Genomic DNA, 51,574 nt, shown 5'->3' on the forward strand with positions numbered 1-51,574 from the left:
CCGTCCCGACGACGGCCTCGTCACGCGTCAGCAGAATCTCACGACCGTCTACGTGCCGCAGGAGCCGGATTTCGATACCGACGCCTCGGTATTCGACACGGTCGCCTCGGGCCTCGCACACGTGCAAACACTGCTCGACGAATTCGACGTGGTCGCGCACAAGCTGGCGGAAACGCCGGAAGGCGCGGAACACGACGCGCTGCTCGCGCGCATGAACACGCTGCAATCGTCGCTCGACACGGCCGATGGCTGGAACTGGCGCACGCGCGTGTCCACCACGCTCGCGCAGATCGGCCTGGACGGCGGGGCGCGCGTGGGCGCGCTCTCGGGCGGGATGCAAAAACGCGTGGCGCTGGCGCGCGCGCTCGTGCTGCAACCCGACGTCCTGCTGCTCGACGAACCGACCAACCATCTGGACTTCGACGGCATCCGCTGGCTCGAAGAACTGCTGGTGTCGCAGCGTTCGAGCCTGCTGTTCATCACCCACGATCGCGCGTTCCTCGACCGCGTGGCCACGCGCATCGTCGAACTCGATCGCGGCAAGCTGCTCTCGTATCCGGGCAACTTCTCGCAGTATCAGGAGCGCAAGGCGCTGCAACTCGAAGTCGAGCGCGTCGAAAACGAGAAGTTCGACAAGCTGCTCGCGCAGGAAGAAGTGTGGATCCGCAAGGGCGTGGAAGCGCGCCGCACGCGCAGCGTCGGGCGCATCGCGCGCCTCGTGCAGATGCGCAACGACCGCGCCGAGCGCCGCAACGTGCAGGGCAACGTGAAGCTCGACGTCGCGCAGGGCGAGAAGTCGGGCAAGATCGTCGCGGAACTCACGGACGTGGTGAAGCAATACGGCGGCCGCACCATCGTCGACCGCTTCACGGGCACGGTGATGCGCGGCGACAAGATCGGTTTTGTTGGTCCGAACGGCGCGGGCAAGACCACGCTGCTGAAGCTGATTCTCGGCTCGCTGAAGCCCGATGAAGGCACGGTGCGCGTCGGCACGAACCTGCAGGTGGCGTACTTCGACCAGATGCGCGCCCAGCTCGACCTGGAAAAGACCCTCGCCGATACCATCAGCCCGGGCAGCGACTGGGTCGAAATCAACGGCGCGAAGAAGCACGTCATGAGCTATCTGGGCGACTTCCTGTTCGCGCCGGAGCGCGCGCGTTCGCCGGTGAAATCGCTGTCGGGCGGCGAGCGCAACCGTCTGCTGCTCGCGCGTCTGTTTGCGCGGCCCGCGAACGTGCTGGTGCTCGACGAGCCGACCAACGACCTCGACATCCCGACGCTCGAACTGCTCGAAGAACTGCTCGCCGATTACGACGGCACCGTGCTGCTGGTCTCGCACGATCGCGCGTTCCTCGACAACGTGGTGACGTCGGTGATCGCGTCGGAAGGCGAGGGCAAGTGGCGCGAATACGTCGGCGGCTTCACCGACTGGCAGACGCAGAGCGCGCGCTCGCAGGAAATCGCCGAAGCGCGTGCGCCGAAAGACGCCGCGCCGGCTGCTGCCGCGTCGAAGGACAGTTCGGCAGGCCGCAATGCGCAGCGCAGCGTGAAACTGTCGTTCAAGGAACAGCGCGAGCTGGACGAACTGCCGAAGAAGATCGAGGCGCTGGAAACGGAGCAGAAGACCATCGGCGCGCAAATCGAAGACGGTTCGATCTTCGCGAAGGATGGCAAGGAAGCGACGCGGATGACCGAACGCTACGCGCAGATCGACGAGGAATTGATCGTGGCGCTGGAGCGCTGGGAAGAGCTTGAGGCGAAGCGGAAGTGATGCTTTCAGAAAAAAGCGGCCTGTGGGCCGCTTTTTTTATGGCTTCAGTTTCAAGAGTGCAGTTTGGAGTTCACGCAGGTCGTGCTGGATCGTTTGCCAGATAACATCGGTGTTGATGGCGTAGTAGCCATGCGAGATGCGGTTGCGCGTGCCGTACATGGCTTGCCATGGAATCTCGGGATGGGCTGCGACGAAATCAGGATCATCGAGCATCACATTTCGTGCTGCTTCGCCGATAACTTCCAGGTTGCGCACGACAGCGTCAATGGCAATCGGCGTCGTTTCGAATTGCGCCCTGGAAAGCGGAGCCGTGTATTCAAGAATCCGGCGAATTGCTTCGAGCATGTGGTCGATATAGTCGGCGGTGCGCAGGTCTTTTTTCCTCATACAGGGACGGCCTCGCCCACGACTGTGCCACGGAAACGTGCGGGCAGATCCCCTGGCGTGCGCACATCGACTCGCACGCCCAGCAACGCCTCCAGACGCAACTGGATCCGCGCGAGATCGAACAGCGACGTTTCAGGCGTCGGATCAACCAGCAGATCCAGATCGCTCTCGTCATCGTCCTCATCCCGCGCCGACGAGCCGAACACGCGCGCATTGGTCGCGTGATGGCTGGCGACGATTTCACGGATTTCCGCACGATGTGCGCGCAAAGCTTCGGATGGCTTCATGACACCTCCACGTTCCCCGGCAAATTGGCAAACCACGCAACGAACAGTCCAGCAAACCGCGCAAAATCTGCGCTAGATCACTCGCACCCAACCCCCTGCCGCAAGCGGCCCATTCTACGCGACTCACCCCTGCAAGCGCCCCCTGGCCGAACGGCCGACCCCTTCGCAAATTGCCGCGCGGTCCCAAATCAGTACAATACCTCGCGAATACGGCGGACCGGGCTCGCGCGCCGCGCCTGCGCGCCAGGCGAGCAGTCTGTTTACGCCATTGTTTCGTCACGGTTTTTTTGAACACTCAACGCGTTTTCCCCGCAGATGTCCACAGGCTCTGTGGACAAGCGCGCGGACAACTCCCTGCGGATCACCATGTCAACGAAGAAGTCAAACGCTGCAAACGCTGGATATAGCGAAGCGTCGATCAAGGTGCTCAAGGGCCTCGAGCCCGTCCGGCAACGGCCGGGCATGTACACGCGCACCGAGAATCCGCTGCACATCATCCAGGAAGTCATCGACAACGCTTCGGACGAAGCGCTCGGCGGCTACGGCAAGCGCATCACCGTCACGCTGCACGCGGACCACTCCGTTTCCGTCGAGGACGACGGCCGCGGCATCCCGTTCGGCCTGCACCCCGAAGAAAAGGTGCCGGTCGTCGAGATCGTTTTCACGCGCCTGCACGCGGGCGGCAAGTTCGACAAGGCCGCCGGCGGCGCCTACACGTTCTCGGGCGGCCTGCACGGCGTGGGCGTGTCGGTCACCAATGCGCTGTCCACGCGCCTCGACGTCACCGTCTGGCGTGACGGCAAGGTCGCCGAACTCGGCTTTTCGCACGGCGACGTGACGAAGCCGCTCACCACGCGCAACGCCGCGCGCGACGAGAAAAAGAGCGGCACCCGCGTGACCGCGTGGGCCGATCCCAAGTATTTCGATTCGCCCAACCTGCCGCTGGGCGAATTGCAGCGTCTGCTGCGCTCGAAAGCCGTGCTGCTGCCCGGCGTCGAAGTCACGCTCGTCATCGAGAAAACCGGCGAGCGCCAGAGCTGGAAGTATGACGACGGCCTGCGCGGCTATCTGCTCGAAGGCATGGGCGGCGCCGATCTGCTGATCCCGCTGTTCGAAGGCGAGCGTTTCGCCGACGGCCGCACCAACGACGACACCTTCGCCGAAGGCGAGGGCGCGTCGTGGGTCGTGGCATGGAGCGAGGAAGGCTCGCTCACGCGCGAGTCCTACGTCAACCTGATCCCCACGCCCGCGGGCGGCACGCACGAAAGCGGTCTGCGCGACGGCCTGTTCCAGGCGGTCAAGAGCTTTGTGGAACTGCACAATCTCCAGCCCAAGGGCGTGAAGTTGCTGCCCGAAGACGTGTTTGCGCGCGTCTCGTTCGTGCTGTCGGCGAAGGTGCTCGATCCGCAGTTCCAGGGGCAGATCAAGGAACGCCTGAACAGCCGCGACGCCGTCAAGCTGGTGTCGTCGTTCTCGCGCCCGGCGCTGGAACTGTGGCTCAACCAGCACGTCGAGCACGGCAAGAAGCTCGCCGATCTCGTCATCAAACAGGCGCAGGCGCGCACGCGCGCCGGCCAGAAGGTCGAGAAGCGCAAGAGTTCGGGCGTGGCCGTGCTGCCCGGCAAGCTGACCGACTGCGAAGCCACGGATATCGCGCGCAACGAACTGTTCCTCGTCGAGGGCGATTCGGCGGGCGGTTCGGCCAAGATGGGCCGCGATAAGGAATATCAGGCCATCCTGCCGCTGCGCGGCAAGGTGCTCAACACCTGGGAAACCGAGCGCGACCGCCTGTTCGCCAACAACGAAGTGCACGATATTTCGGTGGCGATCGGCGTCGATCCGCACAGCCCGGACGACACCGTCGATCTCTCGAATCTGCGCTACGGCAAGATCTGCATTCTTTCGGACGCGGACGTCGACGGTTCGCACATCCAGGTATTGCTGCTGACGCTGTTCTTCAAGCACTTCCCGCAACTGATCGAGCGCGGTCACGTGTACGTGGCGCGTCCGCCGCTGTTCCGCGTCGATGCTCCGGCGCGCGGCAAGAAGCCGGCGCAGAAGCTCTACGCGCTCGACGAAGGCGAACTCGAAGCGATCCTCGACAAGCTGCGCAAGGACGGCGTGCGCGAAACACAGTGGTCGATCAGCCGCTTCAAGGGTCTCGGCGAAATGAGCGCCGAGCAGCTTTGGGACACCACGATGAACCCGGACACGCGCCGCCTGTCGCCCATCGTGCTCGGCGACCTCGACTACGAGGCGACGGTTTCGCGCATGACGATGCTGATGGGCAAGGGCGAAGCGGCCTCGCGCCGTTCGTGGCTCGAAGAGAAGGGCAACGAAGTCGAAGCGGATATCTGATCCGCGCTTTCAGACATAGACAAGCCCACACCAGCCACACAGATATACGGACTGATTGAAACATGGACGATCTTTTTGTTGAAGCGAATGGCGCGGCCGACGGCGGCGACACGCTCACGCTCGGCCACTACGCGGAACGCGCCTACCTCGACTACGCCGTGAGCGTGGTGAAGGGCCGCGCGCTGCCCGACGTCTGCGACGGCCAGAAGCCGGTGCAGCGCCGCATCCTGTTCGCGATGAACGAAATGGGGCTGGGCGACAACGCCAAGCCCGTGAAGTCGGCGCGCGTGGTCGGCGACGTGCTCGGTAAGTACCACCCGCACGGCGACCAGTCGGCCTATGACGCGCTCGTGCGTCTGGCGCAGGACTTCTCGATGCGCTATCCGCTCATCGACGGCCAGGGCAACTTCGGTTCGCGCGACGGCGACGGCGCGGCGGCGATGCGTTACACGGAAGCGCGCCTCACGCCCATCGCCAAGCTGCTGCTCGACGAAATCGACATGGGCACCGTCGATTTCATGCCGAACTACGACGGCTCCTTCCAGGAGCCGAAGACGCTGCCCGCGCGCCTGCCGATGCTGCTGCTCAACGGCGCATCCGGTATTGCCGTGGGTATGGCCACCGAAATCCCTTCGCACAATCTGCGCGAAGTGGCGACGGCGGCCGTGGCTATGATCAAGAATCCGAAGCTTTCGCACGCGGAGATCATGGAGCGTATGCCGGGGCCGGATTTCCCCGGCGGCGGCCAGATCATTTCGAGCGAAGCGGAAATCGCGGCGGCGTATGAAACGGGCCGCGGCAGCCTCAAGGTGCGCGCGCGCTGGAAGATCGAAGAACTCGCGCGCGGCCAGTGGCAACTGGTCGTCACCGAACTGCCGCCGAATACGTCGGGGCAGAAGGTGCTCGAAGAAATCGAGGAACTGACCAACCCCAAGCTCAAGCTCGGCAAGAAGACGCTCACGCCCGAGCAGTTGCAGAGCAAGCAGACCATGCTCGGTCTGCTCGACGCGGTGCGCGACGAATCGGGTAAGGCCGCGCCCGTGCGCCTCGTGTTCGAGCCGAAGACCAGCAAGATCGATCAGGGCGAGTTCATCAATTCGCTGCTGGCCAACACCAGCCTCGAATCGAACGCGTCGCTGAACCTCGTGATGATCGGCGCCGATGGCCGTCCGCGCCAGAAGGGCATCAGCGAGATCCTGGGCGAGTGGATCGGCTTCCGCTTCGCCACGGTCACGCGCCGCACGAAGCATCGCCTCGCCAAGGTCGACGACCGCATCCACATCCTCGAAGGGCGGATGATCGTCTTCCTCAATATCGACGAAGTCATCCGCATCATCCGCGAGTCGGACGAGCCGAAGTCGGCGTTGATGAGCGCGTTCGGTCTGTCCGAGCGCCAGGCCGAGGACATTCTCGAAATCCGTCTGCGTCAGTTGGCGCGACTGGAAAAGATCAAGATCGAGAAGGAACTCGCGGAACTGCGCGACGAGAAAGCGAAACTTGAAGAACTGCTCGCCAACGAATCGTCGATGAAGCGCCTGATCGTCAAGGAAATCGAAGCCGACGCCAAGCAGTACGGCGACGATCGTCGCACGCTGATCCAGCAGGAAAAGCGCGCGAGCTTCGAAGTGCGCATGGTGGACGAGCCGGTCACGGTGGTGGTGTCGCAAAAGGGCTGGGTGCGTGCGCTCAAGGGCCACGGTCTGGATCAGCAAGGCTTCACGTTCAAGGCCGGCGACGGCCTGTACGCGGCGTTCCAGTGCCGCACGCCCGACACGCTGATCGCGTGGGGCAGCAACGGGCGCGTGTATTCGGTGTCCGTGGCGCAACTGCCCGGCGGGCGCGGTGACGGCGTGCCGGTCACCTCGCTGATCGAACTCGAAGCGGGCTCGCATCTGCTGCATTACTTCGCGGCGGCTGCGGATACGCAATTGCTGCTGGCGTCGAGCAATGGCTTTGGCTTTATCGCGAAGATCGGCGACATGATCAGCCGCGTGAAGGCGGGCAAGGCCTTCATGACGATCGACGAAGGCAGCGTGCCGCTCGCGCCGATGCCGATGCTGCCGGACGCGATCCAGGTGGCGTGTCTGTCGTCGGGCGGTCGTCTGCTGGTGTTCGGCCTCGACGAGATGAAGACGCTGTCGGGCGGTGGTCGCGGCGTCACGCTGATGCAGCTCGAAGACAAGGAAACGCTGCTGCAGGCGCTGGCGATCAACGCTTCGGGCGTCGTGCTGGAAGGCACGGGACGCGCCCAGAAGCCGGGCGAAGACCTGATGGCCGGTCCGGTGCTCGCGCCGCAGATCGGCAAGCGTGCACGCAAGGGCCGCGCGCCGGACTCGAAGCTCAAGGTCATCACCAGCATGCGTCCGGTGTTGCCGCGTTAAACGCTTTTTGCGGCCCGGCGGCGCTTCAAGCCAGCCAGACCGGTCCATGTCGATCATGGGCCGGTTTCGAGCCAGCCACCCACGCCCGTTGCAGGGCGTACACATCCGGCGCAGCGCATTGCACGTCATGAAATAATGCCGCGCAAAACCGGCGCGCATGGTGGTTTGCATGCGCCGGATCTCTCTACGTACAAGGAATTACCAGCATGGGTCACGCGATCGAAATCGCGCTGTTTGTGCATCTGTTGAGCGTCGCCGTGTGGGTTGGCGGCATGGTCTTCGCGCATTTCTGCCTGCGCCCCGCGCTCGAAGATCTCTCGCCGCAACTGCGGCTGCCGCTCATCGAATCGGTGTTTGGCCGCTTCTTCAACTGGGTGGGCATCGCCATCATCCTGATCCTGCTGAGCGGCGGCTTTCTGCTGATGCAGTTCGGCGGCGGTCATGCCACGTGGCAACTCCACGCGATGGCGGGCCTCGGCGTCATCATGATGCTGCTGTTCGGGCACATCCGCTTTGCGCTGTTTCCGCGCATCCGCCGCGCCGTGCAGGCGCAGAAGTGGCCCGACGGCGCGCGCGCCGTGGGCTCGATGCGCCGCCTCGTCATGATCAATCTCGTGCTGGGCGTCGTGACGATTGGTGTTGCGGTGCTGGCGCGCGGGTACTGAGCAAGATCGTTGTCTGAACAACGTTCGCGTGGCGGTTTTTACAACCGCTGCGCGAGCGCATAGCGCTGCATGCAGCGCTCCATCGCGTCGAAGAACGCTTCTTCGGCCGCATTCCTCTTACGCTCGCGATGCCACAGCAAGTGGATATCGACATCCGCGAGACCTTCCTCCGGCGGCAATTGCCACAGACGCTGCCGCGCCAGATCGTCCTTCACGATGTGCTCCGGCAGGCAGCCAATGCCATAGCCCGCGTAGATCAGCCGCCGCACCTCGTCGAGACTCGGCGACGACGCCACGATGCGCCCCGTGAAGCCGCGCTGATCGCGAAACACCGTGAGCGGCGAGAGACTGTCGCCGATCTGGTCGCTCGTGAACGACACGAAATTCTCCGCGAGCAGGTCCTCCATCGTCAGTTGCGACAGCCCGAACAGCCGGTGATGCCGGCCGCAATAAATCGCGTAACGCTGGCGCAGAAAGCAGCGCATTTCCAGCTTGTCGACCGGCGTGCGGCACAGGCTCAGGCCCGCCGTCGCGGTCTTTTGCAGCAGCGATGAAATGATGTCGGTCGAGCGCATCACTTCGATCTGCAGATCGATACGCGGATACGCGACGTGAAATTCCGCGAGGAATTCGTCGTAGACGCGCGATTCGATCCGGCTCACCGTCAGCAGACGGATCGAGCCAGTGATATCGGCGGTGCGTTCGTCGAGTTCCGTTTCCAGCCGCGAGATATTGCCGTAGATATCGTTGGCGATCCGATACACCTCTTCGCCCGCCTGGGTCGGCACGAAATGCGCGCCGCGCCGCTCGATCAACTTGCGGCCTAGCGCGTCTTCAAGACGTTTGAGCGCCTGGCTGACCGCCGGCTGTGTCACATAGAGGCGCGCGGCGGCGCGGCTCAGGCTGCGCTCCTGCATGATCGCCAGATAGGTACGCAGCAGATTCCAGTCGAGCCGGTCGTTGAGAAAGCGGGTGGTGTCGGCGCGCATGTGCGGTTTCCGTCCAAGGTATTAGCCAGATTTATGCGCTGAATAATAACGCGAAATTTGACTAATGTTTTCTGGCTGGCGATAAAGCATGCATGGCGAATGCGCTGCTTTAGCGCTGCAAACCGCGCATCGACCACACCAATACCGCACGCGCCCCGAAGGAGACTCACCCATGGCCACATCAGGCACCCCGCAATCCACCCAGCGCCAGCCCGTGCGCGCCGCCGCTGCGGCGTTCATCGGCACCATGATCGAGTGGTACGACTTCTACATCTACGCCACGGCCGCCGCGCTGGTGTTCGGCGAGCTGTATTTCCCCTCGGAAGACCGTTTCGTCAGCACGATGGCCTCGTTCGCCACCTTCGCAGTGGGCTTTTTCGCGCGCCCGCTGGGCGGCGTGATCTTCGGCCATCTGGGCGACCGCATCGGCCGCAAGAAGGCGCTCATGACCACGCTGATGATGATGGGCGTGGCGACGGTGTGCGTCGGCTTGCTGCCGTCGTATGCGAAGGTGGGCGCGCTCGCGCCGGTGCTGCTGGTGCTGCTGCGCGTGGTGCAGGGCATCGCCGTGGGCGGCGAGTGGGGCGGGGCGGTGCTGATGGCGGGCGAACACGCGCCTGAAGGCCGCCGCACGTTCTTCGCGTCGTTCGCGCAACTGGGCTCGCCTGCCGGACTGATTCTGTCGTTGCTGGCGTTCCGCTCGGTCACGTCGCTCGACAAGGCCGATTTCCTCGCGTGGGGCTGGCGTCTGCCGTTTCTCATCTCCGCCGTGCTGCTGATCGTCGGCATCATGATCCGGCTGGGCGTGAACGAATCGCCGGAATTCGAAAAGCTCAAGGACCAGCGCCGTACCGCCAAACTGCCGATCGCCGAAGTGTTCAGTTCCTCGTGGGGCCTCGTGCTGCTGTGCATCGGCGCGAACACCATCGGCATTGCGGGCGTGTACTTCACCAACACGTTCATGATCGCGTACACGACGCAGTACGTCGGCATCACGCGTTCGATGATTCTCGATTGCCTCTTTATTGTCGCCTTCATCCAGTTCTTCTCGCAGCCGCTCGCGGCATGGCTCGCCGAGCGTCTGGGCGGCGCGCGCTTTCTCAAGATCGCGGCCATCGGCGCGATGCTTTCGCCGTATCCGATGTTCGTGCTGGTGCAAAGCGGCCATGTCCTTCCGATGGTGATCGGCATCGCCATCGCCGTGGTCTGCATGGCCAGCTATTACTCGGTGATCGCGGGCTTTGTGTCGGGCGTGTTCCCTACGCGTGTGCGCTATTCGGCGATCTCGCTCTCTTACCAGGTGTGCGGCGCGATTGCCGGCGGTCTGACGCCGCTCGTCGGCACCTGGCTTGCCCATCGCTACGCGGGGCAGTGGTGGCCGCTCGCCGTGTTCTACACCTGCCTCGCGGGGATTTCGCTGCTTTGCATCGCCGCGCTCAACGCGCGCCGCAGCCAGCACGCGCATGACGAAGCGGCCGCGCAGGCGCTCAGTTCGCGCTGATCTCGCACTGAATCGACATCTGACTCAACTCGATAAAAACGGAAGGACCGATGAAACAACTCTTGCAAATCGACGGCCCGCGTCTGTGGGTGAGCCTCACGGAAATGGCGCGCATCGGCGCGACGGCGGGCGGCGGCGTGCGCCGTCTCGCGCTCACCGAGGAAGATCGTCAGGGCCGCGAACTGTTCGCGCGCTGGTGCAGCGAAGCCGGCATGACGGTGTGGACCGATGAAGTCGGCAATCTGTTCGCGCGTCGCGCGGGCACCGACGCCAACGCCGCGCCCGTGCTGATGGGCAGCCACCTCGACACGCAGCCGGAAGGCGGACGCTTCGACGGCGTCTATGGCGTGCTGGCCGCGCTGGAAGTCGTGCGCGCGCTCAACGACGTCAACGCGACCACGGAGAAGCCCATCGAAATCTGCTCGTGGACCAACGAGGAAGGCGCGCGCTTCACGCCCGCGATGCTCGGTTCCGCGGTGTTCGCGGGCGCGATGACGCTCGACGACGCCCTCGCGCGCCAGGACGCCGATGGCGTGACGCTCGGTGCGGCGCTCGACGCGTGCGGCGCGCGCGGCACGAAGCCGGTGCAGGGCGTCGCCATCGACAGCTACTTTGAGGCGCATATCGAGCAAGGCCCGATTCTGGAAGCGAACGGCACGACCATCGGCGTGGTGACGGGCGGCCAGGCGATCCGCTGGTTCGACGTCAACGTGACGGGCGTGGCCGCGCACGCGGGCACCACGCCGATGCGCTACCGCAAGGACGCGTTCTTCGGCGCGGCGCAGATGGCGCTGGAAATCGAGCGCGTGATGGCGCGTTATGCGCCGCTCGGCCTCGTGACGATCGGCCAGATGCAGATTGCCAATTCGTCGCGCAACACCATCGCCGCGAATCTGACCTTTACCGTCGATCTGCGTCATCCCGACGATGCGCAAATCGATGCGATGGAGCGCGATCTGCGCGCGGTTTGCGCGGCGGTGGGCGGCTCGCGCGGCCTTGGCGTGAACATCGCGCATTGCTGGACCAGCCCGGCCACGCCGTTCGATCCCGCCTGCGTGGCGCTGGTCGCCGATGCAGTCGAGCGTCTGGGCTACTCGAACGAGCGCATCGTCAGCGGCGCGGGGCATGACGCGATCCACCTCGCGCGCTACTGCCCGACGGCGATGGTGTTCATCCCCTGCGTGGACGGCCTCTCGCACAACGAAGCGGAAGACGCGCTGCCCGAAGACGTGACGGCGGGCACCAACGTGCTGCTCAACGCGGTCGCCGCGCGCGCGGGTGTGCGCGTGCCGCAGGCTGTGGCGGCCTGAGGAAAAGATTAGGAAGGCGAAATATGAAAACCTGGTTCCATCCCGATCAACTGCTGCACCATCCGCGTACTTATCTTTCTCGTGGCCAGATGCGCGAGCCGCAGGAAGTGCCCGAACGCGCCACGCGCCTGGTGGCGGCGGCGCGCTCGCTGGACTTTGACGTGCGCGAGCCCGCCGATTTCGGCACCGCGCCGCTCGCAGCGGTGCACGACATGAACTATCTACGCTTCCTGGAAGAGTCGCACGCCGACTGGAAACGCATGCCCGACGACTGGGGCGACGAAGTGATGTCGAACATCTTCGTGCGCGAGCCGAATCCGCTGCGCGGCGTGCTGGCCCAGGCGGCGCGTTATCTCGCCGACGGCAGCTGTCCGGTGGGCGCGAATACGTGGCGCGCGGCGTACTGGTCGGCGCAAAGCGCGCTGGCGGCGGCGCATTGCGTCAACCAAGGCGAGCGCGAGAGCTACGCGATCAGCCGACCGCCCGGCCACCATGCGCGCGCGGATGCGGCGGGTGGTTTCTGCTACCTGAACAACGCGGCCGTCGCGGCGCAATCGCTGCGCGGCAAATTCAAGCGCGTGGCGATCCTCGATACCGATATGCATCACGGCCAGGGCGTGCAGGAAATCTTCTATGGCCGAGATGACGTGCTCTACATCTCGATCCACGGCGATCCGACCAACTTCTATCCGGTCGTCGCCGGTTACGAAGAGGAGCGCGGCGCGGGCGAGGGCGAAGGCTACAACGTCAATCTGCCGATGCCGCATGGCGCGAGCGAAGCGCAGTTCTTCGAGCAGGTGGACGCGGCGCTGCGCGTGCTCAAGCGTTTCGAGCCCGATGCACTGGTGCTGGCGCTGGGCTTCGATATCTACAAGGACGATCCGCAGTCGAAGGTGGCGGTGAGCACCGAAGGCTTCGGCAAGCTCGGTCAGGCGATTGGCGCGCTTGATTTGCCTTCAGTGATCGTGCAGGAAGGCGGCTATCACCTCGAAAGCCTGGAGGATAACGCGCGGGCGTTCTTCGGCGGCTTTATGGGTGCGAGGACGCGCTGACGTCGCGTTCAAGCGATTGGCTTCGTGAAAGTCGCAAGAGGCGCGTCCTGGTGGGCGCGCCTTTTTTCATGCGGCATGTCTCGCACATTTAATGAGATGCACGTTCGGATTTTGATGTCAGGATCGCCGGAGATCGAACCGATGCGAGGCTAAACATGTATCTGATTGACAACGAACTGACCTGTTACGAGACCAGGTTCTGGACGCGACGATGGGGCGAATGCGCGGGTTGCAAGCCAGTCCGCGTTCAGGGCGTGTCATTTGACAGGGCGCCGCCGCCAATGCCCGATCCTGTTTCAAAAGGTAAGGCCGAACAGATCAAAGAGGATGTGATCAAAGTCCCACCTTTCGATATTCAGGACATACCTGACGCAATGCGTCGAGAAGGGATGCCTGTTTCAGCGAAGCTCATGGAACGATGGTTTGCCGGCGTGCTGAACTACGCGCCGAGTGACGAAGATCTTCAGGCCGAGATCAATCAGAACGGTGAGCCTTATCCTGCGAGGATGTACGACACTACGACGATTACCCTGGATTGGATACTAAAGTACGAACGTGCAAAGGCTACCTACACTGATCTGATCACCCAAAGGATATATCGTGATGCCGCGGCGTTGGTGCTCCGCAGCCGGCTGATTTCATACGTCGACGCAGGCGTTGCCTTCGATCCATGGCAACTTTGCCGAGGCAGCATGCGTGTTTTTCACAAGTATTTCCATTTCCAGTTCGCCACAGTGGGCGGCTCGCTTTCACAGAAGATCGGTGAATTCATCGAGTCGAATTACTACAACAGAGGAGTACCGGATGATCTGACGGGTGCGCTCGGATCTTTTAACTTCTACGCAGCGCCCGCACACGTGAAAATCAACCACGTCGACCGAGTGGCTGAGATTTCGTCGATCTACGTGTATGTGAAAGATAGCTATGACTTTACAGATGGACCGGGCGCAATTTCACAATATCTCGGTCACTGGAGCAAAAAAGGCGTGATAGTCGTCCCGTATAACGGTCTTGTCGGGCAGCTTGATATTCCTTCTTTGTATCTTCCCTATCCGGTCGCACGAGGTGACGTGAGAGTCCCTGGGAACGTTTATTATCCGATCCACAATAAAGACTTCAGGGCTTGGGCCATCAAGCACCAACGGGGCGGTGACTTTATGATTTTCTCCGACCGCAAGCGCGTTCGCCTTCGTGACCCAATACGCGTCAGGCTTACATGAAGAAAATGCTGATGATGCTGGCGATCGTTACGCTGCTGTATCTTTTCAACGCATACCGCAACGATTCAAACGCCTATAACTGTGCTCGCAGCGCGTCGCCTGACGGGCAATATGTTGCAGAGGAATGCACGCTTCATTGGAATCGCGGCGATAACCCTGAATTCGTGGGACGCCTTTATGATCCGTCCGGAAAACTGCTCGCTCGACGGACGCTCCACGCTCCCGATCCCGAGATTTTGTGGGTCGGCACGCATGTGATGTTCACCGGCGGCGGAGAGAAAGCGGACATGATCGCTTTGCCTCCGCCGCTTTCCGATCGCATCAACGCAGCGCTGTGGAGAATGTCGCGGTAAGCGGGAAAGCGGCTCGTTAATTGCGCATCATCGCGACTGCTGCGCGTCGCTCAGACGTTCGTTGCGCTGCTCGCTGGCGTCGTCCGGCGTGTCGCCGCACACGCCAAAGCGCTCGATCAGCGCGGGCACGCCTTCCACCGGCACCGGGCGCGAAAACAGGAAGCCCTGCGCCTCAATCGGCCCAAGTGCCGCGAGCCAGGCAATCTGCTCCTCGGTTTCGGTGCCTTCCACCACCACGGTCAGTCCCAGCGAGCGCGCCAGATTGACGATCGCCGACACCATCACGCACACGCTGCGGTCGGCGGGAATCGCCTGCACGAACGAGCGATCGACCTTGAGCGTGTCCACCGCGAAGCGATTCAGATAGGACAACGACGAATAACCCGTGCCGAAGTCGTCGAGCGCCACGCGCACGCCCAGACGCTTCAAGGCGAAGATTTTCTCGGAGACGAGTTCCGGGTACTCCATCATCGCCGTCTCGGTGATTTCGAGTTCGAGCTTGTGCGCGGCGATGCCGGTTTCCTCGATGGCGCGCGAAATCGTCTCGTAGAGATCGCCGCGCCAGAACTGCACCGCCGAAATATTGATCGCCAGCGACAGCGTCTCAAAGCCTTGCTGCTGCCACAGCGCAAGCTGCGCGCAGGCCGTGCTGATGACGAAATCGCCCACCGGCACGATCAGGCCGGTCGATTCGGCCACGGGAATAAATTCGCTTGCCGGAATCAGGCCGTACTGCGGATGGTTCCAGCGCACCAGCGCCTCGAAGCCCGTGATGCAGCGGCGGCGCAAATCAATCTTGGGCTGATAGGCGAGGAACAGTTGCCCTTCGGCCAGCGCCACGCGTAGCTGCTGCTCCCACTTCATCAGATGATCGGCGCGATGGGCAAGCTGCGGCGAGTAGAAGCGGAAGCAGTTGCGGCCGGCTTCCTTGGCGGCGTACATCGCCAGATCGGCCTTCTTGAGCAGATCGATTTCGCTCTCGTGCGCCACGGCGAAGAGCGCGATGCCCGTACTCGCATGCAGCACGAACGCGCTGCCGCGCACATCGAACGGATGCGTGAAGGCGGCGTTGGTGGTTTCCGCGAGCGTGCTGGCGCGCTTCTCGATTTCGTCGCCCTTGACGATCACCACGAACTCGTCGCCGCCGATGCGTGCGAGCGTGCCCGCGCCGCCGACCGCATCGGCCAGACGCGCGGCGCTCATCTGCAGCACGATATCGCCCGCGTTGTGGCCGAGCGTGTCGTTGACGGTCTTGAAGTTGTCGAGGTCGATAAAGAGAATCGCCAGACGCCCGAGATTGCCCGGCTGCGAAACTTCGTGGCGCAACCGCTGCAGCGTGGCGTAGCGGTTGGGCAGGCCGGTGAGCAGGTCATACTGCACCAGTTGCGACATCTCGCGTTCGCGCCCAAGCAGCTTGCCGATCAAGCCCGTCGCCACCGCGAAGAACGACAGCATGGCGAGCGAGATGAACGTCGCCATCATCAGATAGACGTCGCGCGTGTGGTTGTAGTCGGCGAATTCTTCGGCCTGCGAAAGACCGACCAGCACCGCGAGCGGATAGCCGTCGATATGGCGGTACGAGACGATGCGCGTCACATGATCGATCGGATCGGCATAGGTGCCGGACACATGTTCCGAGATCGGATAGACGCCGCTGGCGGAGAACGTGCCGGCTGCGTGGTCGGCGTTGCCGGTACGGCGGGCGAGCACAGCGCCGGTATCCGAGATCACGGCGATCACGCCGTCACGGCCAATCGCCGCGTTGTTATAGAAGTCGCTGGTGAAGTAGCCCGGATCTTCCGACACCACCACCACGCCCGCGAAGGAGCCGTCCTGGTGATTGAGACGGCGCGTCATCTGCAGGGTCCAGTGACCCGACACGCGGCCCAGCAACGGCTTGCTGATGAAGAGTTGATCGTCGTTCTCGTGCTCGTGCACCTTGAAGTGCTCGCGGTCCGAGAGATCGATGGGCTTGGGATTGGGGTCGGCGGTATTGGAGACCAGCCGGCCGTGCTCGTCGATGATCGACACCTGCACGAGCGAATCGCTTTGCACCACGCCTTTCTCGACCGTGGTGGCGAGATTGAAGTGATCGGGCGTCTTCTCGAACTCGTACTTCACGAAGCGCGTGATCTGGTCGACCTGATGGATCGCCTTGACGGTGTGCTGTTCGAGCGCCGCGGAAAGAATGGCGGCGGAAGCCGTTGCTTCGCGCAGCGTGGCTTCCTTTTCGACCGAGAGGCGCGTAAAGATCACGGCCCACAGCAGGACCAGCACCAGCACGCCTAGCAGGGGAATCGCGAGCAGCGTGCGCGGGCGCGTGTAGGCCGGGCCGGGTGCGCCGCGCAAGGGGGCCTCGCGTGAGAAGGGGCGCCAGTTCGTGCTCATCTTTCCCGCCGCGCATGCGGGTTGCCGCGCCGCGGATGCGGCGTCCGGAACGACTGCCGGGACGTCAGTACGGCGCTCGGTGAGATCGGCGGCATCGGATGCGAAACGGCTACGGAAGGAGCGCGAGACGCGCGGAAAAAAGTCACGGCGGACGCCTCTTTTGCGTCCGATGTTTCGATCTTAATGGTTGGGGAATGATTAAGGAAGCGGTCCCCCCTCGGGTATACGCGAGTTGGAGGAACAAGTGCGTCGACGCTTGATGTGCGGCGCATAGACGCGCAGGCGGGCATAGCGGCGCGGCCCGTTGCGCCGGAGCCTGGCGTTAAATCATGTGCCGCCGGTGTGCTGGCGGCGTGTGGATGTAGCGTTCGCTGCGTGCGCGGGGTTGCGTGTGTCTGCATCGCCACGCACGCACACGCGCCCTTATGCGATCCGGATCGAGCCATCCACGACCGTCAGCGCCGCGCCGCCGATCCAGATCGTGTCTGCTGCATCGTCGTAGCTGACCGAGACGCGTCCGTCGCGCCCCATCGCCGTGCCCTGGCGCACGGTGTAGCGCTCGCCGGGGCGGCGGTTCTGCTGCGCGAGCAACAGCGCGATAGCCGCATTGGCGCTGCCAGTCACCGGATCTTCGCCCTTGCCGAGTCCCGTCATCAGGCAGCGCACCTCGAAGGTGGCGGGGCCGTCGGCGGCGTGCGGGCCATAGGCCGCAAGACCTTGCCCGCCCACGCTTGCGGCCACAGCGGCGAGCGCTTCGTAGTCGATATCGAGCGCGAGCACGTCCTGCGCCGATGCGAGACGCACGACGATCCACGGCGCACCGTTATCGACGCCGCACGGCTGCGCCTCGAAGTCGATCGCATCCGAGCGCAGCGCGGCGCGCAAGGCGTCGTACTGCGTGGCGGGCAACGGCGTGACGGTGGCGGGCGGCGCGGCGAAGGCCCATTGCGCCGGGAGGCCATCATGGGCCTCGACCTGCAGCGCCAGTTCGACGAGACCCGCGCCGCATTCCTGCACGAGGCGGCCAGGCGTCTTCGGCGTGCGGCCGCTGTCGAGAAACGCGTGCGCCGAGCCGATGGTCGGATGGCCCGCGAACGGCAATTCGCCCTGGGTCGTGAAGATGCGCACGCGATAGTCGGCGCGTTCGTCGGTCGGCGCGAGCAGGAACACGGTCTCGGACAGATTGGTCCAGCGCGCGATGGCCTGCATCTGCGCGGTGTCGAGCGCGTCGGCGTCGAAAATCACAGCCAGCGGATTGCCCTTGAAGGGCTGCGACGTGAACACGTCGACCTGTTTGAAGCGGACGCTGCGAAGAGTCATGATCGGCAATATCAGGATAAAAAATCACGGCGAAAAAAAACCGCACCTTGCGGCGCGGTTCGAGATCACTGCGGCGTGCCGGCGCGCACTCACGCGCCGGCCGCATCGACGTGAGCGCTTACTCGACTTCTGCGATCAGTTCGATCTCGACGCATGCGCCGAGCGGGATCTGCGCGACGCCGAACGCCGAGCGCGCGTGCTTGCCCTTCTCGCCGAACACGTCGGCGACCAGTTCCGACGCGCCGTTGGTGACGATGTGCTGTTCGGTGAAGTCGAACGTCGAGTTCACGAGGCTCATCAGCTTGACGATGCGCTTGACCTTGTTCAGGTCGCCCGTGTGGGCGTGCAGCGTGGCGATCAGGTCGATGGCGATCGAACGCGCGGCGGCCTTGCCTTCTTCGGTCGAGAGCGTGTCGCCGAGCTTGCCGGCCCACACCTTGCCATCCTTCTTCGCGATGTGACCCGACAGATACACCGTGTTGCCGCTCTGGGCGCTCATCACGTAGGCGGCGGCGGGTGCGCCGGCCTGCGGCAGTTCGATGCCGAGCTGTTCGAGACGGTCGTAGATGTTGATGTCAGCCATGTTCAGGAGTCCTTTTGCAGGTAACAGGTTGGTCGTCGATTTGTCGTCGCTTGTTCGTCAGATCACATGCGCGCGCGGATCAGCTTCGCAAGCTTCGACACGCCTTCTTCGATCTTGGCCGGCGGCACCGTGACGAACGACAGGCGCAGCTTGTTCAGTTGCGGCTCGCGCGCGAAGAAGGGCGCGCCCGGCACGAAGGCCACGTTCTGCGCGACGGCTTCTTCCAGCAACTTCATACTGTCGATCTGTTGCGGTAGCGTGACCCAGATGAACATGCCGCCTTCCGGACGGTTCCAGCTCACGCCTTCGGGCATGTTGCGCTTGAGCGAGTCGAGCATCGCTTCGCACTGGTCGCGATACAGCGCGCGCACCTTCGGGATATGGGTGTCGAGGAAGCCGTCCTTGACGACTTCGTAGACGATGCGCTGCGTGAAGCTGGGCGTGTGCAGGTCGGTGGCCTGCTTGGCCTGCACGAGTTTGAAGTGCAGGTCTTCGGGCGCAATGATGTAGCCCACGCGCAGGCCCGGCGCCAGCACCTTCGAGAACGAACCCAGATGCACGACGTGATCCGGCGCCATCGAGTGAACCGTCGGCAGCGGTTCGCCCGCGTAGAGCAGCGCGCCGTAGGGATCGTCTTCGATCACCGGGAACGGCGAGGTCTGCGCGAAGGCCGCGAGCGCCTGGCGGCGTTCGAGCGGCAGACGGCGGCCGGTCGGGTTCTGGAAATTGGGGATCGCGTAAAGCAGACGCGCGCCGGCGGTGATCTCGGGCGTCAGGCCTTCGATCACCAGACCCTTGTCGTCGGTCGGCACTTGCACGTAGTTCGGCTCGTAGAGCGAGAACGACTGCAGCGCGCCCAGATAGGTGGGCGTTTCCACCAGCACGGGGCTATCGGGCGAGACCAGCACCTTGCCGATCAGGTCGAGCGCCTGTTGCGAGCCCGTGGTGATGAGCACCTGCGACGGACGCACCTTCGCGCCATTCACCGAGTGGCGTGCGGCGACCCATTCGCGCAGCGGCATATAGCCTTCAGTCGCGCTGTACTGGAGTGCGCCCGACGGATCGTCGCGCAGGATGCGGTCGGCGGCGGCGCGCATTTCCTCGGCCGGGAAGCTGGCCGGAGCGGGCAGGCCGCCGGCGAAGGAGATGACTTCGGGCCGTTCGGTGACCTTCAGGATTTCGCGAATCGCCGAGCTGGTCAGCTTGATTGCGCGCTCGGACAGTTGCCACGCGGGGGCGGCTTTGAGATCGCTCTGGTCCATGGGGTCTCCTTTTTAGGGTCGGGCGAATGAAACTAGTGAATCCGCTGGGGAATCTGCGTAGTCTGAGTGGCGGTTGCGGAATCAAATCCGCGACCGCCAAAACCTTCGATTATGACGCGAAAACCGCTCAAGCGCGCGCCGGCACGGGCGCGGTGCGGATCGCGGCGCGGCGGCCCACCATCACGGTGGCAATCACCGCGGCGGCGTAGAGCCACGCCGAGGGCGCAACCTGCTCGCCGAACGCCAGCGCGGAGAACGCCATCGTGAAGAAAATCTGCAGCAGTTGCACCTGGCCGACGCGCGCCGTGCCGCCCATGGCGAGACCCGCGTACCAGGCGAAGAAGCCGATGAACTGCGAAAACAGCGTGACATAGCCGAAGGCCAGCCAGGTCTTGAGCGCGACCGGTTCCGGATGCGCGACGTGATGGGCCCACGCCAGCCAGCCCACCGGCAGCACGAGGAAGGGCGCGGACAGCACCAGCGCCCAGCAGATCACCTGCCAGCCGCCCAGTTGCCGCGCGAGGCGCGCGCCTTCGGCGTAACCGAGCGCGCCGATGCCCACGGCCACCAGCATCCAGGCGTCGCCCGCATGCAGCGCGCCGCCGCCAGCCTGGAGCGCAAACGCCACCACCAGCGCGCTACCGATCAGCGCGCTGATCCAGAACGCCTTCGACGGACGTTCGTGCGAGAGCCACGCGGCGTAGATTGCCACGGCCAGCGGCTGCAGGCCGTTGACGATCGCGCCGTGCGAGGCGGGCACGCTCTTCATCGCCCAGGCGGAAAACACCGGATAGGCGACGATCACGCCCAGCGAGACGACGGCGAGGCTCTTGACCTGCGGCCAGGTCGGACGTTTTTCGCGGCGGATGAATAGCAGCAGGGCGGCGGGCACGGCGGCGGCGAGCGCGCGCCCGAGTCCGTTGAGCAGCGGGTGGAATTCGAGGACGACGATGCGCGTCATCGGCAGGGTCAGACTGAAGATCATGACGCCGACGAGGCCGAGCAGCATGCCTTGGGTTTCACGTGCTTTCATGGTGGTGATTCGCGCTCGTCAGACCAAGGTGCGGGGCGCGCCGAGCGATCGCGTTCCCGACGGGGTTTCGAACTGCGCGACCAGCGCAGGACTCAAGGAATCTTCGACAGTAATCAGATGGGCCGCGCCCAGCCATTCAAGCTGCTCGCGCAGGGCTTGCGCTTGCGGGTGGTAAGCGGTGAGCGAGCGCAGCGCGATGCCGGTATCGGCGAGTGATTGCGACGGATGGCGCGGCGTATCCCACTGGATCAGCGAAGGCAGCGCGCCGTCGCCCGCGCCTTGCCACTGGGGGAACGCGCCGTCGAGCGGCACGCTGAGTTGCCAGCTTAGATCGTTGCGCGTCATCGGCACGAGTTCGGGGATGCGCTGCGGATACTGCGCGCGCCAGCGGGCGAGATCCTTGGGCGGCTCGACGCGTGCCACCCAGTGCGACAAATAAGGCCCTTTTTCGAGGCGCGCCTGCACGTCCGGACTGTCGAGTTCGAACAGGCGCGCGCGGCCAGGCGTTTGCGCGGAGCCCGCGCCACGCGCGCTGGGATCGGCAGCGATCACTTCGAGGTACACGCCGCCCCACAGGCCGAGCAGCCGGTTATGGGTGCGCATCAGCGGATGCGCGCCGCCGCCGGTGGGCGTCGCGCCGAGTTTGTCCGCGACATACTGGACGCCTTCCTCCAGCGTGCGGGCGGAGACGACGAGATGATCGAGACGAAGCGGCGTGGCGGTCATAAACGGGGAGGGAAAGTCAGATGAACCGGAAAGCATACCGGTACGCGTGCAATCAAATGTACCGGTATGGTCGCAGACAGTAACGGTACAATCGGCCCGATAGTGTTCGGTACAGTTGGAGCCGCCATGTCGTCCGTCCCGCTTGACCAGATTCCCGCCCCGCATGACGCCGCTACGGTCACGCTCGTTGACCAGCTTGTGCAGTGGGGCCGCCGCCGCATCGAGGAGCGGGTGTTTCGTCCCGGCATGCGCATGCCGTCGATCCGCAAGCTCGCGCTCGACAAAGGCGTGTCGCGCTTCACTGTCGTGGAGGCCTACGAGCGGCTAGTGGCGCAGGGCTATCTGGATTCGCGGCGCGGTTCCGGTTTTTACGTGCGCGAGCGCCTGGCCGCCGTTGCGTCCGTGACGCCGATCGACCGCCGCGCCGCCGCCGCCGACCATGGCGTGCCCGTCGAACCGCATCAGCCGCCGACCATCGACGTGGTCTGGCTGCTGCGCAACATGCTCCATCAATCGACGCATCCGGAAAAAGGGCCGGGTTTGGGCTATCTGCCCGCGCGCTGGCTCGACGGCGAACTGCTGGCGGGCGCGATGCGCTCGCTGGGCCGCCAGAGCGGCTCGCAACTGCTGGGTTTCGGCTCGCCGCAGGGTTTTCTGCCGCTGCGCCAGCAATTGCAGACGCGCATGGCCGAGATGGAAATCGGCGCCACGCCCGACCAGATCGTGCTGGTCTCCGGCATCACCCAGGCGATCGACCTGCTCGCGCGCATCTACGTGCAGCCCGGCGACACGGTGATCGTTGGCGATCCGGCGTGGTTCCAGATGTTCGGGCGCTTCGCCTCGCAGGGCGCGCGTCTGGTGGGCGTGCCGTACACGCCGGACGGCCCGGACCTCGACGCGCTCGAAGCGCTGGTCGAAACCTGGCGGCCGAAGATGCTCGTCATCAATTCGGTGCTGCAGAACCCCACCGGCACGTCGCTGACGGCGGCGCAGGCGTTTCGCATCCTGCGCCTCGCGGAGCAATACGATTTCATCGTCGTCGAGGACGATATCTACGGCGATCTGTGCCCGTCGGGCTATCCGGCCACGCGCCTGGCGAGCCTCGACCAGCTGCGCCGCGTGATCTATCTGGGCAGTTTTTCGAAGACGCTCGCGCCCAATCTGCGCGTGGGTTTCATCGCCAGCGCGCTAGATGTGACGCAGGCGGTGGCCGACCAGAAAATGCTGGTCGGCATGACGAGCCCGGAAATCAACGAGCGCGTGCTGTTTCGCGTGCTCACGGAAGGCCACTATCGACGCCACGTCGAGCGTCTGCGCGCGCGGCTGGACGGCGTGCGCGACAAGGCCGCGCGCATGCTGGAGCGCACCGGCTGCAAGCTGTTCACCGCGCCCGGCGCGGGCATGTTCCTGTGGGCCGATACCGGCGTGGACGCCGACGCGCTCACCGCCGCGGGCCACGAAGCGGGCTTTCTGCTGACGCCGGGCAGCCTGTTTTCGCCGCACCAGTCGCCCACCACCTGGATGCGCTTTAACATCGCGAACTGCGCCGATCCGGCGCTGCCGGGCTTTCTCAGCGCTTATCTAGACGGTGTGGCGCGACGCGCCTGACGTTCGACCGGAATCGACCGGAATCCACTTGAAAAGACGTTGCCCGTCCCCATATGGGCGGGCAATGCGTCGCTTAAGCGTCGCTCATGAATCGATTAATCAGCACTGCAACTGCAACGAAAGAGGACTAACGGGCATGGCACAAGAAACCAGGAGCTTTCAGGCCGAAGTGAAACAGCTTCTGCACCTGATGATCCATTCGCTGTACAGCAACAAGGAAATCTTCCTGCGCGAGCTGGTCTCGAACGCCTCGGATGCGGCAGACAAGCTGCGCTTCGAAGCGCTCGAAAACAGCGCGCTCTATGAAAACGATCCGAGCCTGCGCATTCGCGTGGGCTTCGACACGGCGGCGCGCACCGTCACGATCGAGGACAACGGCATCGGCATGAGCCACGATGAAGCCGTCGCGAACCTCGGCACGATCGCGCGCTCGGGCACCAAGGAATTCTTCGGCAAGCTCTCGGGCGACCAGCAGAAGGACGCCGCGCTGATCGGCCAGTTCGGCGTGGGCTTCTACTCGGGCTTTATTGTCGCGGACAAGATCACGGTCGAAAGCCGCCGCGCCGGTCTGCCGGCCAGCGAAGGCGTGCGCTGGGAAAGCGCGGGCGAAGGCGAGTTCTCGGTCGACACCATCGAGCGCGCGCAACGCGGCACCACCATCACGCTGCATCTGCGTGAAGGCGAAGACGAACTGCTCTCGTCGTACAAGCTCAAGTCGATCATCCAGAAGTATTCGGATCACGTCGGTCTGCCGATCGAAATGAAGGCCGAAGAGTGGGATGCCGAAAAGAGCGAAATGGTCACGAAGGACGAATTCGAGACCATCAATCAGGCAAGCGCACTGTGGACGCGTTCGAAGAGCGACATCAGCGACGAGCAATACCAGCAGTTCTATCAGCACCTCGCGCACGATCACCAGAACCCGCTGGCGTGGACGCATAACCGCGTCGAAGGCCGCAGCGAATACACGCAGCTGCTCTACGTGCCGGCGCACGCGCCGTTCGACATGTGGAACCGCGATCACAAGAGCGGCCTGAAGCTCTACGTGAAGCGCGTGTTCATCATGGACGACGCCGAGCAACTGCTGCCGAACTACCTGCGCTTCGTGAAGGGCGTGGTCGATTCGGCCGATCTGCCGCTGAACGTGTCGCGCGAAATCCTGCAGGAAAGCCGCGACGTGAAGGCGATCCGCGACGGCGTGACCAAGCGCGCGCTGTCGATGCTCGAAGAACTTGCCTCGGCGCAAACCGACGCGGAAGCGTCGGCAGAAGACAAGGCGAAGTTCGCGACCTTCTGGGGCGAGTTCGGTCAGGTGCTCAAGGAAGGCATCGGCGAAGATCACGCCAACAAGGACCGCATCGCCAAGCTGCTGCGTTTTGCCTCGACGCATAACGACACGGCGGAGCAGAACGTCTCGCTGGCCGACTACGTCGCGCGCATGAAGCCCGAGCAGTCGAAGATCTACTACGTGACCGCCGACGCCTGGCAGGCCGCGACCCACAGCCCGCATCTGGAAGTGTTCCGCAAGAAGGGCGTGGAAGTGCTGCTGCTGACGGATCGCGTCGACGAATGGATGCTGTCGTTCCTCAACGAATTCGACGGCAAGCCGCTGGCGAGCGTGGCGCGCGGCGACCTCGATCTGGGCGCGCTCAACGACGAAGAAAAGCAGCAGCAGGAAAAGGTCGGCGAAGAGTTCAAGCCGCTCGTCGACAAGATGAAGGAAGCGCTGCAAGGCAAGGCCAAGGACGTGCGTTTGACGTTCCGCCTGACCGATTCGCCGTCCTGCCTCGTCGCCGACGAAAACGATATGAGCGGTTACCTGCAGCGCATGCTGAAGGCAGCGGGCCAGCAGGCGCCCGATATGCAGCCGATCCTGGAAGTGAATCCCGAGCATCCGCTCGTCAAGGCGCTGCGCACCGATAGCGCGGAGTTCAACGACTGGGCGCATCTGCTGTTCGATCAGGCGCTGCTGGCGGAAGGCGGCGCGCTGGAAGATCCGGCCAGCTTTGTGAAGCGTACGAACGCGTTGTTGCTGGCGCGTTAAGCGGTTGCTAGCGATTGCTAGCGGTTTGACGACGCAGCCATGAAAAGCGCCGCCGGGAAACCGGCGGCGCTTTTTTATTTTGCCTTGCGTTCCTTGTTGGCCTGCGCGAGGACCGAAGCAGCGAGTGTTTTTGTCTCTTTGGAATACTTGTTGCTGTGCAGGACCTGGCCGGCCTTGTGTTCCATCGCGGCGCCTGTCTGCTTCGCGGTATGCGCTTGCGCCAACGCAGACGCCGCCAGGCTTTTCTTGATCGCCGACGCTCTGCTGTCGTGCAAGGTTTCTGCTGCGAGATGAGCGACTTTTTGCGAGGTCTGTTTCTTGTTTTCTGCCATTCGAGTTTCCTTGTGCGATGAGCTGGCAGTGTTTCCCGTCATCTGCGACAACGCCATAAGAAACCTCCGAAACGCCTGAAACGGGCGCAGCCTATAATGCCCGCCATGCCCATCCGATTCGATGCCGCCGACGCGCACTGGCGTGTCGCGCCCCTCGCGGCCTTTAGCGCCGATCAAAAAGACTGGCTCACGCGCGGCGGTTCGCTCACCGCGCATCTGCGTGCGCTGGGTGCCGTGGAAGTGCGCGTGACGCGTGAAGCCGTCGCGCTGCCGTGGTCCGACGAATGCGAAGCGCTTGGCCTTGCGCCCCGCGAACGCGCGTGGGTGCGTGAGATCGTGCTGGCCGTCGACGGTGTGCCGTACGTTGCCGCGCATAGCGCGACGCCGCTGGTCCCGAGTCATGGCGTCTGGCAGGCCATGCGCCGTCTGCGTACGCGGCCTTTGGCGGAACTGCTTTATACCGATAGCGGCGTGTCGCGCTCGGCGCTGGTAAGCCGCAGGGTGAGCGCGCGACATCCGCTGCATGCGCTCGCCGCGTGCGAAACGGCGGGGCATGCGCCGCATGTCTACGTTGCGCGCCGCTCGGTGTTCGAGCGGCATGGCGCGCCCTTGCTCGTCACCGAATGCATGCTGCCCGCGTTGTGGGCGCACCTCGCGCGCGACGCGCAGCCGGCGCTGTCCGCGCATTCGGCGCGCGAGCGTGGGCCGCTCGGTCATACGGCGTCGCGCGCACGCGGATCGGCATGAGTTTCAAACGCTGCTTTCCGCCGGTTGTCGATGCACGTACGCGCGTGCTGATTCTCGGCAGTCTGCCGGGCGAGGCGTCGCTCGCGCATCAGCAGTATTACGCGCATAAGCAGAACAAATTCTGGCATCTGGTCGGTGAGGTGATCGGCGTCGATCTGCCTGCGCTCGACTATGACGCGCGCTTGCAGGCGCTGCTCGATCATCGCGTCGGGCTGTGGGATGTGGTGGCGCAGGCGCGTCGCGAAGGCAGCCTCGACGGCAATATCCGCGATCACGCGGGCAACGATCTCGTCGCGCTGATCGAAAGCCTGCCCTCACTCGAAGCGATTGCGTTCAACGGCGGCACCGCCGCGCGCATCGGCGAACGCATTCTCGGCGTGCATGCGCAGCGTTTTCGTTTGCTGAATCTGCCGTCCAGTAGTCCTGCCTATGCGTCGATGAACTTCGCCACGAAGCTCGTGGCGTGGCGCGCATTGGGCGACGTGCTCAACGCGCCTGCGGATGCGCCCGCAACGAAGCGCGGCAGGCCGTAAGCACACTGCAAACTCACCGCGCTAGCATGGTCTCGCGCACGCCGAGGTGCGCAATCCGAAGTGCGCATTCAGAACGCATCGAAGCGAGACCATAATGAAAAAGAACCGCCGGCTCCTGATCGTTTTTCCCTCCGCTTTTGCCTTGCTGCTTGCCTTGAACGGCTGTGCATCCGACGACCCCACATCGGCGGGACCGCACGTTCGCGCGACGCCAGAGCAGGTCATGAACCGCTGCCTGAATTCGGTCGCGGCGCAAGGTTTCGGTGTGCCCACCGAATCGACGCTGAATGCGTGGCAATGGAAGCGTTACGTGAGCTGCAAGCTGGGCGGCAACATGTGGACGAGTCAGAAGAAGGTGCCGCTCGACAGCGACGCCGTGGTGTCGATCCGGCTCGCGAGCGACGGCTCGGTGGTCTCCGTGAAGCTGTTGCATTCGAGTGGCAACGACGATCTGGACGACGCCGTGGCGCGCGCGATCGATGTGGCGTCGCCGCTGCCGCCTGCGCCGATAGCCTTGCATCTTTCTCGCGTTGATCTGCACTTCCATCCGGCGCGCGTGAATCCGGCCTTTCTGCAAGGCGGCATGTCCGCGATTGGCGGCACGAATGCGGGAGGCGGCATCCAGGACGAAACGCATTGGCGCATCAAGAATTGCAACATCGTCGGTGGTGTAAGCGCGTGTGACTGAGCACGAGCGAGCGGGTTTCTGTCCTGAAAAACGAGGCTGATGCGTGACGAATGCTATGCTCTCGTTCGCCCGCGCAGATGCGTTCGAATCGCATGTGTTTCTCGCGGCTGAAACAGCACCGCACACGCAGCGCAAAACGCGTATCTGCACCTGCTCCTCACAAGCAAGACATCTTTACATGACGACTCTCATCAAGCGCGCTTCGGCCGAGGCGCGCGCATTCAACAAGACGACCGCCAACACGACCGCAGAAGCCGCAGCGCCTGAACAGGCTGCGCAGGCCGAGCCGGTCGACACGGCAGCAGCGGCTGCACCGCAGGTCGAAGCGCAAGCGGACGCACCGGCAGCAAAGCCCGCAGCGAAGGCAGCAGTCAAGCGCGCGCGCAAGGTCGCAGCGAAGCCTGCTGCGAAGGCCGAAGCGAAGGCAGACGCGAAGGTCGAAGCAAAAATCGAAGCGAAGGCAGAAGTCGTGCCCGCAGCAAAGGCAGAAGCAAAACCCGCAGCGAAGGCAGAAGCAAAACCCGCAGCGAAGCCCGCAGTTAAGCGCGCAGCTAAGGCTGCAGCGAAGCCCGCTGCGACGCCGGCAGCAAAGCCCGCAGCGAAGCCCGCAGCAAAGCGCGCAGTGAAGGCAACGGCCAAGCCTGTCGCCAAGGCCGCAACGGAGGAAGTCGTGAAAGAAACCGCCACCAAGGCCGCACCGGCCAAGCCCGCACGCGCAAAGCGCGTGAACGCGAAGCCCGCCAAGGCTGCGCGCGCAGCACAAGCCGAAGCCGCACCGAAGGTCGAAAAAATGACGAAGCGTCCGCGCCGCGCAGCCGCTGACGATCTCGACAACGCACCGGTCATCGAAGCGCCGCGCAAGCCGCGTTTCGCGCCGGTCACGTTCTCGGAAGAAAACGGCGTGCGTTACCTGCACTTCGGCACCGAATGGGTGCAGGGCGCGATGCGTCTGTCGAAGCCGCAACACATCGAACTCGAATACGCGCAGCAGATGATGTCCTGGCTGCTGTTCCTCGCCACGCCCGAGCGCATCGTGCAACTGGGTCTGGGCGCTGCGGCGCTGACCAAGTTCGCGCACCGCTATCTGCGTCCGGCCAAGGTCGAGGCGATCGAGCTGAACCCGGCTGTCGTGGTCGCCGCGCGCACGATGTTCGATCTGCCGCACGACGACGCGCGTCTGACCGTGCGCGAACTCGACGCATGGGATTTCGTGCAGGACCGCGCGAACCACGGCACGATCGGCGCGCTGCAGATCGACATCTATGACGCGACCGCACGCGGTCCGGTGCTCGACAGCGTGGCGTTCTACCGCGCCGTGCGCGCCTGCCTGACCGACGCAGGCGTGGCGACGATCAACCTGTTCGGCGATCACCCGAGCTACGTGCGCAACATGAAGCGCCTGAAGGAAGCCTTCGATGGCCGCGTGATCGCGCTGCCGGAAGTGCACGACGGCAACCGCGTCGCGCTGGCGTTCTCGGGCCCGGCGCTCGACGTGAGCTGGACGGCGCTCGACAAGCGCGCCCGTCTGCTCGAAAGCAAGCTCGGCCTGCCCGCGAACCAGTGGGTCAAGGCGCTGCGCGCTGCAAGCAAGGAAATCGGCAAGGAAGGCTCGACTTTCGCAATCTAAGTTCGCGATTTAAGTTTCGCGATCTGACGCTTTTTAGCCTCCGATAAAAGCCGGTCCCGTGTCACGCGGGACCGGTTTTTTTTCGTCCGTCACATGCCGATGCGAACGGCAATGCTTTCGGATAGCTGACTATTTCTGATCCGAAATGTTGGTAAAGGTTGGGGTCGGCCCCGGCTTGACCCGCCGTCATGGCGTGGGTAGTCTTTTCAGCGCTTTCGGGGACCTTGCGAGGCCACAAGCTCGCGGGCCTGCACCGGCCTCCAGTACCGCAAAAAGGCCGCATAACTACATATAAGTCGCGAGGAGGAGACGTCATGGCTCACGACGCCGACGCCGCAAAGGCCAGCAAGCACTGGCTATGGCTGTTGCTCTTGCCCTGGATCGCCATGATCTGGGTGCCGTCGTATAACAAGGTGGAACCCACCTTGTGGGATTTCCCGTACTTCTACTGGTATCAGCTTCTCTGGGTGCTGATCAGCGCCGTCATTACCGCACTCGTCTACTTCAAGACCAAGGACCGCTCCAGGAGCGGCAAAGCAGGAGGTGCGCGATGAATGCCACCGCAACCTTCGTCTTTATCCTGTTCTTCGTCGGCGTGACGATTATTGGTTTTCTGGCCGCGCACTGGCGCAAGGGCGACCTTGGCCATCTGGAAGAGTGGGGCCTGGGCGGCCGGCGCTTCGGCACGGTCGTCACCTGGTTCCTGCTGGGCGGCGACCTCTATACCGCGTACACCTTCGTGGCGGTGCCGGCGCTGGTGTTCGGCGCGGGCGCGACGGGGTTCTTCGCGCTGCCGTACACGATCCTGATCTATCCGTTCGCCTTCGTGGTGTTCCCCAAGCTCTGGGCCATCGCCAAGCGTCACCAGTACGTGACCTCCGCCGACTTCGTCAGCGCACGCTACGGCAGCCGCATGCTGGCGCTGGCGATCGCGGTGACGGGCATCGTCGCGACCATGCCGTATATCGCGCTGCAACTGGTGGGGATCGAAGTGGTGATCGGCGCGCTCGGGTTCGATACCACGGGCTTTGTCGGCGACCTGCCGCTCATCATTGCGTTCGCGATTCTCGCGGCCTACACCTACACCTCGGGCCTGCGCGCGCCGGCCATGATCGCGGTGGTGAAGGACGTGCTGATCTACATCACCATCGCCGTGGCGATCATCGTGATTCCGGCGCAGATGGGTGGCTTCGGGCACATCTTCGCGTCGGTGCCGCCGGCCAAACTGCTGCTCAAGGCGCCGGACGCGTCCAGCCTGAACGGCTACAGCGCTTACGCGACGCTGGCGGTGGGGTCGGCGCTCGCGCTGTTCCTGTATCCGCACTCGGTCACGGCGATTTTGTCGTCGTCGTCGGGCAATACCATCCGCCGCAATATGGCGATGCTGCCCGCGTACTCGCTGGTGCTCGGCCTGCTGGCGCTGCTCGGCTATATGGCGCTGGCTTCGGGCGTGAAGGACATGCCGGAATACGCGCCGTACTTCAAGGCCTTCGGCCCGAACTTCGCGGTGCCGGCGCTGTTCCTGCACTTCTTCCCGTCGTGGTTCGTGGGCGTGGCGTTTGCGGCCATCGGCATCGGCGCGCTGGTGCCGGCGGCGATCATGTCGATTGCGGCCGCCAATCTCTACACGCGCAACATCCACAAGGAGTTCGTCAACCGCAACATGACGCACGAGCAGGAGACCAATATCGCCAAGATGGTTTCGCTGATCGTGAAGGTGGGGGCGGTGGCGTTCATCCTGGGGCTGCCGCTGACCTACGCGATCCAGCTGCAACTGCTCGGCGGCATCTGGATCATCCAGACGCTGCCCGCCATCGTGCTCGGTCTGTACACGCGCATGCTCGACTGGCGCGGTCTGCTGATCGGCTGGGCGGTGGGCATCGTCACGGGCACGTGGATGGCGATTTCCCTGCACCTGAAGGGCTCGATCTTCGTCGTGCATCTGTTCGGCATGGACGTGCCGGGCTACGCGGCGGTGTGGTCGCTGATCGTGAATCTGGTGGTGTCGGTGGTGATTTCGGCGCTCGTGCATATGTTCGGCATGCAGAAGGGTCACGATCGCACCCGCCCCGAGGATTATCTGGACGTGCTGGAAAGCTGATCCGGTGTCACGCTTGAAGTAACGAAGCCCGCAACTTCACGGTTGCGGGCTTTTGTTTTTCTGATGCACGATGTTCGTCATGGCCGAATCCGATTCCGAATCCGATACCCAAGCCCGACTCTCAAGCCGTCCGCTGCGCCGACGCTCGCGCGCGGCGCGCATGTGGCGCGCGCTCACTTCACCGTTCTATCGTTATCGCAATGCTGGCGTGATCCATGCCGTGCGCGTGGGGCTGGCGATGCTGGTGTCGATCCTCGCGACCACGGGCATCGACATTCCGCATGGCATCTGGTCGTCGGTCACGCTGCTGGTGGTGATCGGCGGGTTGCAGCATCACGGCAACATCCGCAAGAAGGCCACCGAGCGCGCGCTCGGCACGCTGCTCGGCGCGTTGATCGGGCTCACGCTGATCGTGGTGCAGGCCGTGACCGGCTCGACGTGGCTCACCTATTCGCTGATGTCGATTGTCGCGGCCGTGTGCAGTTACTACGCGATCGGCAAGCCGGGCTATGTGGCGCTGCTGACTGCCATCACGATGTGCATCGTCGCGGGTCACGGCGACAATCTCATCGATACCGGCCTGTGGCGCACGCTCAACGTGATGGTCGGCATTGTGATCGCGCTGGCGTTTTCGTTCGCGCTGCCGCTGCACGCGACGTACTCATGGCGCTATCGCCTCGCCGACAATCTGCGCGAATGCGCACGGGTGTATGCGCAGATCGTGAGCGGCGTGCACGTCGATACCGAAACCCAGGTCGCGCAGTTTCGTCGCCTCAATACGCGGCTGGTGCAGTTGCGCGCGCTGATGCCGTCGGTGGCGAAGGAGATCGACGTGCCGGTGGCGCGGCTCGAACAGGTGCAGCGCCTGCATCGCTCGATCCTCAGTTCGCTGGAAATGATGTCGACAGGACTTGGGCATTACGAGCAGCAACTCGTGCGCGTGGCGTTTGCTGAGCGCAGCGCGTGCGTGCGCGAAGCGCTGCTGACGACGGCGCGGGCGCTGCGCTTTGGCGGGGCGCGTCATCCGGAAGCGGCGGCGCGGGCCTTGCGTTCGAGCCCGCTCGACAACAGCGGCGAGGGCAGCGAGACGGCGTCGCATGCTGCGCCGCTTGCGCCGGAAATGCAGGGGCCGTACTGGCTCGAACAGCGTTTCGAGGAGCAGGTGGGGCAACTGCGTGCCTTGCTCCTCGAAACCGAACCGAGATGGAACATCGAGCGCGCACATCTGCACCGCATGGTGTGATGCGCGCAAAAAGCGCAGCCCTCAGGGCGAGGGGCTTTCGAGCGGCGGCGCAGTGACCATCCACGGCACGCCGAACTTGTCGGTCAGCATGCCGAAGCCGGGCGACCAGAAGGTCTTCTGGAACGGCATGCCGATCTGCGCGCCTTTCGATAGCGCGTCGAAATAGCGCTGCGCCGTGGCGGCGTCGGGCGCGGTGAGCGAGACGCTGAAGCCCGCAAACTTGTCCTGCTGCGTCATGCAGCCGCCATCGGACATCATCAGTTGCGCATCGCCGACCTGGATCGTCGCGTGCATGATCTTGTCGGCCATTTCGGGCGGCATCGGGCGCTGCGGATCGGGCGGACCCTCCTTGAAGCGCATCTTGAACAGCTCCGTGGCGCCGAGCGCTTCGCGATAGAACGCGATCGCTTCCTCGCAGGTGCCGTTGTAGAACAGATAGGGCTGGATTTGCATCGTCATCTTCCTTGACGGATGGACGTCTGGCCGGTCCCTTGAGCCGCATGCGTGTGCGCGGCGCGTCGTGGCGCGTCTGTGGGGTGACGTCGCCCGACATCGGAGACCGGAATCGCGCGGCTCGTGGGCCGCTGCCCTGATTCTAGGCGTGCGCGTGCACCATTCGGATGAACGTGTCGCCAGGGTTTGCGAGAGCGCAGAGTGGAATGGAGGTTGCAGGCTTGCGCTGCGCATAAAAAAAGCCGCCCATCGCGAGAGGGGCGGCCTTTGGCACTGCGCCTGATACAGCTTAAAGCAGCGCTTACTTCGCGCGTAGTTCCTCGACCATCTTGTCGAGCTTGACCGCGTCAGCGGCGAAGGCGCGGATGCCTTCGGCGAGCTTTTCGGTCGCCATCGCGTCTTCGTTGAGCAGGAAGCGGAACGACGGTTCGTCGACGGCCACGCGCTCGATCTGCTCGTTCGCGAACGCTTCCGGCGAGAGCTTGCGGTCGATCTTTTCGCTGCTGTCCTGCAGCTTTTGCAGCAGATCGGGGCTGATCGTCAGCAGGTCGCAGCCCGCCAGTTCGACGATCTGGCTGGTGTTGCGGAAGCTCGCGCCCATGACTTCGGTCTTGTAGCCGAACTTCTTGTAGTACGCGTAGATCTTGCGCACCGACTGCACGCCCGGATCGTTGGCGCCGCCGTCCTTCGCGTCGTCCCAGTCCGCGCCCTTGGCCTTCTTGTACCAGTCGTAGATGCGGCCGACGAACGGCGAGATCAGCTGCGCGCCCGCTTCGGCGCACGCTGCGGCCTGCGCGAGCGAGAACAGCAGCGTCATGTTGCAGTGGATGCCTTCCTTCTGCAGCACTTCGGCGGCGCGGATGCCTTCCCAGGTGGAGGCGAGCTTGATCAGCACGCGCTCTTTCTCGATGCCGGCCTTCTTGTAGAGATCGATGATGTGATGGGCCTTGTCGATCGACTTCTTCGTGTCGAACGACAGGCGCGCGTCGACTTCGGTCGAAACGCGGCCCGGAATGATCTTGAGGATTTCGGTGCCAAAAGCGATCAGCAGATGGTCGATGATCGCTTCGACCGATTCGCTCGCGTGATCGCGCACGGTTTTTTCGAGCAGCGGGCGGTATTCCGCCTTCTGCACGGCCTTGAGGATCAGCGACGGATTGGTGGTCGCGTCCTGCGGCTTGTACTGGACGAATTGCTGGAAGTCGCCCGTATCGGCGACGACGGTGGTGTACTGCTTGAGCTGATCGAGTGCGGTAGTCATGTCTGGCCTTGTGGGCGCATGCGCGCCGGCGTCGGGAAAAGTTGAACGGCCTGCGCGCGCGAGCGGCTGGCTCGTGCGGCGCAGGGCGGTACGCAAAACGCTGAACGTTTATTACGCCTGTACGCGAAAGGGCGACGCCGCGCCGATGGGTCAAACCGGCGCGGCTCACACATCATTTTATGGCGGATCGGCAGGCGGTGCGATGACGCGGGCGTGTCGGACGAAAATGGGCGTCAATTCGTCGGCGCAAATTCGGTGCCGGGGCTTTCAATCCGCCCACGCGCCCGCGCATCGCGCCGTTTCGCGCCCTCAGGCCTTGCGCGCGCTCAACACCACCTGCGTGAGCACGCCCGCCACCAGCCCCCAGAACGCCGCGCCGATGGACAGCAGCGTCAGCCCCGAAGCCGTCACCATGAAGGTCACGAGCGCTGCCTCGCGCTCCTTGGGGTTCTGCATCGCGTTGGTGAGGCCGCTCATGATCGAGCCGAACAGCGCGAGCGCCGCAATCGACACCACCAGCGCTTGCGGAAACGCCGCGAACAGCGCCGCGATCGTCGCGCCGAAAATGCCCGCGATCAGATAGAAAATGCCGCACCACACCGCAGCCATATAGCGCTTGTTGCGGTCTTCGTGCGCGTGCGGGCCGGTGCAGATCGCCGCCGTGATCGCCGCGAGGTTGACGCCGTGCGAACCGAACGGCGCGAGTACCAGCGACGCCAGGCCCGTGGTGGCGATCAGCGGCGAGGAGGGCGTGTCGTAGCCGTCGGCGCGGATCACGGCGATGCCGGGCACATTCTGCGAAGCCATCGCCACCACGAACAGCGGAATGCCGATACTGACGATCGCCTGCACCGAAAACGCCGGCATTGTGAACACGGGCTTCGCCACCGCCACGCGGAAGTGGCTGAAGTCGAGCAGGCCCAGCGCCGCCGCCGCCGCAATGCCCACCACCAGCGTGCCGACGATCGCATAGCGCGGCACGAAGCGCTTCATCAGCAGGTAGGCGAAGAACATGGTGAGCACGAGCGGCGTCTGCACCTGGGCGGCGTGAAAAATCTCGATGCCGATCTCGAACAGGATGCCCGCAAGCAGCGCCGCGGCGATGCCGGCGGGAATGCGCTTCATCAGCGTGTCGAACCAGCCGGTGAGGCCCACGGCGGTCAGCAGCAACGCGCAGACGATATACGCGCCGATGGCTTCGGCATACGGCACGTGCGGCAGTGAACTAATGAGCAGCGCCGCGCCCGGCGTGGACCACGCGACCACGGTGGGCGCGCGGAACCACAGCGACAGCCCGATGGTGGTCACCGCCATGCCAATGGAGAGCGCCCAGATCCACGAGGAAATCTGCGCATCGGTGAGATGCGCGGCCTGTCCGGCCTGGAACATCAGCACCAGCGAACTGGTGTAGCCCGTCATCATCGCGACGAAACCGGCCACGATGGTCGCAACCGATGTATCGGCGAACGGCCGCAGCGGTCCGGGCCGGACGCTTGCCGGCAGATCGGGGGATGAAGGCGCGGTCATGCTGAAATTCTCCTGCTTGTTGTTATATGAGGTTGTGTGAAGTTGTATGCGCAACCGTCTGGTCGAACGGCGCGTTGATGCAAGATGAGGCGAGGGAAAGGGAAGGGTTACTTGCTCAGCACGCGCATGGCTGTTTCCAGTCCGGCGACGGTCAGCGGATACATGCGATGCCCCAGAATCTCGCGGATGACGGAAACAGACTGGCGATATTCCCAGAGCCGCTCCGGTTCCGGATTGAGCCACGCGAAGTGCGGGAACTGGTCGGCCAGACGGCGCAGCCAGACCGCGCCTGCTTCCGGATTGTTGTACTCGACCGAGCCGCCCGGCTGGAGCACTTCATACGGGCTCATGGTGGCGTCGCCGACAAAGATGAGCTTGTAGTCGGGCGTGAACTTGTGCAGCAAGTCCCACGTGGGCGTGCGCTCCGCATGACGGCGGCGGTTGTTCTTCCACAGGTAGTCGTAGACGCAGTTGTGGAAGTAGTAGAACTCCAGATGTTTGAACTCAGCCTTGGCGGCGGAAAAGAGTTCTTCGGTGCGCTTGATGTGATCGTCCATCGAGCCGCCCACGTCGAGCAGCATCAGCACTTTCACATTGTTGTGGCGCTCCGGCACCATCTTGAGATCGAGCCAGCCCGCATTGGCGGCGGTACTGCGGATCGTGTCGTTGAGATCGAGTTCTTCGGCCGCGCCTTCGCGCGCGAAACGGCGCAGGCGGCGCAAGGCCACCTTGATATTGCGCGTGCCGATTTCGAGCTGATCGTCGTAATCGCGGTACGCGCGCGCGTCCCACACTTTCACGGCGCTGCGCTGGCCGCCTTCACCGCCGATGCGGATGCCTTCGGGGTTATAGCCGCCGTTGCCGAACGGCGAGGTGCCGCCCGTGCCGATCCACTTGCTGCCGCCTTCGTGGCGCTCCTTCTGTTCCTCAAAGAGTTCTTTCAGGCGCTCCATGAGCTTGTCGAGACCGCCCATCGCTTCGATCTGCGCGCGTTGTTCGGGCGTGAAATCGCGTTCGAGCTTTTTCTTGAGCCAGTCTTCGGGAATCTCGAAGGCCTGTTCGGACTTTTTCTCGATGCCGCGAAAATACGCGCCGAACGCCTGATCGAAGCGATCGAAATACTGCTCGTCTTTCACGAGCGTCATGCGCGCGAGATAGTAGAAGTCGTCGAGCGACGGCGCGATCACGCGCTCCTTGAGCGCTTCCACGAGCGTCAGATACTCCTTCACGGAGACCGGCAGCTTCGCGTCGCGCAGCGTGTAGAAGAAGTCGATCAGCATGCGGTGTCTCCGTGCTTTTCCGTTGCCCGCGCGGCTTAGCGGTTGTGGCGGTTCATGTAGATGAGCCGCTCGAACAGCGTCATGTCCTGTTCGTTCTTGAGCAGCGCACCCGCGAGCGGCGGCATCGCTTTCGATCCGTCCACGGCGCGCAGCGCTTCGGGCGGGATATCTTCGGCGAGCAGCAGCTTGAGCCAGTCGAGCAGTTCGGATGTCGAAGGTTTTTTCTTCAGGCCCGCGACGTTACGCAGTTCGAAGAAGCTTTCCATCGCGGCGGCCAGCAGCTCGCGGCGGATGCCCGGATAGTGGACTTCGACGATGCGCTGCATCGTGGCCGGATCGGGGAAGCTGATGTAGTGGAAGAAGCAGCGGCGCAGGAAGGCGTCCGGCAGTTCCTTCTCGTTGTTCGAGGTGATGATGACGAGCGGGCGCTGCTTCGCCTTGATGAGTTCGCGCGTCTCGTAGACGTAGAACTCCATGCGGTCGAGTTCGCGCAGCAGATCGTTGGGGAATTCGATATCGGCTTTATCGATTTCGTCGATCAGCAGCACGCTTTGCTGCTCCGACTCGAACGCCTGCCACAGCACGCCCTTGACGATGTAGTTGCGGATGTCCTTGACGCGCTCGTCGCCCAGTTGCGAATCGCGCAGACGCGACACCGCGTCGTATTCGTAGAGACCTTGCTGGGCCTTGGTGGTGGACTTGATGTGCCATTGCATCAGCGGCATGTCCAGCGCGGCGGCCACTTCCTCGGCCAGCATGGTCTTGCCGGTGCCGGGCTCGCCCTTGATGAGCAGCGGGCGCTTCAGGGTGATGGCGGCGTTGACCGCAAGCTTGAGATCGTCGGTGGCGACGTACTGCGAAGAGCCTTCGAAACGCGTGGCGCGCATGATGAACCGCTCGCTGAAAAAAATCCCAGTATAAGTCAGATGGGGTGTTGCTTCAGGGGGGGCTCGCGTATCGTTGGCTCCGCCCGATGCGGTACTCATTGAGCGCCGCGTCACCAATGTTTCCGGACCGAACCGTCAGGGTTTTATCAATCGTTGCGTGTGGCATGCATGTCGCGCGCAGCGCATCAGGGATGACCCGCACGCGCCGCCGCAAAGGCCGTCCGCACAACGCCCGAGCCCCGTCTGGCGGGCCTGAGCGGGCGCGCGGCGGGCGGCAGCCCCGTGGACGGGCTGCGCGGCGTCGCGGTATACTCAGACCGATTTTTTTCGGCCTGCACGGCGACCCAAAAGTAAAACAGCAGTAATGCGGCGCAGGCCGTGGCCTGCGGTTCGGGCGTTCGAATCCCCTCAAGCCAGGTTGGATGCTATGAAAAAAATTGTCGGCAAGCGCGTCATGCTCGGCGTTGTGACCGTGCTGGCGGGCTTCGCGGCCACGGCACACGCGGATGTCGTGGGCGACGCGAAGGCAGGTCAAGGCAAGGTTGCGATGTGTATCGGCTGTCATGGTATTCCCGACTACCGCACCGCCTATCCCGAGGTCTACCACGTGCCCATTCTGGGCGGCCAGAACGCGCAGTACATCCAGAACGCGCTGCACGGCTACAAGAAGGGCGATCGCCACTTCGAAACGATGCACGCCATCGCGACCACGCTGACCGACCAGGATATCGCCGATATCGCGGCTTATTACGCGTCGCAGACGGCCACGTCCAAGAACAACCCCGAGAAGTAACCGGCACGGGAGACAAGAATCCATGAACAAGCCCTCAATGGCCGTGCGTGCCGGTGCGCGCGCCACGATCCGCTTCACGTCCCGTCAGTCGTTCTTCAAGGCCGCTGTGCTGGCGTCGGGCGCCGCTGCGCTGGCTGCGACGCTCGCGCTGCATCCGGCGCATGCCGCCGATGCCGCCAACGGCAAGGTGCTCGCCGACAGCCACAACTGTGCGGCCTGTCACGGCGTGAACCTGAACAAGCCCGTGAGCCCCGAATACCCGAAGCTCGCCGGCCAGCATGCCGATTACATCTACTGGGCGCTGCGCCAGTACCAGATGGGCAACGGCAATCCGCATCTGGGCCGCAACAATCCGATCATGCAGGCGCAGGTGCAAAGCCTGTCGCAGGGCGACATGAAGGACATCGCCGCGTATATCGAATCGCTCAAGGGCGATCTGATCGACAAGAAGTGATGTGAGCGGCGATTGCGGCCGCGATGCGCGCCGCATGAGCGCCACGATGACGACACCCCGCTTGCAGCGCGACTTCCGGCGCCGTCAGCGGGGTGTTTTTTATGCTGCTGCGCGCGTTCGAGAGCGCTTGATCACGCTTTATCGCGCGTGGCGCGACGTTCGATGCGCTGCAGATAGGCGTCGGTGTCGGGCGGCGTGTTGGTGCGCTGCGCTTCCCAGATGGTTTCGCCCAGGCACTCCATGATCGCGTGCTGCGCGTCGTGCGTGGAGCCCATGCGCGCCGCGAGCCGGTCGTGCGCCGCGCGGATGCCCGGCGGCTGGTCGATCGACAATTGCTCGCTGATCGCCAGATGCATCGACAGATGCAGGAAGGGGTTGGTCTGGCCGCGTTCGGGCGAATAATCCTGCGCGGCGGCCTGGTCGGCGTCGGCGAGTTCCGCGTGATATTCGGGATGCTCGACGATCCAGTCGGCGGCAATCGCTTCGAGCGGCGTGAGGATTTCGCCTGCACGCTGCTTGCGCCAGGTCTCGGTGAAAAAGCGGCGGACTTCGTCGCGGCTGGGATTGAACATCGTGATTCGTGGGGTGGTGTTGTGAGGTGCGGCTTGAGGGACAGAAGGCCCGCGCCAGCCGCGCAATTCATTCTACGTCGCCCGCTCTGCGCGCGCTGTCGGACGCTGTCAGACGCAGTTAAAGTTCTGGCGGCGGCGTTTTCGGCCTGAATTCGCACAGCGGCTCGATCACGCAATGCCAGCATTCCGGCTTGCGCGCCTTGCAGACGTAGCGCCCGTGCAGGATCAGCCAGTGGTGCGCGTCCTGCAGGAATTCCTTCGGCGTGAATTTTTCCAGCGCGATTTCGACGGCCTTCACGTCCTTGCCCGGCGCGAGTCCCGTACGGTTGGCGACGCGAAAAATGTGCGTATCCACGGCGATGGTCGGGTGCCCGAAAGCCGTATTGAGCACCACGTTGGCCGTCTTGCGGCCCACGCCCGGCAGGCCTTCGAGCGCCTCGCGCGTCTGCGGGACTTCGCTGCCGTACTGCTCGACGAGAATCCGGCAGGTGGCGATCACGTTCTTCGCCTTGGTGCGATACAGGCCGATGGTCTTGATGTAATCGGCTACGCCTTCCTCGCCCAGCGCAAGCACGGTTTCCGGCGTGTTCGCGACGGGAAACATCCGGCGCATGGCCTTGTTCACCGAGACATCGGTGGCCTGCGCGGACAGCAGCACGGCGATCAGGAGTTCGAACGGCGTCGAAAACTCCAGCTCGGTCGTCGGGTTCGGATTGAGGCTTTGCAGCGTTTCGTAGATGGCGCGGCGCTTGGTGGCGTTCATGGCTGCGTTTTTGGCTCGTAGGGGCCGTGGTGTTCTTATGCGGGCTTGTCGTTTTTGGGATCTTGACCGGCGTCGTCCGCTGCCTTGTCGTCGAGGCCCAGACGCTTGCGGCGGGCTTCGGCGGCGTCGATCTGCGCCTGCACATCGGCGCTCACGTGATCGGTGTTGCGTGGGCCTTCGCCGCGCGCGGCGAGTTCCGCCTTCTTCTGGCGCGCGCGTTCCAGCGCGGCCTGAATGATCGCTTTCTTCTTCGCTTCGGCGTCGTTGGCCGGGGCGGCGGGGGCTGCGGTGTCCGTAGCGGCCACGGGAGCCGACGTATCGGCGGCTGCGGGCGTTGCCGCGGGTGCGGTGGCTGCCGCGCGGCGTGCGGCGGCGCGCGCTTCGGCGGCGTCGCGCTCGGCGGCCAGACGCGCCTGATGGCGGTCGTGACGCAGGCGTGCCTCATCGGCCTGTTGCTGCGTCCAGGCGTCCCAGCCGGTCGCTTCGCCGGTCACGGGGATCATCGCGATGCAGTCCACCGGGCAGGGCGCCACGCACAGATCGCAGCCCGTGCAGAGGTCCTTGACGATGGTGTGCATCTGCTTGGGCGCGCCGACGATCGCATCGACCGGGCATGCCTGCATGCACAGCGTGCAGCCGATACACACCTGCTCGTCGATCAGGGCGACGGGGCGCGGGCGCTCGACGCCGTTGACGGGATTGATCGGAATGACGGGCTTGCCGAGCAGATGCGCGAGGCGCGCGACGCCTTCGGCGCCGCCCGGCGGGCACTGGTTATAGCTGGCGGCGCCATCGGCGACGGCTTCGGCGTAGGGCCGGCAGCCGTCGTAGCCGCACTTGGTGCATTGGGTCTGGGGCAGCAGATCTTCGATGCGATCTGCGAGTGTTCTGGAATTGTTCACGGTCGCTATTTCTACGCTGCCCCGTCTACGCTGGCCCGCTGGGGTTCAGACGGGCGGCGGGGCAGTGGGGCAGTCACGCAAGGCGGGCGAAGCACAGGCGCGCGCAAGCCGGAGGCGTCACTTCGAACGCAGGGAGGTGCGTGCAAGACAGGGCTACGTCGGCACCTGTCGGATCATCTGCGGGGGCTGCGCGCGTGCGGCGCCAAAGCCCGCATTATCGCCGATTTCCCGCATTGCCATCGGCAGGGCATGTGCCATAATCAAAGTGCTTAATTCGAATGTCCCACCCGTCGAACGCCACGCCCACGCGGCGGGCCTCGCGCGCGGGACACGCGGATGGGGCATTGCCGGACGGCTTCAAACAGGCAGCGCCGCACGAGGGCTCGAGGCGGTCTGCGAAAAACGAAAACGAACGAAGATCGAAAACGAAGGGTGTCAGTCCATTAACCTGGCTCGCCCCGTGAATCGCTGCCGCCACATGGGTTTTTTGGAGAGACCCGGCAGTGCCCAGCGGGAACCCGCGCGCCTATCGAGCGATCCTGCCACCATGAATCAGCCGAAAATCAAAAGAGATCCTGAAGGGACACGCCGTCGCATCCTGCTCGCCGCGGCCGAGGAATTCGCCAGCGGCGGCCTGTTCGGCGCTCGCGTCGACCAGATCGCGCGCCGCGCCGAGACCAACGAGCGCATGCTCTATTACTACTTCGGCAGCAAGGAGCAACTGTTCACCGCCGTGCTGGAGCACGCCTTTGGCGCGCTCAACGAGGCCGAACGCGCGCTCGATCTCGCGGGCCTTGCGCCCGTCGAGGCCATCACGCGGCTTGCGCATTTCGTCTGGGATTACTATCGCGACCATCCCGAACTGCTGCGGCTCGTCAACAACGAGAACCTGCACGAAGCGCGCTACATGCTCAAGTCCACGCGCATCCACGAGATGGTGTCGCCGATCGTCGCCACGCTGGGCAGCATCCTGTCGCGCGGCGAAGCGGCGGGCCTGTTCCGCTCGAATATCGACCCGCTGCGTCTCTATGTGACGCTTTCGGGCATGGGCTATTACATCGTGTCGAACCGCTATACGCTCAACGCCACGCTGGGCCGCGACTTCAGCACGCCCAGCGAGCGCCAGGAAATCATCCAGCTCAACACCGATATGCTGCTCGCGTTTCTGCTGCGCAAATAAGTAAGACTGCTAACGGGAACGGCTCAGAAAAAAACGCCGCGCACTCATCGACATGAGGCGCGGCGTTTGTGTATCCAGCAAGCGGTGTACGCGGGCCACAGCAGACCCGCAAGGCTTACACGACAGCGCTTTCCTTCGCCGGCTGTTTGGCGTGCGGCTGATGCTGACGGATAAAGTCGCGCAGTTGCGGATAGATGATGGTGCGCCAGCGGCGGCCCGAGAAAATGCCGTAGTGGCCGCATTTTTCCGCGGTCAGATGGTGCTTGTCTTTTTCCGGAATACCCGAGCACAGGTCATGCGCGGCGCGCGTCTGTCCGGAGCCCGAAATATCGTCGAGTTCGCCTTCGATCGTGAAGAGCGCCGTGTCGCGGATATCCTGCGGTCGCACGCGTTCGCCCGCGACATCCCAGGTGCCTTCGGCGAGGCTGAATTCCTGGAACACCGTGCGGATCGTCTCAAGGTAATACTCGGCGGCCATGTCGAGCACCGCGTTGTATTCGTCGTAGAACTGGCGATGTGCTTCGGCATCCTCTTCGTCGCCGCGCAGCAGGCTCTTGTAGAAGTCCCAGTGCGCCGTGGTATGGCGGCCCGGGTTCATGGCGACAAAGCCCGCGTGCTGCAGGAAGCCCGGATAGACCTGACGGCCTTCACCCGGATAGTTCGCCGGCACCGGATGGATCACGTTGTTCGCAAACCATTCCAGCGAGTGTTCGGTGGCGAGCGAGTTGACGGCGGTGGGGCTGCGGCGCGCGTCGATCGGGCCGCCCATCATCGTCATGGTGAGCGGGGTGGGTTCGCCGCGGCTCGCCATCAGCGAAATGGCCGCGAGCACCGGCACCGTCGGCTGGCACACCGACAGCACGTGCAGATTCTTCGCGCCGATATGGCGGATGAATTCCTGGATGTACGCAACGTAGTCGTCCAGATGGAACGCGCCGTCGTCGAGCGGCACCATGCGCGCGTCGATCCAGTCGGTGATATAGACCTTGTGGTCCTGCAGCAGCGTGCGCACCGTGTCGCGCAGCAGCGTCGAATGGTGGCCGGACAGCGGCGCGCACACCAGCACCGAAGGCTCGTCCTTGAGCGCGGTCACGGCGGCGGGATCGTCCGCGTAGCGCTTGAAGCGCAGCAGGCGGCAGAACGGCTTTTCGACGATCGTCTGTTCGACGATCGGGATGTGGTGGCCATCCTTTTCGATCTGCTTGATGTTGAATTCGGGCTTTTCGTAGTCCTTGCCGAGTCGGTAGAGCAGTTCGTAGCCGGCGGCCAGACGCGAGGCGCCCGGTACGAGCGAAAACGGGCTCGACGGATTGGTGAACGACTTGGAAGCAGCCTCGGCCCACGCGGTAAGTGGGCTAAGCAATGCGCGCTGGTATTCGCGGATTTGGTAGAGCATGGATGCTCCAGCATCAGGGCCGGATCGAATCCTGGTCGCGCGGGCAAGGCGCGGCGAGGAGACGGCCCGCATGTTGATCGGTCAGGCCTTGAATCAGGCTTTTAGTCATACTGCATGACAAGCTATATATCGGCTGCGCATCGCGCCGCTTGAGCGAAAAACACTGGCGGCGCGCCGCGGTCGCACCTGCCGAACCACCTGACAGGCCCACGACCGGCGGACCATCCTATCGGACCCCAGAACGTTGTGCAACGCAGCAAGTCAAGTTTAGCGCACCTCCTACAAACGTGTCGGCGGATGCTTAGGTTGACCGTGCAATCAACGCTGCGGCGAACTCCTTCGCGATCCTGACTTCGCGCAATCCTCACTATGACGCGGCGGCCTCGAAATCGGCTTCCATCGGCGGCACACCTTCCGGATGGCCGGTTTCGCTGGCCATTTCCTGCTCGTGGCGCATCAGGTTTAAACCCGTGTGAACCAGCGCAACGTGCGAGAAGGCCTGTGGGAAATTTCCCACAAGACGGCCTTCGATCGGATCGTATTCCTCGGCCAGCAAGCCGACGTCGTTGGCGAGCGCCAGCAGGCGTTCGTACATCGCGCGTGCATCGTCCATGCGGCCCTGGAGCGCGAGGTTATCGACCATCCAGAAGCTGCACGCGAGGAACGTGCCTTCGCCGGGCGGCAGGCCGTCGTTGAATTCGGTGGTGCGGTAGCGCATCACAAAACCTTCACACATCAGATCGCGCTCGATGGCCGCGACGGTGCCCGCGATGCGCGGGTCGTCGGCGGGCAGGAAGCCTACCAGCGGCATGAGCAGCAGGCTGGCGTCGAGGTCGGTGCCGTCGTAGATCTGCGTGAAGGAATTCAGCTCTTTGTTAAAGCTGCGCTCACAGATCTGCGCGTGGATGGTTTCGCGCATCTCGCGCCAGTGGTCGAGCGGGCCGGGCAGATCGAACTTTTCAGCCGAGCGCACGCAACGGTCGAACGCGACCCACGCCATCACCTTCGAGAAGGTGAAATGCTGACGGCCGCCGCGCGTTTCCCAGATGCCTTCGTCCGGCTCGGTCCAGATCGTTTCGAGGTGTTCGAGCATCGCGCACTGGATCGACCACGCGGTGTCGTCGGCTTGCAGGCCGCCCACGCGCGCGAGGTGCAGTGCGTTCATCACTTCGCCATAGACGTCGAGCTGCAATTGCCCGACCGCGTTGTTGCCCACGCGCACGGGCCTGGAGTTCTCGTAGCCGGGCAGCCAGTCAAGCTCGATTTCGGGCAGGCGACGCTCGCCCGCGATGCCGTACATGATCTGCAATTGCGAGGGCGAGCCCGCCATCACGCGGCCCAGCCAGGCGCGCCAGGCGCGCGCTTCGTCGTAGTAGCCGCCGCGCATCATGGCGAGCAGGGTGATGGTGGCGTCGCGCAGCCAGCAATAGCGGTAGTCCCAGTTGCGCGTGCCGCCCAGTTGCTCGGGCAGCGAGGTGGTGGGCGCGGCAACGATGCCGCCCGTGGGTTCGTAGGCCAGCGCCTTGAGCGTGATGAGCGAGCGGCGGATCGGCGCGGCCCAGCGGCCTTCGACGGTGCCGCGCGCGGCCCATTCTTCCCAGAAGTTTTCGGTGCGTGCGAGCGCGGTGAACGGATCGCGCGGCGGCGGCAGGCGCAGATGCGAGGCCGCATAGGCCATCGAAAAGGGCACACGCTCGCCTTCCTTGACGTCGAATTGCGCGACCGTGCGCATGTTCTCGCCTTCCAGATCGACCGGCGTGCGCAGCACGATGGTGTCCGGGCCGACGGTCGCCTTGATGCCGCTCTCGTAGCTCAGGCGGCTCACCCACGGCACGGAAAAGCCATAGTCGAAGCGCAGCACCAGATCGCACTGCATGCGCACCGTGCCGCGGCGGCCCACCACGATACGCACGAGTTCGGTCCAGCCATTGCCGGGCGGCATGAAGTCGATCAGCGTGACCGCGCCTTCGGGCGTTTCGAAATCCGTTTCGAGGATCAGCGTCTCGCCGCGATAACGGCGCTTCGTGGTGATTCTGGCGGGCGTGCCGTCGGCGGCGGGCGCGGGGGCGATCTGCCAGCGGCCGTTTTTCTCGTCGCCGAGCAGCGCCGCGAAGCAGGCGCCGGAGTCGAAACGCGGCCAGCAGAGCCAGTCGATGGAACCTTCGCGGGACACGAGCGCGGCCGTGTGGCCATCGCCGATCAATGCATAGTCTTCGATGAGTGCGGGCATGGTAAGCGGATTGACAGCTTCTTGTTGCGGTAGATGAGTCGATCGACAGCGTCGACGTACGGCGACAGCGCATGCACGCACAAGAGTAGTGGCTGCGGGGCCGAACGCGCAACGCGTTTTGCGGCGCACGGCTCGCCGGCGCACGCAAAATTGTGCTGTGGGAGCTTTCGCGGCGCGCCGCTCAGGGCGCGCAGAGGCGATTCACGTCGGATGAATGGCGACGCACGAGGTGCTCAAAAATGCCCGCCGGTGCCAAACAGGCCAATGAGGCCGATGATGATGAGATAGAGCGCAACGATGTAGTTGAGCAGGCGCGGCACAACCAGAATCAGAATGCCGGCGATGAGCGCGACGAGCGGGCCGATGGCGACATGGATATTCATCTTCACTCCTTGGTGGGCGAGGTCGCGCGCTGCGCGCCGGGAGGGCGATAGCGCGCAACCTCTCGTATACTGGCCTTCCAACCCTCATAAGATCCGGCTCGCGCAAACCGCGTTGCACAAGGCTTGCGCGCCGCCGGTCAGCTCCAGATTCGACAGTTCGACAAGAAGAAAGGAGGTCGACATGTTTCAAGGCCATGCAGCCGCAATCGCCGTGCCCATGCAAGCGCGCAAGCGCGGGCTCATTCATCAGATCATCAAGGGTATTGCCGTCATGGCCACAGCCGCCGCATCCGTTGCCGCTCCCCAGGCGTTCGCGCAATCCGGCGCGGGTGCAGCCACTGCCGCCAACGGCGTCTACGATCTGATCGTCGGCACCTATACGGGCGGCAAGAGCGAAGGCCTTTATGTCTACCGCTTCGACTCGAAGACGGGCGACGCGCAGCAGGTGAGCGTCGCAAAAACGGTGAACCCGTCGTATCTCGTCGTGAGTCACGACAAGCGCTTCGTCTACGCCGTGAACGAACTGCCCGGCGACAATGGCCCGGCCACCACGCGCGGCGACGTGAGCGCCTTCGGTTTCGACGCCGCGAGCGGTCAGCTTACGTTCCTCGACAAGGTCTCGGCGCAAGGCAACGATCCGTGCTACCTGAGCCTGTCGCCGGACGGCAAGTATCTGTTCGTCGCCAACTACTCGGTGGCGGCCGATCCGGGCGGCAGCTTCGCGGTCCTGCCGATCGAACAGGACGGCAAGCTCGGCCAGTCGGTGCTGACCGTGCATCACGAAGGCGGCGGCCCGGTCAAGGGTCGCCAGGACAACGCGCACGTGCATTCGACGGTGTTCTCGCCGGATGGCCGTTATCTCTTCACGCAGGATCTGGGCACGGACAAGCTCTGGACTTACCGCTACACGCCGGACGGCACGCGCGGTCTGGTGAGCCCGGCCGAGTGGCGCTACACCGACGTGAAGGCCGGCACCGGCCCGCGTCACCTCGTGTTCGGCAACGACGGCCGCCATGCGTATCTGACGAGCGAACTCGCGGGCACTGTGAGCGTGTTCAACTACGACGACGGCCACCTCAAGCTCGAACAGGTCGAGAAGCTGGCGGAGCCGGACTTCAAGGGCGCGGTGGGCGCAGCGGCGCTGCATCTCTCGCCGGACGGCAAGTTCCTGTATGTCTCGAACCGTGGCGACGCCAACGACATTTCGATCTTCTCGGTCGATCAGACGAGCGGCAAGCTCAAGCGCGTGGGCCGTCAGGCGAGCCTCGGCAAGTCGCCGCGCGAGTTCGCCATCGACCCGACGGGCCAATGGCTGATCGTCGGCAACCAGAACAGCGATACGGTGTATGTGTTCCGCCGCGATCAGGAAACCGGTCTGCTCGAAGCGAATCCGAAGAAGATCGACATCGGTTCGCCGGTCGATTTCAAGTTCGTGACGCCTTGAGGCGGTAACGCCGTCGCGCCGTTAATTTCGGACGGACGATAAAAAACGCCGCGTGGATTGAAGTCCACGCGGCGTTTTTGTTTGCGGCTTCAGCAAATCTTGAAGCTTATTCGGGCTGTCCCGGCACCAGCACTTCGCGGCTGCCGTTGATGCCCATCGGCGAGACCAGACCCGCCGCTTCCATCTGTTCGACCAGACGCGCGGCGCGGTTATAGCCGATGCGCAACTGACGTTGCACCGACGAGATCGACGCACGCCGCGTACGCACGACGAACGCGACGGCTTCGTCGTAAAGCGGATCGGCTTCCGCCTCGGGCGACTCGCCGAACAGATCCTGCGGCGCGCCTTCGCCGGCCGGGCCGTCGAGAATGCCCTCGACGTATTCCGGCTCGCCGAACTGCTTCAGATACTCCACCACCGCATGCACTTCCTCGTCGGCGACGAATGCGCCGTGCACGCGCTGCGGATAGCCCGTGCCAGGCGGCAGGAACAGCATGTCGCCCTGGCCGAGCAGCGATTCCGCGCCCATCTGGTCGAGAATCGTGCGCGAGTCGATCTTCGACGACACCTGGAACGCCACGCGCGTCGGAATGTTCGCCTTGATGAGACCCGTGATGACGTCCACCGACGGACGCTGCGTGGCGAGAATCAGGTGGATGCCCGCCGCGCGCGCCTTCTGCGCGAGACGCGCGATCAGCTCTTCGATCTTCTTGCCCGCCACCATCATCAGGTCGGCGAGTTCGTCGATCACGACGACGATCATCGGCAGCGGCGAGAGCGGTTCGGGCGCTTCGGGCGTGAGCGAGAACGGATTGCCGATCTTGCGCTCGTTGGCTTCGGCGTCGCGGATCTTCTGGTTGAAACCCGCGAGATTGCGCACGCCTACTGCCGACATCAGGCGGTAGCGCTTTTCCATTTCGCCCACGCACCAGTTCAGCGCGTTGGCCGCGAGCTTCATATCCGTCACGACCGGCGCGAGCAGGTGCGGAATGCCTTCGTAGACGGACAGCTCCAGCATCTTCGGGTCGATCATGATGAGGCGCACATCCTCGGGCGTCGCCTTGTAGAGCAGCGAGAGGATCATCGCGTTGATCGCGACCGACTTGCCCGAACCGGTCGTGCCCGCGACCAGCATGTGCGGCGCCTTGGCGAGATCGGTGACGACCGGCAGGCCGACGATGTCCTTGCCCATCGCGATCGTGAGCTTCGATTGCGAGCGCTGATACGGCGTCGATTCGAGGATCTCCGACAGGCGGATCATCTGCCGCCTCGCGTTCGGCAATTCGAGACCCATGCAGGTCTTGCCGGGAATCGTCTCGACCACGCGGATCGACGTCAGGCCCAGGCCGCGCGACAGATCCTTCATCAGGCCAACGATCTGGCTGCCACGCACGCCCAGCGCAGGCTCGACTTCGAAGCGCGTGATGACCGGGCCGGCGGACGCGCCGACCACCGTGACCGGCACCTTGAATTCCTGCAGGCGCTGCTCGATCAGCTGGCTGGTTTCGGCGAGCTTTTCTTCGGAGACGTATTCGATTTCCTGCGACGAACGCTCCAGCAGATCGAAGCCCGGAAGCTCGACCGCCGAGGCGCTGAGCGGCTGGAATTCGAACGACGTCGGCGCGTGGCCGCGCACGGGCTGGCGTGCGGTTTCTGCTGCGGGCGCGGGCGCTGGCGCGGCTGTTTCGACCGGAGCAACCGATGCGGCGGGCGCGACTGCGGCGGCCGGCGCGGGCGCTTGCTCCCACGGCGGCGTGAGGTCTGCGGGCGGTGCGATCGGTGCGATCGGCATGATCGGGGCGAAGCTGGCGGCAGCGCCCGGTTCCGGCGGAAGGTGCCATGCGGGCGCAGCCGGGATCGGTACGACAGGTGCGGGCTCGATGGGCGCTGCTGGCGTGAGAGCCGTCTCCCATGGCGGCGCGACCGGCGCGGGCGCGGCGACTGGCGGGATGATCGGCATGTGCCACGCGGGCGAGGGCAGCTCTACTTCAGGCGCTACAACGGGGCTGGCGCCAGCAGGGGCCGCAGGCGCGATTGCATCGGTTGCGGCTGCAACCGGATGGGGCGCGACTATCGCCGGTGCGGTGGTGCCCACTGCCGTGCCCACCGCCGCGCCGACTGCCGCGCTGGTGATGCCCGGCGTGACGGCAGCCACGGCGGCGGCCGCAGCGACGGGCGCAGCGATGGCAAACGGCTCAGCTTCGGGCTGCGCTTCGACCGGTGCGCTCTCAACCGGAGCAGGCGCCGGACGAACGATCTCGATAGCGGGCGCTTCGGTCGCGAAGCTGGCTTGCGCAACGAGGGGCTCGGGCGCTTGTTCTGCCGGAGCGGTTTCTGCCGGTTCAACGTCAAAGGCGACGGGTTCTTCGAGCGGCGCGGCTTCGTGCACAGGCATCGCCTCGTGCACTTCCGGCGCGGAAGCGTCCACGCTGCCTGGCAGCGGCTGCGCTTCGACGATGGACGGGGTATCGGCTTCGAAGTGGGTTGCTTCCGTGGCTTTCGCTTCTTCCTCTTCCGCGGCGCGTGCGATGAACGTCGGCAGCGCGGCGCTGAACGCGGCGGTGAACGCATCGACGGCGGGCATCAGCGGCTCGTCCACTTCGGGCGCGTGCGCAACTTCCGCTTCGACTGCCGGTTCTTCGATTTCCTCTTCCTGCTGAGCGATCTGCGCTGGGGCCGTCACGAGACGCGGGAAGCGCACGATGTTGCTGACGGTTTCGACGGCGGGTTCCGGTGCGTGCTCGACGGCTTCCGTCGTGCCGACGGGCGCAGGCGCAGGGGCGGGCGCTTCGGCTTCATCGGCCACCGGTTCGTCATCGAGCATCACCCACGGCATGCCGTTGTCGAAGTTCGGCCAGTTCACCGGCGTTTCCGCCGTCGCGGCGGGCTCTGCCGCCGACGCAGGCTCATCGTCCTGCGCGCCGACGAGGAAGTCGGGCAAGCCGTTCCCGGCGTTTTGCGTCGTCTCGATAGACGGTGCTTCGGCTTGCAGCGGCGCAACGAGTTCGGGTTCGGCCTTGGTCTGAACGGGTTCAGGCAAGGCAACCGGCGCTTCCTGAACTTCAGGGATGGCTTCGTGCACAACCGTGCCTGGCGCTTCCGCGAGGGTTTGAACGGGCGCTTCGTGTTCTTCAGCGCCGATGTGCTCGCTGTGATCCAGCGCCTCAACCGGCTCGGCGATCTGTGGCGCGGCCATCGCGGACTGAGCGTGCTCAGGCGTCACCGTCGTCGACTCGGCAACGTTGGCGAGCGCTGGTGCTTCAGCCTGCACGACCGGCTCATCGACACTGTTGCGGCGCGCGAGGCTCGCGCCTGCCAGCGACGTCCAGCGCGCGGCATTCTCTTCGATCGATCGCAGCGTTTCGAGCACGCTGGAAGAAAGCGGCGCCTGCTCGGCGGCGGGCGCGGGCGTGGTCGGGCGCGAGTAGGCGGGCGTGACCGGGCTGACCTCGGCAATCGGTGCGGTGACGGGCGCGGCGATCGGTGGGCTGAGCGTCGGGCTGAGCGGGGCCGGCGTGCGCACAGCCCGACGCTCAGCCC

44 protein-coding genes (1 of these 44 only partly in view) are annotated in these 51,574 nt (G+C 64.2%); 22 read left to right on the top strand and 22 right to left on the bottom strand.

The window, feature by feature from the left end; genetic code table 11:
- On the top strand, nt 1–1,771 hold the 3' portion of the coding sequence (locus F3J17_RS20440; protein ID WP_167062719.1) for an ATP-binding cassette domain-containing protein. It extends 158 nt beyond the left edge of the window; only the last 1,771 of its 1,929 coding nucleotides appear in the window; its start codon lies beyond the left edge, outside the window; it ends in the stop codon at nt 1,769–1,771.
- A 36-nt stretch (nt 1,772–1,807) separates the two neighbouring features.
- Here F3J17_RS20440 and F3J17_RS20445 read toward each other — a convergent pair whose 3' ends face one another.
- Both F3J17_RS20445 and F3J17_RS20450 read right to left on the bottom strand, forming a co-directional pair.
- Complete coding sequence (locus tag F3J17_RS20445) at nt 1,808–2,158, bottom strand: DUF86 domain-containing protein (RefSeq protein WP_167062723.1); 351 nt, start codon at nt 2,156–2,158, stop codon at nt 1,808–1,810.
- Nucleotides 2,155–2,445: a nucleotidyltransferase domain-containing protein gene (locus F3J17_RS20450; RefSeq protein WP_167062725.1), complete on the bottom strand. Its 291-nt coding sequence runs from the start codon at nt 2,443–2,445 to the stop codon at nt 2,155–2,157. Before F3J17_RS20450 ends, F3J17_RS20445 begins: the two co-directional genes overlap by 4 nt.
- A 366-nt stretch (nt 2,446–2,811) precedes the next feature.
- Here F3J17_RS20450 and F3J17_RS20455 point away from each other — a divergent pair, with 366 nt between their 5' ends.
- The 3 genes from F3J17_RS20455 to F3J17_RS20465 all read left to right on the top strand — a co-directional run bounded on the left by F3J17_RS20455 (nt 2,812) and on the right by F3J17_RS20465 (nt 7,849).
- A complete protein-coding gene (locus tag F3J17_RS20455) occupies nt 2,812–4,803 on the top strand; it encodes a DNA topoisomerase IV subunit B (protein ID WP_167062728.1) in 1,992 nt (663 codons plus the stop codon).
- A gap of 62 nt (nt 4,804–4,865) precedes the next feature.
- Nucleotides 4,866–7,184 carry a DNA topoisomerase IV subunit A gene (gene parC, locus F3J17_RS20460; protein WP_167062731.1) on the top strand — a complete coding sequence of 773 codons (2,319 nt, stop codon included), beginning with the start codon at nt 4,866–4,868 and terminating at the stop codon, nt 7,182–7,184.
- Between the two features lie 206 nt (nt 7,185–7,390).
- Nucleotides 7,391–7,849, top strand: coding sequence for a CopD family protein (locus F3J17_RS20465; RefSeq protein ID WP_167062733.1), 459 nt, complete (start codon nt 7,391–7,393; stop codon nt 7,847–7,849).
- A gap of 38 nt (nt 7,850–7,887) precedes the next feature.
- Here the strand turns inward: F3J17_RS20465 and F3J17_RS20470 are convergent, their stop codons facing one another.
- Entirely contained in the window at nt 7,888–8,838 is a 951-nt protein-coding gene (locus F3J17_RS20470) for a LysR family transcriptional regulator (RefSeq protein WP_167062735.1), read from the bottom strand.
- A gap of 172 nt (nt 8,839–9,010) precedes the next feature.
- Between F3J17_RS20470 and F3J17_RS20475 the strand changes: the two genes are divergently transcribed.
- The 5 genes from F3J17_RS20475 to F3J17_RS20495 all read left to right on the top strand — a co-directional run bounded on the left by F3J17_RS20475 (nt 9,011) and on the right by F3J17_RS20495 (nt 14,274).
- On the top strand, nt 9,011–10,339 hold the full coding sequence (locus F3J17_RS20475; protein WP_167062737.1) for an MFS transporter: 1,329 nt from the start codon (nt 9,011–9,013) through the stop codon (nt 10,337–10,339).
- A gap of 50 nt (nt 10,340–10,389) precedes the next feature.
- Entirely contained in the window at nt 10,390–11,649 is a 1,260-nt protein-coding gene (locus F3J17_RS20480; RefSeq protein ID WP_167062739.1) for a Zn-dependent hydrolase, read from the top strand.
- Nucleotides 11,650–11,672: 23 nt separating this feature from the next.
- Nucleotides 11,673–12,701 carry a histone deacetylase family protein gene (locus F3J17_RS20485; RefSeq protein ID WP_167062741.1) on the top strand — a complete coding sequence of 343 codons (1,029 nt, stop codon included), beginning with the start codon at nt 11,673–11,675 and terminating at the stop codon, nt 12,699–12,701.
- Between the two features lie 281 nt (nt 12,702–12,982).
- On the top strand, nt 12,983–13,921 hold the full coding sequence (locus F3J17_RS20490; protein WP_205194880.1) for a DUF6402 family protein: 939 nt from the start codon (nt 12,983–12,985) through the stop codon (nt 13,919–13,921).
- Nucleotides 13,918–14,274 (top strand): hypothetical protein, encoded by a 357-nt coding sequence (locus F3J17_RS20495; RefSeq protein WP_167062746.1) that lies wholly within the window; start codon nt 13,918–13,920, stop codon nt 14,272–14,274. The genes F3J17_RS20490 and F3J17_RS20495 overlap by 4 nt, the downstream gene beginning before the upstream one ends.
- Before the next feature lie 27 nt (nt 14,275–14,301).
- On the opposite strand, the gene F3J17_RS20500 is transcribed toward F3J17_RS20495, so the two are convergent.
- The 6 genes from F3J17_RS20500 to F3J17_RS20525 all read right to left on the bottom strand — a co-directional run bounded on the left by F3J17_RS20500 (nt 14,302) and on the right by F3J17_RS20525 (nt 21,586).
- Nucleotides 14,302–16,662 carry an EAL domain-containing protein gene (locus F3J17_RS20500; RefSeq protein ID WP_167062749.1) on the bottom strand — a complete coding sequence of 787 codons (2,361 nt, stop codon included), beginning with the start codon at nt 16,660–16,662 and terminating at the stop codon, nt 14,302–14,304.
- A gap of 423 nt (nt 16,663–17,085) precedes the next feature.
- Nucleotides 17,086–17,982, bottom strand: a complete 897-nt coding sequence (locus F3J17_RS20505; RefSeq protein ID WP_167062752.1) for a PhzF family phenazine biosynthesis protein — start codon at nt 17,980–17,982, stop codon at nt 17,086–17,088.
- Nucleotides 17,983–18,100: 118 nt separating this feature from the next.
- Nucleotides 18,101–18,565: a RidA family protein gene (locus F3J17_RS20510; RefSeq protein WP_167062755.1), complete on the bottom strand. Its 465-nt coding sequence runs from the start codon at nt 18,563–18,565 to the stop codon at nt 18,101–18,103.
- A 62-nt stretch (nt 18,566–18,627) separates the two neighbouring features.
- Complete coding sequence (locus tag F3J17_RS20515) at nt 18,628–19,827, bottom strand: PLP-dependent aminotransferase family protein (protein ID WP_167062758.1); 1,200 nt, start codon at nt 19,825–19,827, stop codon at nt 18,628–18,630.
- 127 nt (nt 19,828–19,954) lie between these two features.
- Complete coding sequence (locus F3J17_RS20520) at nt 19,955–20,860, bottom strand: DMT family transporter (RefSeq protein ID WP_167062761.1); 906 nt, start codon at nt 20,858–20,860, stop codon at nt 19,955–19,957.
- An 18-nt stretch (nt 20,861–20,878) separates the two neighbouring features.
- Nucleotides 20,879–21,586, bottom strand: a complete 708-nt coding sequence (locus F3J17_RS20525; protein ID WP_167062882.1) for a VOC family protein — start codon at nt 21,584–21,586, stop codon at nt 20,879–20,881.
- 126 nt (nt 21,587–21,712) lie between these two features.
- On the opposite strand from F3J17_RS20525, the gene F3J17_RS20530 reads away from it, so the two are divergent.
- Both F3J17_RS20530 and htpG read left to right on the top strand, forming a co-directional pair.
- Nucleotides 21,713–23,194: a PLP-dependent aminotransferase family protein gene (locus F3J17_RS20530; protein WP_167062764.1), complete on the top strand. Its 1,482-nt coding sequence runs from the start codon at nt 21,713–21,715 to the stop codon at nt 23,192–23,194.
- A gap of 136 nt (nt 23,195–23,330) precedes the next feature.
- Nucleotides 23,331–25,238 (top strand): molecular chaperone HtpG, encoded by a 1,908-nt coding sequence (htpG, locus tag F3J17_RS20535; protein ID WP_167062767.1) that lies wholly within the window; start codon nt 23,331–23,333, stop codon nt 25,236–25,238.
- Nucleotides 25,239–25,312: 74 nt separating this feature from the next.
- Here the strand turns inward: htpG and F3J17_RS20540 are convergent, their stop codons facing one another.
- Nucleotides 25,313–25,570: a hypothetical protein gene (locus F3J17_RS20540; RefSeq protein ID WP_167062770.1), complete on the bottom strand. Its 258-nt coding sequence runs from the start codon at nt 25,568–25,570 to the stop codon at nt 25,313–25,315.
- 105 nt (nt 25,571–25,675) lie between these two features.
- Here F3J17_RS20540 and F3J17_RS20545 point away from each other — a divergent pair, with 105 nt between their 5' ends.
- The 7 genes from F3J17_RS20545 (at nt 25,676) to F3J17_RS20575 (ending at nt 32,509) form a co-directional block, all read left to right on the top strand.
- Nucleotides 25,676–26,317: a chorismate lyase gene (locus F3J17_RS20545; protein ID WP_167062773.1), complete on the top strand. Its 642-nt coding sequence runs from the start codon at nt 25,676–25,678 to the stop codon at nt 26,315–26,317.
- Nucleotides 26,314–26,850 carry a DNA-deoxyinosine glycosylase gene (locus F3J17_RS20550; RefSeq protein ID WP_167062777.1) on the top strand — a complete coding sequence of 179 codons (537 nt, stop codon included), beginning with the start codon at nt 26,314–26,316 and terminating at the stop codon, nt 26,848–26,850. The genes F3J17_RS20545 and F3J17_RS20550 overlap by 4 nt, the downstream gene beginning before the upstream one ends.
- A 94-nt stretch (nt 26,851–26,944) precedes the next feature.
- Nucleotides 26,945–27,538 carry an energy transducer TonB gene (locus tag F3J17_RS20555; RefSeq protein WP_167062780.1) on the top strand — a complete coding sequence of 198 codons (594 nt, stop codon included), beginning with the start codon at nt 26,945–26,947 and terminating at the stop codon, nt 27,536–27,538.
- A gap of 670 nt (nt 27,539–28,208) precedes the next feature.
- Complete coding sequence (locus tag F3J17_RS20560) at nt 28,209–29,165, top strand: spermidine synthase (RefSeq protein WP_167062885.1); 957 nt, start codon at nt 28,209–28,211, stop codon at nt 29,163–29,165.
- Between the two features lie 314 nt (nt 29,166–29,479).
- Entirely contained in the window at nt 29,480–29,719 is a 240-nt protein-coding gene (locus F3J17_RS20565) for a DUF3311 domain-containing protein (RefSeq protein WP_167062783.1), read from the top strand.
- Nucleotides 29,716–31,266, top strand: a complete 1,551-nt coding sequence (locus F3J17_RS20570; RefSeq protein ID WP_167062786.1) for a sodium:solute symporter — start codon at nt 29,716–29,718, stop codon at nt 31,264–31,266. Before F3J17_RS20565 ends, F3J17_RS20570 begins: the two co-directional genes overlap by 4 nt.
- Before the next feature lie 79 nt (nt 31,267–31,345).
- The gene (locus F3J17_RS20575; protein ID WP_240161073.1) at nt 31,346–32,509 is read left to right on the top strand and encodes an FUSC family protein; all 1,164 of its coding nucleotides are present in this window, start codon (nt 31,346–31,348) and stop codon (nt 32,507–32,509) included.
- Nucleotides 32,510–32,530: 21 nt separating this feature from the next.
- On the opposite strand, the gene F3J17_RS20580 is transcribed toward F3J17_RS20575, so the two are convergent.
- The 5 genes from F3J17_RS20580 to F3J17_RS20600 all read right to left on the bottom strand — a co-directional run bounded on the left by F3J17_RS20580 (nt 32,531) and on the right by F3J17_RS20600 (nt 37,917).
- Entirely contained in the window at nt 32,531–32,962 is a 432-nt protein-coding gene (locus tag F3J17_RS20580) for a VOC family protein (protein WP_167062789.1), read from the bottom strand.
- 301 nt (nt 32,963–33,263) lie between these two features.
- Complete coding sequence (gene tal / locus F3J17_RS20585; RefSeq protein ID WP_167062792.1) at nt 33,264–34,223, bottom strand: transaldolase; 960 nt, start codon at nt 34,221–34,223, stop codon at nt 33,264–33,266.
- A gap of 309 nt (nt 34,224–34,532) precedes the next feature.
- Nucleotides 34,533–35,750, bottom strand: coding sequence for a benzoate/H(+) symporter BenE family transporter (locus F3J17_RS20590; protein WP_167062795.1), 1,218 nt, complete (start codon nt 35,748–35,750; stop codon nt 34,533–34,535).
- A gap of 107 nt (nt 35,751–35,857) precedes the next feature.
- Nucleotides 35,858–37,030 (bottom strand): VWA domain-containing protein, encoded by a 1,173-nt coding sequence (locus F3J17_RS20595; protein WP_167062798.1) that lies wholly within the window; start codon nt 37,028–37,030, stop codon nt 35,858–35,860.
- 35 nt (nt 37,031–37,065) lie between these two features.
- Nucleotides 37,066–37,917: a MoxR family ATPase gene (locus F3J17_RS20600; protein ID WP_167062801.1), complete on the bottom strand. Its 852-nt coding sequence runs from the start codon at nt 37,915–37,917 to the stop codon at nt 37,066–37,068.
- Between the two features lie 427 nt (nt 37,918–38,344).
- Between F3J17_RS20600 and F3J17_RS20605 the strand changes: the two genes are divergently transcribed.
- Together F3J17_RS20605 and F3J17_RS20610 are read left to right on the top strand one after the other, a co-directional pair.
- Nucleotides 38,345–38,710 (top strand): cytochrome c, encoded by a 366-nt coding sequence (locus tag F3J17_RS20605; RefSeq protein ID WP_167062804.1) that lies wholly within the window; start codon nt 38,345–38,347, stop codon nt 38,708–38,710.
- 37 nt (nt 38,711–38,747) lie between these two features.
- Complete coding sequence (locus F3J17_RS20610; protein ID WP_205194885.1) at nt 38,748–39,164, top strand: cytochrome c; 417 nt, start codon at nt 38,748–38,750, stop codon at nt 39,162–39,164.
- Nucleotides 39,165–39,295: 131 nt separating this feature from the next.
- Here F3J17_RS20610 and F3J17_RS20615 read toward each other — a convergent pair whose 3' ends face one another.
- From F3J17_RS20615 to rsxB, 3 genes are all read right to left on the bottom strand, one after another.
- Nucleotides 39,296–39,736 carry a DUF1841 family protein gene (locus F3J17_RS20615; protein ID WP_167062808.1) on the bottom strand — a complete coding sequence of 147 codons (441 nt, stop codon included), beginning with the start codon at nt 39,734–39,736 and terminating at the stop codon, nt 39,296–39,298.
- Nucleotides 39,737–39,854: 118 nt separating this feature from the next.
- Complete coding sequence (gene nth, locus F3J17_RS20620; protein WP_167062812.1) at nt 39,855–40,499, bottom strand: endonuclease III; 645 nt, start codon at nt 40,497–40,499, stop codon at nt 39,855–39,857.
- Between the two features lie 35 nt (nt 40,500–40,534).
- Entirely contained in the window at nt 40,535–41,401 is an 867-nt protein-coding gene (gene rsxB, locus F3J17_RS20625; protein WP_167062815.1) for an electron transport complex subunit RsxB, read from the bottom strand.
- Between the two features lie 547 nt (nt 41,402–41,948).
- Between rsxB and F3J17_RS20630 the strand changes: the two genes are divergently transcribed.
- Nucleotides 41,949–42,581, top strand: coding sequence for a TetR family transcriptional regulator (locus tag F3J17_RS20630; RefSeq protein ID WP_167062818.1), 633 nt, complete (start codon nt 41,949–41,951; stop codon nt 42,579–42,581).
- Between the two features lie 115 nt (nt 42,582–42,696).
- On the opposite strand, the gene phaZ is transcribed toward F3J17_RS20630, so the two are convergent.
- The 3 genes from phaZ to F3J17_RS20645 form a co-directional block, all read right to left on the bottom strand.
- Nucleotides 42,697–43,977, bottom strand: a complete 1,281-nt coding sequence (gene phaZ, locus F3J17_RS20635) for a polyhydroxyalkanoate depolymerase (RefSeq protein WP_167062821.1) — start codon at nt 43,975–43,977, stop codon at nt 42,697–42,699.
- 367 nt (nt 43,978–44,344) lie between these two features.
- Nucleotides 44,345–46,207: a glycoside hydrolase family 15 protein gene (locus F3J17_RS20640; protein WP_167062824.1), complete on the bottom strand. Its 1,863-nt coding sequence runs from the start codon at nt 46,205–46,207 to the stop codon at nt 44,345–44,347.
- 233 nt (nt 46,208–46,440) lie between these two features.
- Complete coding sequence (locus F3J17_RS20645) at nt 46,441–46,590, bottom strand: DUF3096 domain-containing protein (RefSeq protein WP_084162632.1); 150 nt, start codon at nt 46,588–46,590, stop codon at nt 46,441–46,443.
- A 271-nt stretch (nt 46,591–46,861) separates the two neighbouring features.
- Between F3J17_RS20645 and F3J17_RS20650 the strand changes: the two genes are divergently transcribed.
- The gene (locus F3J17_RS20650) at nt 46,862–48,034 is read left to right on the top strand and encodes a lactonase family protein (RefSeq protein WP_240161081.1); all 1,173 of its coding nucleotides are present in this window, start codon (nt 46,862–46,864) and stop codon (nt 48,032–48,034) included.
- A 106-nt stretch (nt 48,035–48,140) separates the two neighbouring features.
- Here F3J17_RS20650 and F3J17_RS20655 read toward each other — a convergent pair.
- Nucleotides 48,141–51,574: DNA translocase FtsK (locus tag F3J17_RS20655; protein WP_167062827.1), on the bottom strand; the 3,434-nt coding region annotated here is incomplete at its 5' end.

This window comes from Burkholderia sp. Ax-1719 (assembly GCF_011753055.1).
In the GTDB taxonomy this organism is placed as follows: domain Bacteria; phylum Pseudomonadota; class Gammaproteobacteria; order Burkholderiales; family Burkholderiaceae; genus Paraburkholderia.

Coding starts and splice junctions, on each gene's coding strand:
- F3J17_RS20645 (WP_084162632.1), bottom strand. CDS start 46,590: ATGAATATCCATGTCGCCATCGGCCCGCTCGTCGCGCTCATCGCCGGC.
- F3J17_RS20485 (WP_167062741.1), top strand. CDS start 11,673: ATGAAAACCTGGTTCCATCCCGATCAACTGCTGCACCATCCGCGTACT.
- F3J17_RS20545 (WP_167062773.1), top strand. CDS start 25,676: ATGCCCATCCGATTCGATGCCGCCGACGCGCACTGGCGTGTCGCGCCC.
- tal (WP_167062792.1), bottom strand. CDS start 34,223: ATGACTACCGCACTCGATCAGCTCAAGCAGTACACCACCGTCGTCGCC.
- F3J17_RS20540 (WP_167062770.1), bottom strand. CDS start 25,570: ATGGCAGAAAACAAGAAACAGACCTCGCAAAAAGTCGCTCATCTCGCA.
- F3J17_RS20455 (WP_167062728.1), top strand. CDS start 2,812: ATGTCAACGAAGAAGTCAAACGCTGCAAACGCTGGATATAGCGAAGCG.
- F3J17_RS20575 (WP_240161073.1), top strand. CDS start 31,346: ATGGCCGAATCCGATTCCGAATCCGATACCCAAGCCCGACTCTCAAGC.
- F3J17_RS20615 (WP_167062808.1), bottom strand. CDS start 39,736: ATGTTCAATCCCAGCCGCGACGAAGTCCGCCGCTTTTTCACCGAGACC.
- phaZ (WP_167062821.1), bottom strand. CDS start 43,977: ATGCTCTACCAAATCCGCGAATACCAGCGCGCATTGCTTAGCCCACTT.
- F3J17_RS20525 (WP_167062882.1), bottom strand. CDS start 21,586: ATGACCGCCACGCCGCTTCGTCTCGATCATCTCGTCGTCTCCGCCCGC.
- F3J17_RS20480 (WP_167062739.1), top strand. CDS start 10,390: ATGAAACAACTCTTGCAAATCGACGGCCCGCGTCTGTGGGTGAGCCTC.
- F3J17_RS20505 (WP_167062752.1), bottom strand. CDS start 17,982: ATGACTCTTCGCAGCGTCCGCTTCAAACAGGTCGACGTGTTCACGTCG.
- F3J17_RS20555 (WP_167062780.1), top strand. CDS start 26,945: ATGAAAAAGAACCGCCGGCTCCTGATCGTTTTTCCCTCCGCTTTTGCC.
- F3J17_RS20500 (WP_167062749.1), bottom strand. CDS start 16,662: ATGAGCACGAACTGGCGCCCCTTCTCACGCGAGGCCCCCTTGCGCGGC.
- F3J17_RS20570 (WP_167062786.1), top strand. CDS start 29,716: ATGAATGCCACCGCAACCTTCGTCTTTATCCTGTTCTTCGTCGGCGTG.
- F3J17_RS20595 (WP_167062798.1), bottom strand. CDS start 37,030: ATGCTGATCGACTTCTTCTACACGCTGCGCGACGCGAAGCTGCCGGTC.
- F3J17_RS20565 (WP_167062783.1), top strand. CDS start 29,480: ATGGCTCACGACGCCGACGCCGCAAAGGCCAGCAAGCACTGGCTATGG.
- nth (WP_167062812.1), bottom strand. CDS start 40,499: ATGAACGCCACCAAGCGCCGCGCCATCTACGAAACGCTGCAAAGCCTC.
- F3J17_RS20590 (WP_167062795.1), bottom strand. CDS start 35,750: ATGACCGCGCCTTCATCCCCCGATCTGCCGGCAAGCGTCCGGCCCGGA.
- F3J17_RS20605 (WP_167062804.1), top strand. CDS start 38,345: ATGAAAAAAATTGTCGGCAAGCGCGTCATGCTCGGCGTTGTGACCGTG.
- parC (WP_167062731.1), top strand. CDS start 4,866: ATGGACGATCTTTTTGTTGAAGCGAATGGCGCGGCCGACGGCGGCGAC.
- F3J17_RS20610 (WP_205194885.1), top strand. CDS start 38,748: ATGGCCGTGCGTGCCGGTGCGCGCGCCACGATCCGCTTCACGTCCCGT.
- F3J17_RS20600 (WP_167062801.1), bottom strand. CDS start 37,917: ATGCGCGCCACGCGTTTCGAAGGCTCTTCGCAGTACGTCGCCACCGAC.
- F3J17_RS20495 (WP_167062746.1), top strand. CDS start 13,918: ATGAAGAAAATGCTGATGATGCTGGCGATCGTTACGCTGCTGTATCTT.
- F3J17_RS20630 (WP_167062818.1), top strand. CDS start 41,949: ATGAATCAGCCGAAAATCAAAAGAGATCCTGAAGGGACACGCCGTCGC.
- F3J17_RS20650 (WP_240161081.1), top strand. CDS start 46,862: ATGGCCACAGCCGCCGCATCCGTTGCCGCTCCCCAGGCGTTCGCGCAA.
- F3J17_RS20515 (WP_167062758.1), bottom strand. CDS start 19,827: ATGGACCAGAGCGATCTCAAAGCCGCCCCCGCGTGGCAACTGTCCGAG.
- F3J17_RS20465 (WP_167062733.1), top strand. CDS start 7,391: ATGGGTCACGCGATCGAAATCGCGCTGTTTGTGCATCTGTTGAGCGTC.
- F3J17_RS20475 (WP_167062737.1), top strand. CDS start 9,011: ATGGCCACATCAGGCACCCCGCAATCCACCCAGCGCCAGCCCGTGCGC.
- F3J17_RS20470 (WP_167062735.1), bottom strand. CDS start 8,838: ATGCGCGCCGACACCACCCGCTTTCTCAACGACCGGCTCGACTGGAAT.
- F3J17_RS20640 (WP_167062824.1), bottom strand. CDS start 46,207: ATGCCCGCACTCATCGAAGACTATGCATTGATCGGCGATGGCCACACG.
- htpG (WP_167062767.1), top strand. CDS start 23,331: ATGGCACAAGAAACCAGGAGCTTTCAGGCCGAAGTGAAACAGCTTCTG.
- F3J17_RS20580 (WP_167062789.1), bottom strand. CDS start 32,962: ATGCAAATCCAGCCCTATCTGTTCTACAACGGCACCTGCGAGGAAGCG.
- F3J17_RS20445 (WP_167062723.1), bottom strand. CDS start 2,158: ATGAGGAAAAAAGACCTGCGCACCGCCGACTATATCGACCACATGCTC.
- F3J17_RS20510 (WP_167062755.1), bottom strand. CDS start 18,565: ATGGCTGACATCAACATCTACGACCGTCTCGAACAGCTCGGCATCGAA.
- F3J17_RS20530 (WP_167062764.1), top strand. CDS start 21,713: ATGTCGTCCGTCCCGCTTGACCAGATTCCCGCCCCGCATGACGCCGCT.
- F3J17_RS20520 (WP_167062761.1), bottom strand. CDS start 20,860: ATGAAAGCACGTGAAACCCAAGGCATGCTGCTCGGCCTCGTCGGCGTC.
- F3J17_RS20490 (WP_205194880.1), top strand. CDS start 12,983: ATGCCCGATCCTGTTTCAAAAGGTAAGGCCGAACAGATCAAAGAGGAT.
- F3J17_RS20550 (WP_167062777.1), top strand. CDS start 26,314: ATGAGTTTCAAACGCTGCTTTCCGCCGGTTGTCGATGCACGTACGCGC.
- F3J17_RS20450 (WP_167062725.1), bottom strand. CDS start 2,445: ATGAAGCCATCCGAAGCTTTGCGCGCACATCGTGCGGAAATCCGTGAA.